The sequence below is a fragment of the Novosphingobium sp. 17-62-19 genome, assembly GCF_002256775.1.
Classification (GTDB): Bacteria; Pseudomonadota; Alphaproteobacteria; order Sphingomonadales; family Sphingomonadaceae; genus Novosphingobium.
In genome coordinates this window covers 1-41,515 of the sequence record NZ_NCII01000016.1, presented here as the reverse complement: position 1 = coordinate 41,515, position 41,515 = coordinate 1, and the positions used below count along the sequence as shown (strand labels likewise).

General features: G+C 61.6%; 38 protein-coding genes. 9 read left to right on the top strand and 29 right to left on the bottom strand.

Annotated features, from left to right (window positions below):
* Positions 1-122 precede the first annotated feature (122 nt).
* Both B7X90_RS04580 and B7X90_RS04575 read left to right on the top strand, forming a co-directional pair.
* Positions 123-1,325, top strand: a complete 1,203-nt coding sequence (locus B7X90_RS04580; RefSeq protein WP_292622171.1) for an MFS transporter — start codon at positions 123-125, stop codon at positions 1,323-1,325.
* Between the two features lie 17 nt (positions 1,326-1,342).
* Positions 1,343-2,086: an enoyl-CoA hydratase/isomerase family protein gene (locus tag B7X90_RS04575; RefSeq protein ID WP_292622169.1), complete on the top strand. Its 744-nt coding sequence runs from the start codon at positions 1,343-1,345 to the stop codon at positions 2,084-2,086.
* Positions 2,087-2,095: 9 nt separating this feature from the next.
* Here the strand turns inward: B7X90_RS04575 and B7X90_RS04570 are convergent, their stop codons facing one another.
* Positions 2,096-2,905 (bottom strand): enoyl-CoA hydratase-related protein, encoded by an 810-nt coding sequence (locus tag B7X90_RS04570; protein WP_292622167.1) that lies wholly within the window; start codon positions 2,903-2,905, stop codon positions 2,096-2,098.
* A 174-nt stretch (positions 2,906-3,079) separates the two neighbouring features.
* Here B7X90_RS04570 and B7X90_RS04565 point away from each other — a divergent pair, with 174 nt between their 5' ends.
* On the top strand, positions 3,080-4,459 hold the full coding sequence (locus B7X90_RS04565) for an MFS transporter (RefSeq protein ID WP_292622165.1): 1,380 nt from the start codon (positions 3,080-3,082) through the stop codon (positions 4,457-4,459).
* Positions 4,460-4,465: 6 nt separating this feature from the next.
* Here B7X90_RS04565 and B7X90_RS04560 read toward each other — a convergent pair whose 3' ends face one another.
* Positions 4,466-5,134: a TetR/AcrR family transcriptional regulator gene (locus B7X90_RS04560; RefSeq protein ID WP_292622163.1), complete on the bottom strand. Its 669-nt coding sequence runs from the start codon at positions 5,132-5,134 to the stop codon at positions 4,466-4,468.
* Between the two features lie 158 nt (positions 5,135-5,292).
* On the opposite strand from B7X90_RS04560, the gene B7X90_RS04555 reads away from it, so the two are divergent.
* Genes B7X90_RS04555 through B7X90_RS04545 form a run of 3 tightly spaced genes read left to right on the top strand, consistent with a single transcriptional unit; the run spans position 5,293 to position 9,923 of the window.
* Complete coding sequence (locus tag B7X90_RS04555; RefSeq protein WP_292622161.1) at positions 5,293-7,050, top strand: amidohydrolase family protein; 1,758 nt, start codon at positions 5,293-5,295, stop codon at positions 7,048-7,050.
* 36 nt (positions 7,051-7,086) lie between these two features.
* On the top strand, positions 7,087-9,012 hold the full coding sequence (locus B7X90_RS04550; protein ID WP_292622159.1) for an NAD(P)/FAD-dependent oxidoreductase: 1,926 nt from the start codon (positions 7,087-7,089) through the stop codon (positions 9,010-9,012).
* A gap of 17 nt (positions 9,013-9,029) precedes the next feature.
* Positions 9,030-9,923: an alpha/beta hydrolase gene (locus tag B7X90_RS04545; protein ID WP_292622158.1), complete on the top strand. Its 894-nt coding sequence runs from the start codon at positions 9,030-9,032 to the stop codon at positions 9,921-9,923.
* An 11-nt stretch (positions 9,924-9,934) separates the two neighbouring features.
* Here the strand turns inward: B7X90_RS04545 and B7X90_RS04540 are convergent, their stop codons facing one another.
* Positions 9,935-10,237, bottom strand: a complete 303-nt coding sequence (locus B7X90_RS04540; protein WP_292622156.1) for an antibiotic biosynthesis monooxygenase family protein — start codon at positions 10,235-10,237, stop codon at positions 9,935-9,937.
* Between the two features lie 311 nt (positions 10,238-10,548).
* Between B7X90_RS04540 and pdxA the strand changes: the two genes are divergently transcribed.
* Positions 10,549-11,541: a 4-hydroxythreonine-4-phosphate dehydrogenase PdxA gene (gene pdxA, locus B7X90_RS04535; RefSeq protein WP_292622153.1), complete on the top strand. Its 993-nt coding sequence runs from the start codon at positions 10,549-10,551 to the stop codon at positions 11,539-11,541.
* A gap of 97 nt (positions 11,542-11,638) precedes the next feature.
* Here pdxA and B7X90_RS04530 read toward each other — a convergent pair whose 3' ends face one another.
* The 26 genes from B7X90_RS04530 to B7X90_RS04405 form a co-directional block, all read right to left on the bottom strand.
* On the bottom strand, positions 11,639-12,802 hold the full coding sequence (locus tag B7X90_RS04530) for a M20 aminoacylase family protein (RefSeq protein WP_292622150.1): 1,164 nt from the start codon (positions 12,800-12,802) through the stop codon (positions 11,639-11,641).
* A 14-nt stretch (positions 12,803-12,816) separates the two neighbouring features.
* Positions 12,817-13,314, bottom strand: a complete 498-nt coding sequence (locus tag B7X90_RS04525; protein WP_292622148.1) for an Lrp/AsnC family transcriptional regulator — start codon at positions 13,312-13,314, stop codon at positions 12,817-12,819.
* Between the two features lie 17 nt (positions 13,315-13,331).
* The gene (locus tag B7X90_RS04520; RefSeq protein WP_292622146.1) at positions 13,332-14,732 is read right to left on the bottom strand and encodes an aspartate aminotransferase family protein; all 1,401 of its coding nucleotides are present in this window, start codon (positions 14,730-14,732) and stop codon (positions 13,332-13,334) included.
* A 144-nt stretch (positions 14,733-14,876) separates the two neighbouring features.
* On the bottom strand, positions 14,877-16,082 hold the full coding sequence (locus B7X90_RS04515) for a heparan-alpha-glucosaminide N-acetyltransferase domain-containing protein (protein ID WP_292622144.1): 1,206 nt from the start codon (positions 16,080-16,082) through the stop codon (positions 14,877-14,879).
* Between the two features lie 162 nt (positions 16,083-16,244).
* On the bottom strand, positions 16,245-16,856 hold the full coding sequence (locus B7X90_RS04510) for a hypothetical protein (protein WP_292622142.1): 612 nt from the start codon (positions 16,854-16,856) through the stop codon (positions 16,245-16,247).
* A 12-nt stretch (positions 16,857-16,868) separates the two neighbouring features.
* Positions 16,869-17,594 (bottom strand): HupE/UreJ family protein, encoded by a 726-nt coding sequence (locus tag B7X90_RS04505; protein ID WP_292622140.1) that lies wholly within the window; start codon positions 17,592-17,594, stop codon positions 16,869-16,871.
* Between the two features lie 7 nt (positions 17,595-17,601).
* Positions 17,602-17,985 (bottom strand): hypothetical protein, encoded by a 384-nt coding sequence (locus tag B7X90_RS04500; RefSeq protein ID WP_292622138.1) that lies wholly within the window; start codon positions 17,983-17,985, stop codon positions 17,602-17,604.
* A 24-nt stretch (positions 17,986-18,009) separates the two neighbouring features.
* On the bottom strand, positions 18,010-18,762 hold the full coding sequence (locus B7X90_RS04495) for a DUF4198 domain-containing protein (RefSeq protein ID WP_292622136.1): 753 nt from the start codon (positions 18,760-18,762) through the stop codon (positions 18,010-18,012).
* A gap of 172 nt (positions 18,763-18,934) precedes the next feature.
* Positions 18,935-20,026, bottom strand: coding sequence for a tartrate dehydrogenase (locus B7X90_RS04490; RefSeq protein ID WP_292622134.1), 1,092 nt, complete (start codon positions 20,024-20,026; stop codon positions 18,935-18,937).
* 13 nt (positions 20,027-20,039) lie between these two features.
* Positions 20,040-21,494: an NAD-dependent succinate-semialdehyde dehydrogenase gene (locus B7X90_RS04485; RefSeq protein WP_292622132.1), complete on the bottom strand. Its 1,455-nt coding sequence runs from the start codon at positions 21,492-21,494 to the stop codon at positions 20,040-20,042.
* A gap of 3 nt (positions 21,495-21,497) precedes the next feature.
* Entirely contained in the window at positions 21,498-22,355 is an 858-nt protein-coding gene (locus B7X90_RS04480) for a GNAT family N-acetyltransferase (RefSeq protein ID WP_292622130.1), read from the bottom strand.
* 131 nt (positions 22,356-22,486) lie between these two features.
* The gene (locus tag B7X90_RS04475) at positions 22,487-23,812 is read right to left on the bottom strand and encodes an FAD-binding oxidoreductase (protein WP_292622129.1); all 1,326 of its coding nucleotides are present in this window, start codon (positions 23,810-23,812) and stop codon (positions 22,487-22,489) included.
* Between the two features lie 27 nt (positions 23,813-23,839).
* On the bottom strand, positions 23,840-25,279 hold the full coding sequence (locus B7X90_RS04470) for an aldehyde dehydrogenase family protein (RefSeq protein WP_292622127.1): 1,440 nt from the start codon (positions 25,277-25,279) through the stop codon (positions 23,840-23,842).
* Positions 25,276-26,553 (bottom strand): FAD-binding oxidoreductase, encoded by a 1,278-nt coding sequence (locus B7X90_RS04465; protein ID WP_292622126.1) that lies wholly within the window; start codon positions 26,551-26,553, stop codon positions 25,276-25,278. The genes B7X90_RS04470 and B7X90_RS04465 overlap by 4 nt, the downstream gene beginning before the upstream one ends.
* Before the next feature lie 46 nt (positions 26,554-26,599).
* Entirely contained in the window at positions 26,600-27,775 is a 1,176-nt protein-coding gene (locus B7X90_RS04460; RefSeq protein WP_292622123.1) for an alanine racemase, read from the bottom strand.
* A gap of 31 nt (positions 27,776-27,806) precedes the next feature.
* On the bottom strand, positions 27,807-28,670 hold the full coding sequence (locus tag B7X90_RS04455; RefSeq protein ID WP_292622121.1) for a GNAT family N-acetyltransferase: 864 nt from the start codon (positions 28,668-28,670) through the stop codon (positions 27,807-27,809).
* Positions 28,671-28,805: 135 nt separating this feature from the next.
* The gene (locus B7X90_RS04450; RefSeq protein ID WP_292622118.1) at positions 28,806-29,516 is read right to left on the bottom strand and encodes a cupin domain-containing protein; all 711 of its coding nucleotides are present in this window, start codon (positions 29,514-29,516) and stop codon (positions 28,806-28,808) included.
* On the bottom strand, positions 29,513-30,442 hold the full coding sequence (locus tag B7X90_RS04445) for an ornithine cyclodeaminase family protein (RefSeq protein WP_292622116.1): 930 nt from the start codon (positions 30,440-30,442) through the stop codon (positions 29,513-29,515). The genes B7X90_RS04450 and B7X90_RS04445 overlap by 4 nt, the downstream gene beginning before the upstream one ends.
* On the bottom strand, positions 30,439-32,241 hold the full coding sequence (locus tag B7X90_RS04440; RefSeq protein ID WP_292622112.1) for an ABC transporter ATP-binding protein: 1,803 nt from the start codon (positions 32,239-32,241) through the stop codon (positions 30,439-30,441). Before B7X90_RS04440 ends, B7X90_RS04445 begins: the two co-directional genes overlap by 4 nt.
* On the bottom strand, positions 32,241-33,062 hold the full coding sequence (locus tag B7X90_RS04435; protein WP_292622109.1) for an ABC transporter permease: 822 nt from the start codon (positions 33,060-33,062) through the stop codon (positions 32,241-32,243). Before B7X90_RS04435 ends, B7X90_RS04440 begins: the two co-directional genes overlap by 1 nt.
* Positions 33,063-33,064: 2 nt before the next feature.
* Positions 33,065-34,045 carry an ABC transporter permease gene (locus B7X90_RS04430; protein ID WP_292622106.1) on the bottom strand — a complete coding sequence of 327 codons (981 nt, stop codon included), beginning with the start codon at positions 34,043-34,045 and terminating at the stop codon, positions 33,065-33,067.
* Positions 34,042-35,559, bottom strand: a complete 1,518-nt coding sequence (locus tag B7X90_RS04425) for an ABC transporter substrate-binding protein (RefSeq protein WP_292622104.1) — start codon at positions 35,557-35,559, stop codon at positions 34,042-34,044. Before B7X90_RS04425 ends, B7X90_RS04430 begins: the two co-directional genes overlap by 4 nt.
* Positions 35,559-36,233, bottom strand: a complete 675-nt coding sequence (locus B7X90_RS04420; protein WP_292622101.1) for a haloacid dehalogenase type II — start codon at positions 36,231-36,233, stop codon at positions 35,559-35,561. The genes B7X90_RS04425 and B7X90_RS04420 overlap by 1 nt, the downstream gene beginning before the upstream one ends.
* A 165-nt stretch (positions 36,234-36,398) precedes the next feature.
* Positions 36,399-37,328, bottom strand: a complete 930-nt coding sequence (locus B7X90_RS04415) for a glyoxylate/hydroxypyruvate reductase A (protein ID WP_292622099.1) — start codon at positions 37,326-37,328, stop codon at positions 36,399-36,401.
* Between the two features lie 85 nt (positions 37,329-37,413).
* A complete protein-coding gene (locus tag B7X90_RS04410) occupies positions 37,414-39,474 on the bottom strand; it encodes a TonB-dependent siderophore receptor (RefSeq protein WP_292622096.1) in 2,061 nt (686 codons plus the stop codon).
* A gap of 246 nt (positions 39,475-39,720) precedes the next feature.
* Positions 39,721-40,593, bottom strand: coding sequence for a LysR family transcriptional regulator (locus B7X90_RS04405; RefSeq protein ID WP_292622094.1), 873 nt, complete (start codon positions 40,591-40,593; stop codon positions 39,721-39,723).
* Between the two features lie 86 nt (positions 40,594-40,679).
* On the opposite strand from B7X90_RS04405, the gene B7X90_RS04400 reads away from it, so the two are divergent.
* Together B7X90_RS04400 and B7X90_RS04395 are read left to right on the top strand one after the other, a co-directional pair.
* A complete protein-coding gene (locus tag B7X90_RS04400; RefSeq protein WP_292622091.1) occupies positions 40,680-41,390 on the top strand; it encodes a CoA transferase subunit A in 711 nt (236 codons plus the stop codon).
* A partial coding sequence (locus tag B7X90_RS04395) for a CoA-transferase (RefSeq protein ID WP_366409663.1) occupies positions 41,390-41,515 on the top strand: 126 nt, incomplete at its 3' end. The genes B7X90_RS04400 and B7X90_RS04395, both read left to right, overlap by 1 nt.

Genomic DNA, 41,515 nt, shown 5'->3' with positions numbered 1-41,515 from the left:
CAGGCTGTCGTCATACCTTTCCGACGCTAGCACCGTCAGCGTTCGCCGTTCGTTCGACCCTAGCGTACGTAAAATTCACTTTCGTGCAGTGACCCCATAAACCAACGGTCGCGGGAGAGACCATGTCAGACACAGCCCCAACCAGCGGCGGACTTCGGACGGTCATCGTCTGCATGTTTGCCAACAACTTCACACTCGGCCTGATGTACGGGACATTCGGCGCACTGCTTTCCAGCAACGAGCAGGCCTTTGGCGTTGCGCGCGATACGATTTCTTTCGGAATGAGCGCATTGACCACCACCATGGGCCTTTCGGCGCTGGTCATGGGCAATCTGGTGCGCCGACTGACGCCACGGATCGCCATCATGATCGGCACGCTCACGGCCGCCACGGCGTTCGTCGGCCTCGGCATGGCGACAAGCCTTACCATGGCGCTGGTGATGTGGGCATTGCTGGGCTTCAGCATTGCCATGGTCGCGCTGCTTGGCCCGGTTGCCATCGCGGCGGAGTTCTTTCCCGAAAAGTCGGGCAAGTTCCTTGCGATGGTCAATATGCCCATCGTCCTGTTCCTCAGCCCGTGGTTGGTAACGGCAATTCTCCCGACCGTTGGCCGCGACGGCGCCTATTTCCTGATGGCCGCCATCCTGCTGCCTGTCGCTGCACTTGTGCTGCTGGTTCTGCCCAGAGGCGCGCCGCGCGTGCAGGCAGGCCACCACGCGCAATCGGACAAGCCCGCCGCAGCGATCCTGGGCCGAACCGATTTCTGGCTGATTTCACTGGGCATCGCCGTGATTGCCAGCACTGGCACCGCGTTTACCGTGCACGCCATCCCCTATGCCCAGTCCGAAGGGTTGAGTGTTCCGGCCTCGGCGCTGATGTTCTCGGTCTATATGGGCGCGGGGCTGGCCGGAGTGCCGCTGTTCGGATGGCTGGCTGACCGCATCGGCGCACCGCGCACTTTGGCGCTTTCCGGGCTGATCCAGTGCCTGTGCTGGGCAGGGCTTGCCCTGCTGCCAGCCATTGCCTTTGTACCGATCGCAGGCATTCTGGGCGCGGCTACCACTCCGCTCACTACCCTGCACGGCACAGCGATGGCCCAGATTTTCAAGGCCGACGGTGTGGGCAAGGCGATGGGGTACAGCTTTGCCATCAAGCTGCCGTTCCTTTTCATCGCTCCACCTGCGGTCGGCTATGCCTATGTCCAGCTTGCCGACTATCGCCCTGCCCTGCTCGCCGTTGCGGTTAGCCTTGTGTTTGCGGTGGTTCTGTTGATGGCAGGTGGCAATCTTGGGCGGCGCATGGCCATGCGCACAGCCGCAGCGTGATGGAAGAGAGTGCTTCAATGCTGGTAACGACGGAACTGAAAGCGGAAGGCCGCGTGGCGGTGATCCGGCTTGATCGCCCCAAGGCGCTCAACGCGCTGGGCGGTGAATTGCTGGACCAGCTCGACGCCGCGCTCGATCATGTGGAAGCCCTGCCCGATGTCCGTGTTCTGATTATCACTGGCACGGACAAAGTGTTTTCGGTCGGGGCCGATCTCAAGGAAGTGCTGCCCAACCGGGACGAACGCATTGCCCGGATGCACCGCCTTGCCCTGCGTCTTGCGGCATTTCCCGTACCGTCAATTGCGGCAATCGAAGGTTGGGCACTGGGCGGCGGGCTGGAACTGGCGCTTTCGTGCACCTTCCGCACTGCCGCACCCGGCGCCAGACTGGGCCTGCCCGAAATCAAGCTCGGCGTCATTCCCTCATACGGCGGGACACAACTGACGCCGCGCCTGATCGGCACCAATCGCGCGCTGGAGCTGTTGTGCCTGGGCGATCCTATCGAGGCGGAGCGCGCCGAGGCCATTGGCCTGGTCAACTGGCTGGCGAACGCGCAGGGTGGCGCGCTTGACCTTGCGCTGGAGCGCGCAGCCGTGCTGGCTGAACGCCATCCCGCTGCCGTCCGCGCCGCAAGGCAGGCGGTGGGCGAAGGTCTTGCGCTGCCACTGGATGCTGCCCTTGCCACCGAGGCGCGGGTCAGCGCCGCGCTGCTGGTGGGTGACGACGCGCCCGATGCAAGTGCGGCATTTCGGGCGCGTTAGGGAGCGGCGCTATTCCCCGCGAAACGCAGGTTTGCGCTTCTCGCGGAATGCGGCAACGCCCTCTCCAAAATCCCCGGTCCTGCCCGCTGTGCGCTGGTTGGCGCGTTCGCGCTCCAGCGCCTGCGGGAAGTCGCTGGTCAGGCCCAGCCGGATAGCCTGCCGCGTGAGGGCATAGGCTACCGTTGGCCCTGCGGCGAACTTTGCCGCAAGGGCATCGGCCCGCGATTCAAGTTCATCGTCCTCGACCATTTCGTAGATCATGCCCCACTCGGCCGCTTTTTCGGCGGGGATGCGTTCACCCAGCATCATCATGGCCGAGGCCCTGCCCGCCCCGACGAGGCGGGGGAGCCACCAGCTGCTGCCCGCATCCGGCACAAGGCCGATGTTGACAAAGGCCTGCAGGAAATACGCTGTGCGCGAGGCCACGACCACATCCGCCGCAAGCGCCAGCATACACCCTGCGCCGACCACCGGACCGCGCAGCGCCGACACCACCGGCACGCGCAAGGCGAAGATCTGCTGCATGATCGGGTTGTAATGTTCTTCAAGCACCGCCCCTGCATCAAACCCTTCGGAGCCGACCGGCGACGAACCCGCCGAAAGATCGGCGCCGCTTGAAAAGCCCTTGCCTTCACCGCTGAGCAGCAGAACCCGCGCGGCGGGATCGCCCTCTACAATGTCGAGCGCCTGACGCAGTTCGGCCAGCAGCGGGCGGCTCAAGGCGTTGAGGAAAGCCGGACGATTGAGGCGCAGCCGGGCAATGCCTGATTCGATGGAAAAGGAGATGGTCTCGAACATAGTGGTGGCTTCAGGCGACATGGCAATTCCGTGAGCTTGGCGGCAAGTTCAGCCGATGGAACAACACGCCTAACCCACATTTTTGTCGAGGTGGGGTTGCGCCCCGCCCATGGCAGCCCCGGCACATGGTCTGCTTCACGTCCAGTCAAATCCTCCCCTATGCACGCCCGCCGCACGCTGGCAGAACGTGACACCATGAACACCACATCCGATCATCCGCAGACGGCTGCGCGCGTGCCGCCGGGCCGGGTTTCCTCGGAATCGTGGATCGCGCTGGCCCTGTTGACGGCGGCCTACACCATCAGTTTTGTCGATCGCACGGCGGTCAGCGTCGTGCAGGACCGGATCAAGGCGGAACTGCTGCTGACTGACTGGCAGATCGGGCTGATGATCGGCCCGGCCTTTGCCATCGTCTATTCGCTTGCCGGATTGCCGCTGGCGCGATTGGCGGAACGGCGCGACCGTGCCCGGTTGCTGGCCTGGTGTGTCGGTGTCTGGTCGATCATGGCAATGGCGTGCGGACAGGCGCGCAGCTTTCTGGGCCTGTTCGTGGCGCGGATGGGGGTAGGCATCGGCGAGGCCGGTGGCAATCCGGCGTCGCATTCGCTCATCGCCGATTACTTCCCCGAAACCCGGCGATCCACCGCCATTGCGATCTACACGTTGGGCGCACCGCTCGGCGCGTTCCTTGGCGCTGCGGGGACGGGCTGGCTGGCCGGGCAGATGGGCTGGCGCAATGCCTTTCTGATGCTGGGCATACCCGGCTTTGTGCTGGTGGTGATGATCCTGCTCTGGCTCAAGGATCCGGTTCGCGGGGGCATCAGAACCCGTTCGGAAAGGCTGGATGAACAGGTTCCCGCGTTCGGCACTGTCGCGCTGGAATTGCTGCGGAATTCGGCGTTCCGGCATCTGGTGTGGGGTGGATCGCTGGTGGTACTGGTCGGCTATTGTCTGGCAGCGTTCCTGCCCGCGCTGCTGGTGCGCAGCTATGGTTTGCCGCTGGCCCAAGTGGGGCTGTGGACGGGCCTTGCCGGCGGGATTGGTGGTGGCATTGGCACCTTGGCAGGCGGCTTTGTTGGGGATCGCTGGGCCGCAGGGCGGCCGCCGCGATTGGCATTGGCCTGTGCGTTTGCGGTGCTGCCAGCGCCTTTCCTGATTGCCGGGGGCATCCTGTCTGGCGAATTACACTTTGCCGTTGGCGGGTGCTTTCTGGGCATGATTGCGATCTATGCCTATGTTGCGCCTGCTTTTGCACAAGTCCACGCGCTGGCCGGGGATCGCAGCAGGGCGACTGTCACCTCGATCTACTACCTCGTCACCAATCTTGTCGGCCTCGGCATCGGACCGCCACTGCTGGGGGCCTTGAGCGATGTGTGGGCAAGACAATGGTTGGGAGTCGACGCCGCTGGCTTTGTACAAGCCTGTCTGACCCCGGGCAGCGCGCCTCAGCCTGGCTGCGCACCTGCCATGGCACACGGCATGGAAATGGCACTGCTGACGATGAGCCTGCTGCCGCTGGCTGCCAGCGCCCATTTCCTGATCGTTGCCCGCCGCTATCGCCAGCAAGGCGGCTGAACGCTTTCAGGCGCAGCAGAACGCTTCGACCATCGCGGTGACATCTGCGGCCCATTGCGGATCGGCCAGCCTCTGCTCATCAATCCACTGTTGGTCGAGCGTTTCGAGCAGGCGGACCGGGCATCCTGTTAAAGACATCATCATGATCGCCGTGCGGTTGGTATCCAGACAAGCGCGATAGTGCCCGCGCGCTTTGAGGCTGTTTATCAGATCGTGCAGGGCCGCGATGATCGTATCGGGACGACCGGCCCTGTGATCCTGCCGGCGGGCCGACCGCACGTGCACAAACAGGCTGTTGAACAGCGTTCCGGCCAGGCGTTCCTGCAGATAGATCTCGCTCAGGCAAGCAATGATATGCTGGGTATGACCACTGTCGGCAATCGCCACGCGTTCTGCCAGTCGGTCAAGCCGATCACGCACCCGCACCAGTGATTCATCGAGCAGTGCGCCAATCAGGCCTTCCTTGCCGTTGAAATAGTATCGCACCATTTCCGGCGAGGTGCCTGCGACGGCGGCAATATCGCGCAGAGTCAGCGCGTCTGCCGGTTTTTGGGTCAGCAGTTGCTCAAGCGCGCGGATCAGCGTTTCGGGAACGTCACCCCGCTGGTCCCGGCGCGGACGCCCGCGCTGGCGTTCAGGATTATCGCTGTCACCATTCATGTCTGTAGCTGACATTGCATCCTTTATTGTGCGGGTGGCCAATTTTGGACCCTCGACGACGGTCCGGTCAGCGGTTCACCATCGCCCCATACGATAACTGCGCCAATGCACGACCGTGGACAATGCCCAGCATTGCCATGCGACAGGCCTCAAGGCGAACCGGGAGACGAACAATGGCATCTGAACAGGCCGATTACGACATCGTTATCCGCAACGGCATGATTGCCGATGGGCTGGGCGGCGAACCGGTGGCAGGCGATGTTGCCTTGCGCGATGGGCGGATCGAACGGGTCGGGCTTGTTCACGGCCAAGGGCGGGAAGAAATCGACGCGACCGGCCTGCTGGTAACGCCAGGGTTCGTTGACATACACACCCATTTCGATGCGCAGGCGATCTGGGAAGCGCGCATGTCGCCCGCCAGTGAACATGGCGTCACCACGGTGGTCGTCGGAAATTGCGGCGTAGGCTTTGCCCCCTGCCGCGAGCAAGATCGCGACAGCCTGATCACGCTGATGGAAGGCGTGGAGGATATTCCCGAAGTGGTGATGGCCGAAGGGCTGACCTGGGAATGGGAAAGCTATCCGCAGTTCCTCGATGCCGTGGCCAGCAGGCCGCATGACGTCAACATCGCGTCCTACCTCCCGCACGCGCCGTTGCGGCTTTTTGTCATGGGTGATCGTGCCAGCGCGGGCGAAGTGGCCACCGCTGAAGACCGTGCTGCCATGGCACGGATCGCCGCAGAGGCCATGAAGGCAGGCGCCATCGGCTTTGCGACCTCGCGCAGCCTGTTCCACCGCAGCGCCAATGGCGAACCGATTTGCACGCAGGATGCCGAGGAAGCCGAGCTGCTGGACATCGCGCTGGCAATGGGTGAACCCGGATCGGGCGTGCTTCAGGTGGCCGTCGATTTCGGCGGCACGCGCGCATTGGACGAGGAGTTTGCCATCCTCTCCCGCGTTGCCCGCATATCGGGCCAGTCACTGACCCTGCCCATCGCGCAGATCCATTCCGATCCCGATCTGTGGCGCAGGATCATGGGCAAAGTAGGCGAAGCCAACGCCAGCGGAGCGAACGTCTGCGCCCAGGCCCTGCCACGTGGCATCGGCGTGATCTTCGGGCTCGATCTTTCGGCCCACCCCTTTTTCCTCAAGCCTTCGTATCGCGACATCGCAGAACTGCCGATCCCCGAACGCGTTGCCGCGATGCGTGATCCGGCGCGGCGGGCGCGCATTCTTTCCGAAGACCCGGTGGAATGCCTGCTGCCGGTGGCGGCCACGATCAACCGGTTCGAAGGCATGTACGAAATCGGCAATCCGATCGACTACGAACCCGTGCCCGAAAGCTCGATCGTTGCACGTGCCGCTGCGCTTGGCGTCTCTGCCGAGGCGCTCGCCTATGACATTCTGGTGGAGCACGGGGGTGAGCCTGCGCTTTACATGCCCTTTGCCAACTATGCCGATGGCAATCTGGATGTCGCGCTGGAAATGCTGCGCCATCCCGACATCGTGCTGGGCCTTGGTGATGGCGGCGCACACTATGCCGTGATCTGCGATGCCAGCTACCCCACGTTTCTGCTGACGCACTGGGTCCGTGACCGCGTGCGCGGCGAAAAGCTGAGCGTGCCCGAAGTGATCCGCGCGCTGACGCATGACACAGCCAGAGCCGTGGGCCTTGAGGACCGAGGGGTCATCGCGCCCGGCTATGCCGCAGACATCAACGTGATCGACCTTGCCGCCATGCGCCTGCCATCGCCGCGCGTCACCCATGATTTGCCAAAGGGCGGGCGGCGGCTCAGCCAGCGTGCCGAAGGCTATGTCGCCACCATCGTCAATGGCCGCGTGACCTACCGCAACGGCGTGCCGACGGGCCAGCTTCCGGGAGAACTTGTGCGCGGGCGGCAGGTCGCTCCGGCAACACAGGCCATGGCCTGAATGCACGCCGACGGAACCGTGATCGGGAGGGAAAACATGACAACGGCCGAACTGGACAGCACTGCCAGCGATTTTGACGAGCGCGTTGTGCGCGATGCCTTGGCGATGGCATCGACCAACGTGCTGCGCATCGCGCTCTATCAGGCGACCGGGGATGAGGAACTGGCCAAGATGCCGGTGATCAGCGCCTCCTTCTGGGCCGGAGCCTATGAGGTTCCGGTGCTGGACCCGGACTACGATGATCTTGTCCGCGAAAAGGCCGTGGCCTTTCTGCGATCGGGCGCAAAAAGCCGGTGCGATGCGCCCGACGATGCGCAATTGCGCGGCCTGATGGACAACATGGTCGGCCAGCCGATCAGCGACTATCTGTTCAGTTTCGGTAAGGAAGAGGCGAATTTTACACCCTTTCCGCGCGGGGTAGAATGGCCTGCTGACCGCCCGCTGGCCAAAGACACCGATGGCTATAGCGTGATCGTGATTGGCGCAGGGGCTGCCGGTCTGGTCGCTGCCGCGCATCTGCGGCGGCTTGGCATTGCCTTCAAGGTAATCGAGCGAAATCATGATGTTGGTGGCACGTGGCTTACCAATGACTACCCCGATGCCAGAGTCGATATTGCCAGCCATCATTACCAGCTGACCATTACCCGCAATCACCCATGGAAACATTGGTACGCAACACAGGGCGAACTGCTGGAATACCTGCGCGGCATTGCCGACGAGTTTGACCTGCGCCGTGACATTCGGTTCGACACCGAACTGACCGACGCCCGCTGGAACGAAGCGACCGGGAAATGGGACGTGCAATTGCGCGCCGCCGATGGATTATCGCAAACCCTGAGCGCGAACTTCGTGATCAGTGCCGCAGGCCTGTTCAACGCGCCGAACATGCCCGACATTCCCGGCATCGGCGATTTTGATGGCCGCATATTCCACACCACGCAGTGGCCGCACGATTACGACTATGCCGGCAAACGTGCCGGCGTGATCGGCGTTGGCTGCACCGGCGCGCAGCTTATGCCCGCAGTGGCGCGCAAGGCGGCACATGTTTCGGTGTTCCAGCGTTCTCCGCACTGGGTTTCGCGCATGGATCACTATCGCGATCCGATTCCAGATGGCTTCCAGTGGCTGATGGACAACGTACCGCACTATTGGAACTGGCACTGCTTCAACGTCTTTTACACGCTGTTTTCCGATGACGGCGCGTTGCAGCAGATCGACCCGGAATGGCAGGGCAGCGGAGGTGTGATCAATCGCAAGAACGATCTCCTGCGCGAGAACATTCGCCAGAATATCTTGTCCGAATTCCCTGACGATCCCGGATTTGCCGCCTCGCTCATGCCCGACTGGCCGCCTTTTGCCAAAAGGCTGGTGGTGGACAACGGATGGTTCGATGCCCTGAAACAGCCTCACGTCGATCTGGTGACGCAGCCGATCCAGCGGATCGATCCGCGCGGCATCGTTACGGCTGACGGCACCTTGCACGAACTCGACATGATCGTGGTGGCAGGCGGGTTCAATGCAGAGCGTTATCTCTGGCCAGTTGCCTATACCGGGCGGGGTGGCGTCACGCTCGAACAGGCCTGGGCCAAGGACGGCGCACGGTCCTATGTTGGTGTTACCATGCCGGATTTTCCGAACATGTTCATCATCTATGGCCCGAACATGCAGGCACGCTCGGGCGGCCTATTCGCCTGGCTTGAACTGTGGGCGCGCTACAGCCTGGATTGCATCGTCCAGACCATTGCCAGCGGCCATCGCACGATCGAATGCAAGCGCGATGTGTTCGATGCCTACAACGCCAAACTCGACGCGGCGCAGGATCAGTGCATCTGGGGCATGGATGGGGTGAAGTCCTATTACCTGAACGAACAGGGCCGACAGATCGTGAACAACCCGCTCCGGCCTTCGGAAACCTACGCCTCGATCCGGCACGCTGATCTGGCAGACTATCACCTCGGCTGAAGGCAGTGACAAACGCAATGACGCCTATCAAGACCATCGACACTTCGGCCCTGACCGCAGCTTACGAGGAACGTGGCACACCTGGTAACATCCCGGTCGTGCTGCTTCACGGGTTTCCCTATTCGCCGCGCGCTTATGACGAAGTGGCAACGATCCTAGCCGGGCATGGTCTGCACGTGATCGTGCCTTATCTTCGCGGCTTTGGCCCTACGCGGTTCCGCAGCGATGCAGCCATCCGGTCGGGCGAGCAGGCCGCACTCGGCACGGATCTGGTGGAACTGATCCTTGCGCTGGGCCTCGAACAGCCGGTCGTTGCCGGATATGACTGGGGAGGCCGCGCCGCCTGCGTTGCTGCGGCCATTCGTCCCGATCTTGTGCGCGGATTGGTCAGCAGCGGCGGATACAATCTGTTCGGTCCGCCGGTGACGCACCCCCTTCCGCCCGAGATGGAGCATGTGCTGTGGTACCAGTATTACCTGCACACCGAACGTGGCCGGGAAATGCTGGAAACCAACCGCCGGGGTTTCTGTCGGCTGCTGTGGAAGCTGTGGTCCCCCAACTGGGCATTTGACGAAGCAACTTTTGCCCGGTCGGCCGAAGCGCTCGACAATGACGATTTCGTCGAAGTCGTGCTTCATTCCTACCGCAACCGCGCAGGCCTCGTCGCAGGCGATCCGGCGCTGAGCGACCTGGCCGAAAAGCTTGAACGCGAGCAGCCGCCGATTACCGTGCCGACCATCGCCATTTATGGCGATGCTGGGTTGCTGCCTGCGGCGGTTGCCCAACAGCGCGGGCGTTTTTCGGGCACGTGGGAATGTCGCACGCTGCCCGGCGTCGGTCACAATCTGCCGCAGGAAGCACCGCAAGCGTTCGCCGCTGCCGTTCTGGCACTGGCCAGCAACGGCAGCTGAACAACGCTGAGTCAGCCAGCAGAGGCGACCAAAATCGGCCAGAAATCAAGCTGTGGCGGCCCCGCCAGCACTGCTGCCATGCCGTCCATCTCTCCACGTTCTGTGCGCCACGCGATGTAATCGTGATAGGCCTGTTCTGTGTCCCAGGTTTCGATGAAGATCACCATCGGCTCGGTCCCATGGCGCACGATCTGCAGATCCTGAAAGCCGGGACGCTTGGCCGTTTCCTTGATCATTTCCGGCAGCGCGCCGCAAAACCCGTCAATCGCTTCGGGCTTCAGCTTCAGCGTGAAAGTGACTTTGACTCCAGACATATCGATGCTCCTCCGCATGGGAGTGCACCGGATAAGGCATTTCGCACGAGGCGGTGGTTTCCCCCTGCGCAGGCCAGTTGAAGGCAAGGCAGGTGGTCATGGGAGGCAAGCGAAGGGCTTCTTGTCGCAGAATGGGTGATCATCTCCCCCCCTGTATCCGCCAGATCATAACGCTAATTCTCTTGTGGCGATGATGCTGTTACCGGGATCATGGCAAGATCGCCCTTGCAGCGCGGCAGAATCAGCGGGGCGTTTTCAATACCAATCGGCGCGATAGCGCGCTTGCACAGCTTTGGACCGAGATCAGTATCATGACCACATCCACTCTTCCGCTTGCCGTGACCATGGGTGATCCGTCGGGCATCGGACCTGAAATCATCGCCAAGATGTTCTTGCGGCGGCCAGCGCAGCGTAACTGGCTCGTGGTGGGCGATCCACTGGTGATGGAGCAGGCCTTTGCAGCGCTCGGTGCAAATGTGGGCGTGCGGGCGATGACCGCCATCGGCAGCGCAGAGCTTGACGGCGTACACCTCCACGTTCTCGCATCGTCTGCCCTTGATGCCTTGCCACCGGTCGGTCACGTTTCGGCAGCAAGTGGGCAAGCTGCATTCAGTGCGATCGTTATGGCCATTGGCCTTGCGCGTGAGGGCAAAGTTCGCGGTATCGTGACCGCGCCGATCAACAAGGAAGCGCTTGCTGCCGCTGGTTACGGCTATCCCGGTCATACCGAGATCCTGGCTGAACATGGCGGTGGTGGCCGCGTCGCCATGATGCTCGCCAACGATGACATCAGGACGGTCCTTGTCACCATCCACTGTTCGCTGGCCGAGGCCATCCGCAAGGCAGATTTCCCCGCGCAGATGGCCGCCATGCGCCTTGCCGATGCGGGTGCGCGTGCATTGGGCATTGCCAATCCCCGCATTGCCGTCGCCGGATTGAACCCGCACGCAGGAGAAGGGGGCCTGTTTGGCGATGAGGAAATCAGGATCATCGGTCCGGCCATTGCCGCCGCCCGCCGCGAAGGCATCGATGCGTCCGGCCCATGGCCCGGCGACACCGTGTTCATGCAAGCGCGCAAGGGACGTTTCGACGTGGTCGTGGCGCAATATCACGATCAGGGTCTGATCCCGGTGAAGTACTTGGGAGTAGAAAATGGTGTCAATGTGACACTTGGCCTGCCCTTCATCAGGACCAGCCCCGATCACGGAACCGCATTCGACATTGCAGGAACGGGAACCGCCGATCCTTCCAGTCTGGAATACGCCTTCGATTATGCACTCAAGTTGCGCGCATCCCCTATTTGAAAGCCGTGAGGCAATTTCACCATTTCACTTCATCTTTGCGCTGACGCGCAAGGACCGCGCGGTCACAGCTGCACACCACGCGGAATTGAGCGGGACTTCAGCGCACTCCGGCCTCCGTCAACCAATGTCGTGCCAAAGCGACATGCAGCCTGATGCCGGTTTCCATCACGGTGTCGTTGAAATCGTACTGCGGATTGTGCAGCGGTGCCGCATGGTCCTGCGTTCCTTGCCCTAGCCAGATGTAGGCTCCGGGCCGCTGCTGGAGCATGAACGAAAAGTCTTCGGACGTTGGCGCAGGCTCAGGTGCCAGCTCGGCATGGGCAACGGTGGCAGCCACTTCCAGCGCATCGGCCGCCGCGTGCGGATCGTTGATCGTGGCGGGGTAGTAGCGATCATAGACCAGTGCGCATTGCACTTCGAAGCTGGCCTCAATGCCTTTGAGCATCGCGCGCATACGCTCTTCAATGCGATCCTGCACCGCCAGATCGAACGTGCGGACCGTGCCGCCGACCGTGACATCGGCAGGGATGACATTGTGCGAATGGCCGCCTTGGATTTCGGTCACCGAGAGCACGGCGGCGGCATAAGGTGGCACCGCACGTGCAACGATGGTGTTGAGTTGCTGCACCAATGATGCAGCCGCCAGGATCGCATCAGGGGTGTCTTGCGGGATCGCAGCGTGGCCGCCCTTGCCGGTGAGCGTGATCCTGAACTTGTCCGCCGCCCCCATGATCGCGCCGGGGCGGGTGCTGATCGTACCTGCGGGCAAGCCCGGCCAATTGTGCAGGGCATAGACGCGGTCGCACGGGAAGCGGTCGAACAGCCCTTCCTCGATCATCACGCGCGCGCCGCCGTGGCCTTCCTCGGCAGGCTGGAAGATGAAGTTCACGGTGCCTGCAAAGTCCGGGTCCGCCGCCAGCACGCGCGCTGCTCCGAGCAGCATGGCGACATGTCCATCATGGCCGCAGCCGTGAAAGGTGCCGGGCGTTGTGCTTGCCCAGGGCAGGTTCGTCGCCTCGTGGATCGGCAGTGCGTCCATGTCCGCCCGCAGGCCAACCGTTCGGGCGCCGTCGCGCTTACCGTGCAACACACCGACAAGACCGGTGGTGCCGATGCCTTCGTGAACTTCGATGCCGCAGGCCCGCAATTCCGCAGCAATGCGCCCAGCGGTGCGATGTTCGCAAAAACCCAATTCAGGGTGCGCATGAATATCGCGGCGCAGCGCAACAAGATCGGGCAGGAAATCGGCAATATCGGTCATGTCAGCCGTGGACCTCAACCATGCGTCTGCCCAAACAGGTTCTGAATCGGAAACTTGTGTTTGATAAAGGGCGATTTTATCACGATGTAGCTGAAGTATTTTTCGATCCCGTAGTCGCTTTCCAGCATTCCTTCGATGATCGACTGATAGTGTGAAACACCGCGCGCAACGAATTTCAGCAGATAATCGTAGCCACCCGACACAAGGTGGCATTCCACGATCTCGTCCAGCTTGGAAATGCGGGTTTCAAACCGGCTGAAATCGCCCTGCCGGTGCTCGCTAAGCGTTACTTCGGTGAAAACGGTCAGGAATTCGCCCAGCTTGTTGAAGTTTACATGGGCACCGTAACCACTGATGTAGCCCGCCTTTTCCAGCCGCTTTACACGCGTGAGGCAGGGACTTGGGGAAAGCCCGACCGCATCGGCCAGTTCCACGTTGGTGATCCGCCCCTCCTGCTGGAGCTTGGCGAGGATCTTCAGATCAATCCTGTCGAGCTTGGGTCCGGGCAGCATGGTTGGGCCTTCCCTGTTCAGGCGACGCTAGCCGAGACGGCGGCGCGGATATCGGGCTGTTCGAGCAACTGATCGAGCGAGCGCTCCACCCTCTCGAAAATCATGTCCATTTCTTCAAGCGTGCAACACAGCGCCGGTGCAAAGCCCAGCACCGCATTGGCAAAGCAGCGCACGATCACACCGTTGCCATATGTCAGCTTAGACAGGCGGCCACCAATGTCGAGCGCGGGATCGAACTGGGCCTTCGTCGCCTTGTCCGCCGTCAGTTCGATGGCACCAAGCAACCCACGCCAACGGACGTCTCCGACGAGTGGATGAGCCTTGATACGCTCCATATGCTCGGAAAAGCGTTCCCCTGTCTTGCGACCATTCTCCATCAGTCCGCCTTCGCGATAGAGGCGCAGGACTTCAAGGCCGACAGCCGCGGCAACCGGATGGCCGGAGTAAGTCTGGCCGTGGCCGATCGGCAAGGCAGCAGGCGCTGCATCGGCGATGGTCTGGTAGACGTGATCAGCCATGAACATCGCGCCCATCGGGATGTATCCGGCGGTCAGGCCCTTGGCCGTGGTCATGAAATCGGGCGATACGTCTTCATCAAGGCAGGCAAACAGTGGGCCGGTGCGGCCAAAGCCGGTGATGACCTCGTCCACCAGCATCAGGATGCCAAGGCGCGTGCAAGCCTCGCGCAGCGCTTTCAGCCAGCCGCGGGGCGGCACGATCACGCCGCCCGACCCCTGGATCGGTTCACAGCAGAACGCCGCAACATTTTCTGCGCCCAGCTCCGCCACCTTGGCTTCGAGCGCGGCCACGGTCGATGCGATCACCGCGGCATCGTCATGACCTTGCGGGTGACGATAGGGATAGGGCGAGGCGATGTGGTGCTGCCACGGGCGCGGCAGATCGAAATTGCGGTGGAAGTTGCCCAGCGCGGTAAGGCCTGCACCAAGGCTGCTTGATCCGTGATAGCCCCATTCCAGCGCAATGAAATGCTTCTTGTCAGGCAATCCGCGCGCATTCCAGTAATGCACGATATAGCGGATGGCGCTGTCCACAGCATCGGACCCGCCTTGGGTGAAGAACACGTGGTCTAGCCCATCGGGCGCGGCGGCGGTCAACTCTCCGGCAAGGCGGATGGCCGGTTCGCTGGCGAAATGGAAGTAGCCGGTGGCATAGGGCAGCTTCCGCATTTGCTCGGCCGCTGCCTCAACAATGGATTCCTGCCCATAGCCTACATTGACGCACCACAGCCCGGCAAACGCATCAAGCACGCGGTTGCCATCAGCATCGGTCAGCCACATGCCCTTGCCCGATTCCAGCACCACCGCGCCGTGCTGTTCGTGCCCGCGAAATGACGTGACCGAATGGATCAGGTGATCGCGGTCAATATCGATCAGGGAACGGTTGGTCATAGTGGTCATCGCGGACTCGTCCATGTGGGGAACAATGAAGCGAGCCTAAGCCAGCAGCAAGAGCGGGTTTGGCCGAATGCTGTGGGGAATGGACCGCGCCGGGTCTTTCAACGCGTCTGACGCAGCATATTATGCCGCGTCAGACGGTGTGCCTCAGAAGTACTTCAGCCAGGTGATGTCGCGACGGCGACGCTTCAGGCGGGCGTACCACACGGTTGGATAATACAGCGGGATGATCATCCCGACAAACCACACCAGAACCCAGTTGTAGCTGTCGAACATATACGCGGTGCCGTTGTTCGGCCCCCAGATCGCCAGCGCGCTGTGATAGAGGATGCGCAGGACGGTGAGGTGCAGCAGATAGAAGAACATCGGCGCACCGCCGAAGATCGCCAGTGCAGCAACAAGCTTGGATGCATCGATCCGTTCGAACAGCACCAGCAACAACGCGCCTCCGCCCAGCGTAGGCAACAGGAACAGCAGCGAGGGCGGATACTTGGTCATCGAGATGAAGCTGATGACGGTCCTGACTGGATCACCTTCGACCACAGCCCAGGGCTTATCACCATAGACGTTCAGCAGGCGCAGCAGCACGAACGCTGCAATCATGCCAAAGCCCAGCATCAAAAGCCGCTTTTGCCGGACCTGCGGTGTCACCGCGCTGGTGAACCATGGCCCAATTCCGAAACCGAGCGAGATGACGCCCAGCCAAGGCAACACTGGATATGTCGTGCGGGCAAGGAAGCCAAGCGGCAGTTCAATCGCATCGCGCTGGTGCAGCAAGGCCCATACCGCGTGGAGGCTGTCGCCCTTGGTCAACTGAATCGGATCAAGCAGGTTGTGGAAGCACACCAGTACCAGACCCAGTGCGATCAGCGCGGCCCTTGGCAGGCGCATCAACGCCGCCAGTGCAATCATGCAGATGCCGATGCACCAGATGACCTGCAGCCAGAACGTCGGCTGCGGCACGATCCCCCAATAGAGCGGCGAGAGATAGACCAGTTCTATGGCGATCAGCAGGAAACCGCGCTTGAGCAGGTATTCCATGGTTTCCTCAACCGTGTGGTTGGTGCTGAAAAGATAGACACCAAGACCCGTCAGAGCCACGAAGATTGGCGCGCAAAAGCTCACTGCAAAGCGCGCGAAGCCGAGAGCGGGAATTACGGTAGTAGCATCGATGGGATCGAGCACCGCGTAGTTCACGAACCAGGTTTCCCGCAAGTGATCCAGCAGCATGAGCACCATCACGAAGCCGCGAAGGGCATCGATGTTGGCGAGGCGTGCATGGGTTGCAGCTTTGGTGCCGCCTGATGCAAGGTTGCTTATGCCCCCTCGGGGCAAAGGTACACTGCTGGCCATTTACTCTGCCTTTCCCCCTCTGCGCCCGGATTCACAATCCTGAACGCTTTGCCAAACTGTCGACCCTGATGGCCCGACCAGCATGGCTGACAATATCAAAAAGTTCCGATGCGCCGATACTGGATTGCAGCGCGGAAACACCGGAACCGCTCTCAAGCCACATCATCCCTGCGGCAGGAACAGGTCCTTGTAAAAGCCGGTGGTTTTGACCGTAACAGTGACGGGCGTTTCACCCTTGTTGCGGAAGTACCAGCCGTGGGTACCTTCGAACGGTGCGGTAAAGTTGCCCTTGCCGCCGGTCAGGGCCTTTTCCTCCCAGTAGCTGGTGAACTCGCCCTCGGCGGCGTTGGCTTTTTCGCCGTGCATGTCGACTTTGACAGGGCCGCCCTTGGTCGACCATTCGAAGACATAGCTTCCGCCCACCGGCATATGCGCTTTCACTTCCTGCCCACTATGGGGTTCAAGCGTCAGCGTCATTTCGTCGCTGCGCATCTCACCCTCGCGGATGATCGAAGCCTTGGTGGGCACAGCGATTGCCACTGGGCCAGCTGCCGGAGCTTCTGCTGGAGTTGCCTCCGTTTCACTGCCTGCGGCCATGCCAACAATGCCGGTCATCTGGCCAACGCCCGTGGGGTCGATGCCGTATTCCGCCGGCATCACAAACAGCACGACGATGGCTCCTGCGGCCAGCAAGGCTCCGCCAGTCGCCTTGGCCAGCGTGGCGGGCGATGCCTGGATCGAGCCAACGGGATTTGCAGTTACGGTCTGGATCATGTCTCTACCTCGTCAGGCCTGAGTGAAATAGCCGGTGAGCTGGAAGCCCACGAGCACGAAGCCAGCGCACATCAGCGCGGCATTGGCAGCGATAGCGCTACGCCTGAAGCTGCTCGTGGAACGCCACAGGTTCATCGCCAGCAGGATCGCACCAAGCGCGGTGAACTGACCCAGTTCCACGCCGATGTTGAAACTGATCAGATTCGGCACCAGTCCGTCTGCTGACAGCGTCAGGTCCTGCAGCTTGGTGGCAAGGCCAAAACCGTGGAAGAACCCGAAGATCAGAACTGCCGCCTTCGGATTGGGCGCACGGCCGAACAAGGTCTTGAAACCATCGAGATTATCGAGCGCCTTATAGACTACCGACAAACCGATGATGGCATCGACGATGTAGGGATTGGCGCGAATGTCGAGCAACACACCCAGCAACAGCGTGGTGCTGTGCCCGATAGCAAACAGCGTTACGTAAGTGCCGACATCCTTCAGGCGGTAGAGGAAGAAGATCACCCCTACCAGGAACAGCAGGTGATCGTATCCGGTGACCATGTGTTTGGCGCCCAGATACATGTAGGGGCCGATCGCCATGCCGGTCGCACCTTCGATAAAGGCGCGGTCGTCTTCACCCACGCCATGGGCATGGGCCGTGGTCTTGAGGGCAAGGATGATGAACAGTGCGATGGCCCACCCGGCCCATCGCAGCAGTCCTTTCGGAAGTGGGTGGGCGGAAGAGCGGGCCATCAGTGCCTCACTTTACCGTGAACGTGGCGAAGGTTTTTGCGCCACTGCCTTTGCCGGTCAGCGCGACCACCACTTTGGCGCCTGCCGGGATCTTCAGACCGGGCGCGGACATCTTGTTGCCGCGCTGAGCAACCAGGGGCACATCCTTCTTGGCACCACCGGCTGTAACCACCAGCTTACCTGCAAAGGCAGATGCCGCCAGCGGCTCGTCCTCTTCAGTAAGGTACACGTCCACACCCTTGGGCGCTCGAACCAACTCAATCACGGTTTCGCCTGACATGGTCACGATTCCGCCGTGGACCGGCTTGGTGGAACCATGTGCACCAGCAGCAACCGGAAGCGCCATCAACGAAAGGCCGGCAAAAGCGGCAACAATACGGTTAGCGTTCATTTCAAATTCTCCCCGAAACGCCGATTATTCCGGCAGGTGCGGCAGTACGAATGTCAGCGACGCGCGGTGCTCCATCTGGCGGTACTTGGTGGGATTATCCGTCGGGCCGACATAAATGCCCACCACCACATTCAGCCCCTGATTGCGGATCGGCAGCGTGACATAGCCTTCCGCATCGGTCATCATCGGCTTCTGATCGGGATCGTTGACATAGTCATGCAGGATGGAAACGCCTGCCATCGGCTTTCCGTCATACATCGCCCGCAGCTTGATCGGTTGACCCATGGCTTGAGGAATGGCCGAAACGGCGGGCACCAGTTGCAGCTTGTGGCCGGGGATCAGCGGTATCGGCTTGGACGGCAACTGGTTGATGTGCACGGCATACTTGTAGTTATGCTCGCTGACGGTTGCGTCCTTGATCTCGTCGTGACCCTTGCTGTGCCATGTTCCGGCGGCATCCTTTGACCACACGCCATAGTCCATGGCGGCGGCAACCACGGCCAGCGGCTCGTCGCTGTCGACTACAGGAATCGCTCCTGCCGCCCGCAACGAAGCATTCACCGGCAGACCTTCGGAATCGAAGCCCGTTACCGACGTCACCAGTGGCATACGCTTGACCGCATCCAAGTCATCGGCACCTACGCCATAAACCATCGCCAGCTGCTTGCCGCGCTGGGCAAACCAGATTGCGTGCGCTTGTGCGGTAGAGGATGCGACGGCGGTGGCGACGGTTACCGCCGCGATTACGGCTGAAATATAGGGAGAAATCCTGCGCATGATAGCGGCCTCCGCATTGATCGACCGGAGTGTTCCGGCATGACAAGAGTATGACTCATGATCGGCATGTTTGCTTGAATTTGCAGCGATGCCGACATGATCCCCTGCAGACCAATAGACCGACGGCAGAACCGGTTGTGGCTTGCAATCCAGCCAATCCGGCCCTGTAAAGTTAGACCAGTGCTTCGGCTATGGCCTTGCCACAAGCTTCGGTGCTCGCCGCACCCTTAAGATCGCGCGTACGGGCAGATGGCGTGGCAAGAACGTGTTCAACCGCGCGCATAATCGCGGCAGCTGCTTCTGCTTCGCCCAGATGGTCGAGCATCATTGCAGCAGACCAGATCTGGCCGACCGGGTTGGCAATGTTCTGCCCGGCAATATCCGGCGCGGAACCGTGAACGGGTTCGAACAGCGAGGGGTGCAAGCCTTCGGGATTGATGTTGGCCGAAGGGGCAACACCGATAGTGCCTGTGCAGGCGGGGCCGAGGTCTGACAGAATATCTCCGAACAGGTTGGAACCAACGACCACGTCGAAGCGATCCGGGTTCAGCACGAACTGCGCTGTCAGGATGTCGATATGATACTTGTCATGACGCACATCGGGATATTGCGCACCCATCGCTTCGACGCGCTGGTCCCAGTAAGGCATGGTAATGGCAATGCCATTGGACTTGGTGGCGCTGGTCAGGTGCTTGCGCGGACGCGTCTGAGCCAGATCGAAGGCAAAGCGCAATATGCGATCCACGCCCACGCGGGTCATCACCGTTTCCTGAATCACGATCTCGCGTTCGGTGCCGGGGAACATGATGCCGCCGACAGAGGAATACTCGCCCTCGGTATTCTCGCGCACCACCCAGAAATCGATGTCGCCCGGTTCGCGCCCGGCCAGCGGGCATGGCACGCCCGGCATCAGGCGCACGGGGCGCAGGTTCACGTATTGATCGTATTCCCGGCGAAACTGAAGCAGCGATCCCCACAGCGACACATGATCAGGCACCACATCGGGCCATCCGACCGCGCCGAAGAAAATGGCATCGGGGCGGCCGATCTCTTCCTTCCAGTTATCGGGCATCATTTTGCCATGGCGCGCGTAATAGTCGCAGCACGCAAAATCATGCCACTTCTGCTCGATCTCGAAGCCATAGAGCGACGCAGCTTTTTCCAGCACGCGCATCCCTTCAGGCATGACTTCCTTGCCGATGCCGTCGCCGGGGATGACCGCGATAGTGTGCTTGCGGGTGTTGCCCTGCGCGTTGCTCGTCATGTCCGTCCCCGTTTCAGATCTTCAGGCCGCCAATGTGGAAGGCCTTGGTTTCAAGGTATTCCTCGATACCCAGCGTGCCGCCTTCGCGCCCAAGGCCCGATTGCTTGATCCCGCCAAACGGGGCCATTTCCATTGCGATGGAGCCAGTGTTGAGCGCGACCATACCCGCTTCCAGCGCTTCGGCGACGCGGAACGCGCGGTCGAGGCCGGAGGTGTAGAAATAGCTGGCAAGTCCATATTCGGTATCGTTGGCCAGCGCGATGGCCTCGTCCTCGGTCTCGAACCGGAACAGCGGGGCGACCGGACCGAAGGTCTCTTCGGTGGCAAGGCGCATATCGCGGTTTGCATCGCCAATGATAACGGGCCGGGCAAAGTTGCCACCTTCCGCACCCTTGCCGGAAAACAGCACCTTGCCGCCCTTGTCCAGTGCATCGGCAACGTGCGCTCCAACCTTGTCGACCGCAGCACGGTTGATCAGTGGACCAGTGGTTGCCTCGGGCTCCATGCCGTTGCCGACATGAAGCGCCGAGACAGCCGCACCGAGACGGGAGGCAAAATCGTCATAGATCGGCGCATGAACGAGGATGCGGTTGGCGCAGACGCACGTCTGCCCGGCATTGCGGAATTTGCTGGCCATCGTGGCCTTGACGGCCAGATCAAGGTCGGCATCGTCGAACACGATCAGCGGCGCATTGCCGCCCAGTTCAAGGCTGAGCCGTTTGATCGTGTCCGCACTCTGCCGCATCAGCAGCGAACCCACGCGGGTGGACCCGGTGAACGACAGTTTACGCACCACTGGGCTTTTCGTGATGGCCTCGCCAATGGCCTGCGGCATCCCGGTCAGCACATTAATCGTGCCCTTGGGAAAGCCAGCGCGAACCGCCAGTTCGATCAGCGCAAGCGCGGTGAAAGGCGTGAGGTCGGACGGCTTGATCACCACCGGGCAACCCGCGGCAAGCGCAGGCGCGCACTTGCGGGTGATCATCGCGGCGGGAAAATTCCATGGCGTGATCGCCGCCGAAACACCCACCGGTTCGGTCATCACGATGATCCGCCGGTCGCGCTCTGGCGAGGGAACGTTGCGTCCACCCACGCGGCGGCCTTCTTCGGCAAACCATTTGATGAACGTGGCGGCATAGCGGATCTCGCCCTGCGCCTCGGCCAGCGTCTTGCCCTGTTCGGCGGTCATGATCCGGGCAAGGTCATCGACATTGGCCAGGACCAGCGCGTGCCATGACTCCAGCAACGCGGCCCGCTCACCCGCAGTGCGGCGGCGCCAATCAGGCCAGGAAGCCTGCGCTGCTGCAATCGCTGCTTCGGTTTCAGCTGCGCCGCATTCAGGCACCGTGCCGATCACCTCACCGGTGGCAGGGTTGGTCACATCCAGGCCGGGCAGCCCGGACGCGACCCATCCGCCATCGATGAACGCGGCCTGCCGCAACAGTGTGGGGTCATTGAGAGTGAGCATGTTTCAACCTAACGCCTGCGCTGCGATGCCAAAGACGGTCGCGGCATCACCGGGGACGGGTGCAGTGCCGCGCACCATGCAGGTAACGCGACCCACTTCGGGAAGCCCGATTTCCGTGAGCCACGCACCCAGTTCACTGTTTTCAGCAATATCGATCCGGCAAAAGCTGCCGGTCTGCGTTCCCAGCCAGTGGGCGAGTAGCGCCTTTGCGCCGGTCACGTCCGGGGCAACGACCGGTGCGATGGCCCAGCCCCTGCCATATCGGCGCAGAATGGCAAAGCCGGTCTGCTCGTGTTCACGGCAAAGCACCACAGTGCTGCCTTCTGCCTGGAATGTGTCCAGTATCAGCTTGCGATCTATGCCCGAAGCATTGGCGTAGAGCGTTTCAAGTGCTTCACCATCGGCCGCACCCATTGGCCGCACACGCTCACCTTGGCGAAGTGGGACCAGCGGTTGAGCTGGCGAAACCGCCTGATGCTGGCAGATTGTGCCATATTCCTCAAACCCCAGCTTGCGATAGAGCGGCACGCCCTCCACGGTGGCATTGAGCATGACCGTGCGGCCTTCAAAACGCCGCAACATGGCCTCCATCAACTGGCGGCCAATGCCCCTGCCCTGAACCGCATTGGTAACGATGACCATACCGATCGACGCGAAATGGTCGCCAAAGCGCCAGCCGAGGATCGAACCCACGATCTTGCCGTCAATTTCAGCCACCAGCCCTTCGCCGATGGAGAGAAACAGCGCCCAGTCCTCTTCGCGATGCGGCCACTGCTGCTCGAACGAAAGTTCGGACGCAGCATGGACGTCATCACCTGTCATGTCACGCAGCACGATCTGTGCGGCCTCGTGAACTGTCATGGGATACTCCGGGGCTTGAGATACTACGAAATGCGCAATTTTCAGGAATTACCCGACCGGATTCGAAATGTGGTGCCGGTTTTGGCGTCCATTCAGAACATTATCGCGCCAAGAGATGTGAGGGACGCCGGTTAGAACTCCGAAACATCTATCAGCGCCCCAGGATCAAAGCGCGAAAGACGATAGGGGCGCGGATCGACAATCGGTTCGTTGCCGGTCACGATATCGGCAACCAGATGTGCCGCGCCTGGCCCGATGCCAAACCCGTGCCCGCTGAACCCAGCCGCAAGGATCATGCCGGGAACAGCGGGTATTTCGCCGATCACGGGCACTCCATCGGGCGTGCTGTCCACAAAACCGGCCCAGCTTGCCACCACGGGCGCGGTGGCCACCGCCGGGATCAGCCGGGAAACGCGCTCTACTGTCAGGCTGATGGTCTTGGCATCGGGGGCCGGATCAAGAATGCGGCGCGCCTCCATCGGCGTTGGCCGGTCAAGCGCCCAGCGTGAAAGCGTCTCGTGTCCGGCGAGCAGGCCCTGCAGGCCGCCGGGCGAGACCTTTTTCCAGCGCTGCTTGAACATCGGCAGGAACTGCTTCTGGAACCGCAGGAACTGCAGGGTGAGATCAACTTTGGCTCGCCCGCTATAGGCCAGGGCATGGCTGCCATCCCCGCGCCGCGTGATCGACATGGAATCGCCGTAAAACGCATCGGGCAGGCTCATGTGGCCTGTGCCGACGGCAAGGATCGATTGGCGCACAGTGGCCTGCGGAAAGCGCACGCCCAATTGCCGCATGAACGACGATGCCCATGCGCCACCTGCGTGAATGACCAGCTTGGTGCGGATCGTGCCGCGCTCTGTCACCACGGCGCTCACCGCGCCGCCGGTCGTCTCGATACCGCGTGCAGCACAAGCCTGATGCACCGTGCCACCCAGCGCCATCACGGCGCGCGCCACAGCCGGAACCGCAAGCCCCGGATCGGCAATGCCGTCCATCTGCGAATGGACGCCGCCTTTCCACACCTGGCGCGTAAACCCGCCCTTTTCGGTCGCTTCCTGGCTGTTCAGCATCCGCGTCTTCACGCCGATGGAGCGGGCATATTCGCCCCACTTTGCCCAAGTTGCCAGTTCTTCTCCATCATTGCTGACATAGAACAGCCCGCAGCGGCGGAAGCCCGTCTCCTGGCCGCTTTCAAGGCCGAATTGCTCCCACAGGTCGAGCGCCTTGGTCGCCAGCGGTAGCTCGCGCTCGTCGCGGTTCTGCTGGCGGCACCAGCCCCAGTTTCGGCTGGATTGTTCACCACCGACCACGCCTTTTTCAACCAACGCCACCTTCAACCCGCGCTGCGCCAGATAATAGGACGTGAAGCTGCCGATGACCCCGCCACCGATCACCACCACATCGGCCTCGGCCGGCAGGTCGGGCGTGGACTCGATGAACTTTAGTGGCGCGGGCATGTCAAACTTCTCCAGTGATCGCAGTCGTCATGCGAAACCAAGCACAGCCTTGACTTCGAGGTATTCCTCAAAGCCGAAAGCCCCATATTCGCGGCCATTGCCGGACCGCTTGTAGCCACCGAACGGCGCATGGGCATCCCATGCCGGGTGGTTGATGTGCACCTGCCCGGTACGAATGCGCAGCGCTACGCTGCGCGCCAGCGCAAGATCCACACCCTGCACGTGCCCGCCAAGGCCGAACACGGTGTCGTTGGCAATTGCCACCGCCTCGTCGACAGTATCGTAAGGAATGATGGCCAGCACCGGCCCGAATATTTCCTCCTGCGCGATGCGCATGGCGCTCGACACGTCAGAGAACACTGTTGGGTGCACATAGAGGCCGTCTGAGAGGCCTTCAGGGCACCCCAAACCGCCGCAAACCAGCTTTGCGCCTTCTTCAATTCCCACGGCGATCAGCGCTTGTACGCGCTGGAACTGTGCGCGGTTGGCGATGGGGCCAAGCGTCGTCGCGTCCTGCGCCGGGTCGCCGACAACGATGGATTCCACCGTCTGCCGGGCCAGCGCTTCAACTTCCGCAAGTTGCGCACGCGGCACGATCATCCGCGTGGGCGCACTGCACGATTGGCCTACATTTCGGAACGCCGCCATCACGCCCAGCGGCACAACGCGTTCGAAATCGGCATCGGGCAGCAGCACGTTCGGCGATTTTCCGCCCAGTTCCTGCGTCACCCGTTTTACAGTGGGAGCGGCACCCTGCGCCACCAAAACACCTGCACGGTTGGACCCGGTGATGGAAATCATGTCGATATCCGGGTGCGCTGCCATGCCCGCGCCCACTTCGGTGCCCGTCCCGTTGACCAGATTGAACACGCCCGCAGGCGCGCCTGCATCATGGACGATCTGCGCAAACATTAACGCGCTGAGTGGCGAAAGTTCGCTGGGCTTGAGCACGACCGTGCACCCTGCGGCCAGCGCTGGAGCAACCTTGGCGGTGATCTGGTAGAGCGGCCAGTTCCACGGCGTAATCAGGCCAGCCACTCCGATGGGCTCGCGCACGATCGCGGTGGTGCCATGCATTGTCAGGAATTCATAGTCCCGCAGCACATCAATCGCCGCCTGTACATGGGCAGCGGCAAGAGGCACGTGCGCCACACGGGCGTGCGTGATCGCAGCGCCCATTTCCTGCACCAGCGTTTGTGCCAACGGTTCGGCACGATCGAGAATCAGCGCGTGAATGCGCTCAAGCAGAGCCAGCCGTTCAGCCACGGGAGACACCGCAAACGCGGCCCGCGCGGCGGCAACGGCGGAATCGAGGTCGGCGCTCGTGCCTGCCACGATCTCGGCCAGCAGCGCGCCGTTTGCCGGGTTGATAACCGGCAGCCGTTCAGAGCCAGAAGAGGGAACCCACGTGCCGCCGATGTAGGCATCGCCAGCCCGCGAAATGGCCTGTGCAGTAAGGCTGGTCATCCCACCATGTCCTTGTACTTATAATAGGCTCCGACGAACGGCAGGAACCATGGCTTGCCGAAATAGCCCGGAATTGCAGGCCAGTCGAAATCGCGCCAGGGGTTCAATTCGGCTTTTCCGTCAAGCGCTTCGGCCATGACCCCACCCATGTAGGTGGCCATGTGCGTGCCGTGGCCGCTGTAGCCCATCGAATAGAACACGCCGTCCTTCTCGCCCGCGCGCGGCAGGCGGTCGCTGGTCATGTCGACCATGCCGCCCCAGCAATAGTCGATGCGCGTATCGGCCAGTTCGGGGAAGAAGTTCAGCATCGATTGCCGCAGGATCGCGCCGCTTTTGGCGTCCGCAGCCGGATCGCTGCGGCTCGAAAAGCGCGCGCGCCCGCCAAACAGGATACGGTTATCGGGCGTAGTGCGGAAATAGCTGACGAAGTTGCGCGTATCCACCGTATTGCGGCGGCGCGGGGTCAACCGGTCCAGCACTTCCACGGGAAGCGGCTCGGTGGCGATCAGGTATGCCCCCACCGGCACGATCCGGCGGCGGAACCACCCCAGCGGACCTTGTCGCGATGTTCCCGTTGCCATCAGCACCTGCTTGGCCAAGATGCTACCGTGCGGTGTCGTCAATTCATGCCCGCCTGCAACGCGGCGCATACCTGTCAGCGGGTTATGTTCGAAAATCGTGCCGCCGTGCCGCACCACGGCTTCGGCCAGGCCCTGCCCGTACATGCCCATGTGCATGTTCGCGCTCTTGCCATAGATCATGCCGCCGAAGAACTTGTCCGAGCCGATTTCCGACGGCAGGTCCTTGGGCAAAACCAGCCGCGTTTCAGGATCGACATTGCGTGCCAGCAATTCCTGCGAGCGGATGATCTTGTCGAAATGCTCAGGCTTGGCCGCCAGCTTCAGCTTGCCCACGCGCGCGAAATGGCAGTCGATGCCTTCCTCCGCCACGATGGATTCAACCTTGTCCACCCCGGCATCGAACGCTTTGTAGTACAGGTTGGCGCGCTCCATGCCGAAGCGTTCAACCATGCCGCCATAGTCCTGTGCAAACCCATTGTTGCACATGCCGCCATTGCGCCCGGAGGCTGCGCCGCCCACGCGGTCAGCCTCAAGAACGACGACCTTGGCCCCCTTCTTGGCGAGCGCAAGCGCAGCGCAAAGACCGGTGAAGCCAGCGCCCACCACCACAACGTCTGCCGTGCCCTCAGGCCCGCCCGGTGCGGCTGAAGCAAACGGCTTTGCGGTATCGAGCCAGTAGGACGTCATCTTCATCTTGGTTACTCCGCCCGCACATGGGGCTGTGAAACGCAATACCTGCTCACCATCCGCGCATACGCGGCCATTGGGCCATGATCGCGCGGCTCTGACCATCGACGACGTTGTAGGTTTCATGCTGTGCGCAAGTGGCGCAGGCGTGGTTGGGCAGGATGCGCACGCGCGCGCCGATCGACAGATCGGGCAGCACGCCATCGCTACCGGGCCGAACCTTGATAATGCCGTGCTCCTGGCTGGCATCTTCCACGATCACATCGCCAAACGGCCTGCCATCAATATCGCAAACCAGGCCATAGCCTTGATCGACCGGATGGCGCTGCGTGCCCCGATCGCGCGACATGGCCATCCAGCCGCCGTCGGTCAGGATCCAGCCCTTTTCCGGGCGGTGGCCGATAACCGTGGCCAGCACCGAAGCGGCGATATCATCAACATTGCACACACCGATGCCATGCATCACCAGATCGAAGAACGAGAACACGCCCGCGCGTACTTCGGTAACGCCGGTCAGGTCTTGGGCAAAATGCGCCGTCGGCGTGGAGCCGACGCTGACCACCGGCGCAGCATGGCCTGCCGCGCGCAGCAATTGCGCTGCCGCTACCGCTGCCGCCCGTTCACCCTCTGCCGCTTCGGGCAGGCCTGCCCCCCCGCGCGCATTGTAGGATTCCCCCGCATGGGTCAGCACGCCTGCAAATTCCACACCGCCCTGCGCCAGCACATCGGCAATCGTCACCAGCGTCTGATCATCGGGCAGAAGGCCGCCGCGATGCCCGTCGCAGTCAATCTCGATCAGCACCGCGGGCATGACCCCACCGTCCTTCGCCGCATCAACCAGCGCGTGGGCTTGTTCCACCGTATCGATCAGCACAGACAGGCGCACGCCTTGCTCCACCAACCGGCGTGCGCGGTCAATCTTGTCGAGACCCAGCCCGACGGCGTATGTGATGTCCGTAAACCCGCCGCTGGCAAAGTATTCCGCCTCGGCCAGGGTCGATACCGTGATCGGACCCGTGCCTTCAGGGAATAGGCGCCGGGCCACGTCGAGCGATTTCGACGTCTTCACGTGAGGCCGGAACCCTGTGCCGAGCGCCGCCAGATGTTCGCGCAGCCGCGAGATGTTGCGGTCCACCTTGGCAAGATCGAGCACCAGCGCGGGCGTCTCTACCGTTTCAAGCGAGATGTCTGTCGTGGTAACCGAGGCTAAGGTTGCTTGCTGGCTCATTTTTTCACCTGTTGGAGACATCGATTCCACCTCAGCCGAGCGACTGGTTGGACAAAGCAAAGAGTGTGGCACCAGGCATGGCCTGCGGCGGTTCGCCAAGCGCCATCGCAACGGGCCGATCCACAACCGGCAGTCCGATTTCGACGAGCCAAGGCGCAAGGCCGCAAGCCTCGGTCACATCGATGCGCACGAAGGTGCCTTCGTAGGCCGAAGCCAGAGTGGCGATGATTGCGCGCGCATCGGTCTGGTCGCGGGCGATCACCGGGCCGATCACCACACCGCGCCCCCAGCGGCGCACGCAGCCATAGCCGCAAACCTCGCCATCACGTTCAACCACCACCGTATCGGCAATGCCCATGACCGCGGCCAGCAGCTGCTTGCGTTCCATGCCTGCGGCCCGTTCATCCACGGCCTCGATGGCGGACCGGTCCTCTGGTCGCGCTGCGCGAACCGGGACAGCGGCATCGATGCGCGGCACTCTGGCTAGCACGGCCTGATGCTGGGTGATGAAGCCAAAGGGCTTGAAGCCCAACCGGGTGTACAGCGGCGCACCCTCGTTGGTGGATATCAGCGTCATCCGCCGACCGGCAGCGTCGGCCAGAAGCGCCGCCATCAATCGCCCGCCGATGCCCTGCCGCTGCGCATCGGCAGAAACAATGATCATGCCGATCGTGGCGAAGGTTTCACCATAGGGCCACCACAGCGCCGTGCCGACCAGCTTCCCGTTAGCAGATTCGACCGCAAAACCACGCCCCAGATCATGCGCAAACTGCCAGTCTTCCAGGCGGTAGGGCCATACGAGCGCCTGCGAAAGCCCATGCGCCTGCGGCAAATGGTCTGCCGTCAGTGCAATCACACCACCGCTGACACCTTCGACCATAAGAGCACTTTCCATACCTGCTGCCTGACAATCCGTGAATTGCTACTCAAGATTAGCCTGATTTGCAGTGGCACGTTCTTCTGAAAGGTTGTGGGGCACATGGCAGTCATGCGGGACTTGTCAGGCCCGGCGGTATAATCTGCCGCGCCTTCAACTGAGCGGGCGCTGCGTGGCGAACACTTTCTTGACGTATTCCTCGCTCAGCCACGCACAGCCATCGCCGCGCACGAACATGCACACATCACCGGTGGAAAAGGTCACGCTGCCGTGCTGGTCACTGAAGGTGACCGAACCTGCCAGCAGCAACATCAGTTCCACCTGCCGATAAGGGATCTGGCGGCGGTGATAGGGGGTGGAATCCCAGGTGCCGGCACAGAATTCCGCATTGGCCGACACATAGTCGGAATAGCCCCGGCACGTTGGCACTTCACCCAGCAGGTTTTCCAGCGCAGGCGGATTGGAGGGGTTCAGCGGGGCGTTTGTGTCGATCATCACAGGTGCGATGGTGTTCCCCGCACGATCTGTCGGCGCGGCATAGACCACGGCCAGCATGTCATCAGACGCGCGCCAGCGAAAGCTTGTGCCGAAGGGTATCACGCCGGAATCATCGAGGCCGAGCGCGAGAGTGCCCTGATCGCTTTCGATCTCAAGCTTTCCTGCCAGCACCAGCACGAATTCGTCAGTCGGCAGTGAAGCGACCTCGCCTTCGCCGCGCAGCGCGAATGCGGAAATCACCGCCTTGTCATCCGCGAATGCCGGTGCCGCGCGGCCCGCAAACCAATCGGCAGATGATGCCGTGCCTGCGGCATAGGCGCGCACATTCATCACCGCCGCGACCGTCTGTTCCACCATTGTGCTCATGGTTTTGTCGTTCCTTCAAATGCAGAAATGAGTTTTCGCGCAATCGTCAGGTCCTGAAGCGCGATGCCGGAGCTGTCGAAAACGGTGATCTGGTCGGCCGACGTGCGCCCCTCCGCCCGGCCCAGCAGCACATCGCCCAATGCGACGATGCGCGTGCGGTCACCGGTGAAGTGCTGCAGATCGCCCATCACCACGGCTTGCGCCGGGTGATCGCAGAACAGCGCGGCAGACGCGAACAGTTCTGGCGGCAATTCCTGCTTTCCGGCAGCGTCCGAACCCATACTGGCCACGTGGGTGCCGGGGCGAATCCAGTCGGCCGAGAACAGCGGCGCGCGCGCCGGGGTGGCCGTCACCACGATATCGGCCTGCTCGCACGCTTCTTGCGCCGCTGATTGCTCGGCGTTGAGGCCTGCGTTGCGCAGTTCCGCAATGAAAGCATCCCCCTTCGCCTGGTCCCGCGCGACAGCCAGCACTTTCGTGATCGGGCGGATGCGCGCAAGGGCGAGGCATTCGAACAGCGCCTGGTTGCCTGCGCCAAAGATCGCCAAAGTGCTGGCATCCTTGCGCGCCAAGGTGTCGACGGCCACGGCATCAGCAGCAGCCGTGCGATAGGCGTTGACCTTGCCCGCCTCGATCACCCATTCGACCCGGCCAATAGCCTGATCGAACAGCAGGATCACCGAATTGTGGCGCGGCAGGCCGATGTCGGGGTTGCCCGGCCAGAACGAGCCGACTTTCAGGCCCGCAAATGTGCCGGTCGAGGCAGACTTGATCGAGAAGCGGTTGGCAGGTGAGGTTCCATGGGCCAGCACGGCGGGAAACAGCACCGCATCCTCAACCACGGCGCACAAGGCCTCACGCGCGGCATCGAACGCCATTTCGTGCGAGACGAGTGCTGCGGATTGTTCTTCAGAGATAAACTTCACGCAAATTCTCCAGCCAGTTCGGCCTCTGTGCGGTGGCAAAGTACGGCGTTGCCTGCCGTCATCGTGCGGAATGGCGGCGGGAAAACATCACAGCGGCCCGCGATGGCAACGGGACAGCGTGGCAGGAAGCGGCACAGGTCAGGGCTTTCCGATAGATGCGCGAACGGCACCTTTCCTTGCGAACCCACGCCCGAAAGCCAGTCGGTGCGCAGTTCCGGCACCGACGAAATCAGCAGGTCAGTATAGGGATGGAACGGCGGCGTGGCATAAGTATTGCGCAGCCCGCTTTCCACGCGCGTGCCTTTGTAAAGCACCACGATCTCATCGCACAGCGCCTTTACCGTCGCAATATCATGGCTGATGAACAGATAGGCCACGCCCAGATCGCGCCGCAATTCGGCCAGAAGTTCGAGAATCGCCTCTCGCACCACGGTATCGAGCGCCGACGTGACTTCATCGCACAGGATCACATCGGGCTGCGCCGCCAGCGCGCGAGCAAGGTTTACGCGCTGCTTCTGGCCGCCGGACAGTTCATCGCAGCGGCGGTCAGCAATCGTGGCGGGCAATTTGATCAAATCGAGCAGTTCCGCCACGCGGCTGTTAACGGCAGCGCCGCTCGTGCCGTGGTAGAAGCGCAGCACGCGGCCAAGGATTTCACCCACGCTATGCGCCGGGTTGAGCGCCACATCTGCGTTCTGAAACACGATCTGGATACGCCGCAGTTCCTCGCGCGATCGATCCTTGAGCGATGCTGCGAGCGGTTGGCCGTCGAGCGAAACCGCTCCCGCTGTTGGCGCCAACAAACCCGCCACCACGCGTGCAACCGTGGATTTGCCCGAACCGGATTCCCCGATAACGCCCACCGCAGCCCCGCGCCCGATCTGCAAGCTCACGTCTGTCAGCACCGGATGCGCCGCGCGGCCATGGCGATCGACAGGGCCGTATCCTGCATGGATGCCCTCGATCGACAGCAGCGGCTTGCCCACTGCTGCAACCGGCACGGCCGCCTTGATCACGGGCCGCGCCGCAGCAAGCAGGGTCTTGGTGTAATCGTCTGCCGGGGCTTCAAGCACGGCGCGCACGGCGTTCTGTTCACGCACGGAACCACGATTGAGCACAAGGATCTGGTCCGCCATCTGCGCCACGACCGCCAGATCGTGCGAGACATAGACGCCGGTCGCACCCTGTTCGCGCACCACCTTGCGGAAGGCCTGCAGCACTTCGACCTGCGTGGTCACATCCAGCGCCGTGGTCGGTTCGTCAAAGATCACCAGATCGGGCCGGGTGATCAGTGCCATCGCCGCCATCAGTCGCTGAAGCTGTCCGCCTGAAAGCTCATGTGGATAGCGGGTGCCAATGGTTGCGGGATCTGGCAGGGCCAGCGCCTCGAACAATTCCACCGCATGGCGGCGCGCCTCGACGGCGGTTGCCGTCCCGTGGATCAGCGCAGGTTCGATCACCTGTTCGATCACGCGGCGCGAGGGGTTGAATGCGGCGGCGGCACTTTGCGCCACGTAAGTGATGCGGTGCCCGCGCTGAGCCGCCAAAGTGGCCTTGCCCGAGCCATCCAGTGTTGCATCGCCAACCGTAATATCGCCGCTGATGCTTGCACCACTGCGGGCATAGCCCATCAGCGACAGCGCAATCGTGGTCTTGCCCGAACCGGACTCCCCGATCAGCGCCAGTACTTCGCCGCGCGCGATGGAAAACGAAACGTCATCGACGATGTGCAAGGGCGAACCGTCCGGCGTGCGCACTGTGACGCACAGATTGCGGACGTCTACGTGAGCGGCAGCCATCAGTGCGCCTTTCCTTGCGTGGCCGCATCGATCAGCAGGTTGACGCCAACCGTCAGGCTCGCAATCGCAACAGCAGGGGCGATGATCGCCAGTGCGCCTTCCGCCAACCCGGACGTATTCTCACGCACCAGAGAGCCAAGGTCAGCATCAGGCGGCTGAAGGCCAAGGCCAAGGAAGCTGAGGCCCGACAGCAGAAGCACGATGAACACGAAGCGCAGGCCGATGTCCGCGAACAGCGGCTTGATCATGTTGGGCAGCACTTCCACCAATGCCAGATGCAGCCGCCCTTCCCCGCGCGCCCGCGCCACTTCGACATAGTCGAGCCGCGCCAGCCCCACGGCCAGCGAGCGCGCAATGCGGAAATTGCCGGGCACATAAGTGATCGCAATAATCAGTGTGAGCAGCACAATCGACGATCCGAACGCCGCCACCAGCACAAGGGCAAATATCTTGGATGGAATGGAAATCAGCGTGTCCATCGAACGCGACAGCAGTTCATCGCCCCATCGTGGGCCGACGGCCGCGGTGAGCGCCAGCCCCGTGCCGAGGCAAGCGGCAATGGTCACCGCAATGGCGGAAAGACCAACCGTGAACCGCGCACCTGAGAGCAGTCGGCTGAGCACGTCGCGGCCCAGAAAGTCGCTGCCAAGCCAGAACTCGCTGCTCGATCCTGCAAATACTTCCTCATTGGCGAACGAACCCGGCGGATAAGGCGCGATGAACGGCCCGACAATCGCCACGACGATCCAGAAGATCACCAGCGCAAGACCGATCTTGCCCGACAGCGGCAGGCGCCGTGCTCCGCGTATGATGCTGCCCACGTTCATCCCTGACGCAGCCGGGGATTGGCAAGGATCGCCACGGTATCGGCAATCAGCACCAGCAGCAGATAGGTGGCGCAAAAGATCATCGCGCAGGCCTGTAGCAATGGCATATCGCGCGAGGTCACGGCATTGACCATAAGGCTGGCGAGGCCAGGATAGCTGAAAATTGTCTCCACGATGATCGCGCCTCCAAACAGATAGGACAGGCTGAGCGCCATGGCATTCACGATGGGGCCGACCGCGTTGGGCAAAACATGGCGAAAGATGAGACGGCGCTGCGAAACACCCTTCAACCGCGCCATTTCCACATAGGGGCGGTCCAGCTCCGCAATGATCGCCGCGCGGATCATCCGGCCCAGCTGTGCGATCACGCCCACACCCAGCACCATCACCGGCATGGCATAGGCGCGCAGGAATTCCCAAAGCGTCGGGTCTTGCGGCACAATCGTGATCGACGGCAGCCACAACAGCTTTACCGAGAACACCAGCACCGCAATCGTGGCCACAAGAAATTCCGGCAAGGCGACCATCGCCAGCGTCATGATGTTGAGTGCGCGGTCGGTTGCCTTCCCCCGCGTCACCGCCGAGGAGATGCCCACCAGAAACGCGATCGGCACCGAGAACAGCGTGGTCAGCCCGGCAAGGATCAGCGTGTTGGGCAGCCGTTCCGAGATAATGTCTGCCACCGGCTTGTTCGCCACCAGCGACTGGCCGGGATCACCGATGGCAATGCCGCGCAACCATTCAAAATAGCGCACCACCGCAGGCCGATCGAGGCCCATTTCGTGGCGCAGCGCCGCAATCTGTTCGGGCGTTGCGCCCTGGCCAAGCAATTCCTGCGCAGCATCGCCGGGCAGCAGGCCGCTGATCGTGAAGATCACGGCTGAGACCAGCACCAGCGTCACCAGGGCCAGCCCCGTACGCTTGGCCACAAGCTGCGCTGGCCCGCTCCAGCGGGATACGGGTGACGCGCCGCTCATGCGTCCAACCACACGTGTTCGCCAAAGGTGTAGCCCATCAGGCCTCCCAGCGGGACCGGCTGAAGCCCGCGAACGCGGCGGTCATAGCCATCGAGCAAGCTGATGAAAACCGGAATGCCGATCCCCCCGGTGCGATGGATCATCCATTGCATTTCGCCATAGATTGCCTTGCGCACGGCCTCATCGCGGGTCTGGCGCGCTTCGATCAGCATTCTGTCAAACTTGGGGTTCTTCCAGCCTGCTTCGTTTTCCGTCGCCTTCGATTGGAAGAACAGGCTGAACATCAAGTCTGTGGTGGGACGCTGGTTGATGTTTCCGAATGTCAGCGGATGCTTCATCCAGTGGGTTGACCAGTAGCCATCGCTCGGCACGCGGTTTACGGCCAGCTTCAGGCCGATTTGCGCGGCATGTTCCTGCAGGATCGATCCCATGTCGACGGAAAGGTTCGCTGCGGGCGACACATATACCGGCAGGCGCGTGCTCAACAGGCCGGAGCGCTTGAGATAGAACTTCGCCTTTTCAGGATCAAACGCGCGCTGCGGTATGCCCGGATTATAATAGGGGTCCAACGGCGAAATCGGCTGGTCGTTCGCAATCGTTGCATAGCCACGGAACAGCGCCCGCTTGATCAGATCGCGATCAAGGAGGTGCTTCATCCCCAGCACAAAATCGGGATTGCCTGTTACCGGGTGGTCCTGCCGCATGACCAGATCGGTGTAGAGGCCCGATTTGGTTTCCATGATCAAGTGTGAGGACGACGCCTTCACGCGCTTGACCGACCCCGGACTCACCGCGATCACCATCTGCACATCGCCCGATAGCAGCGCGTTCACGCGCGAAAGTTCATCGGGAATGGCAATCAGCTCAATCTCGTCAAGGTATGGCTTGCCCGGCTTCCAGTAATTCGGATTGCGCTGCACGATCGTGCGGATACCCGGCGCAAAGGACTTCAGGATGAAAGGGCCGGTTCCGTTGGCCACGCTGAAATCGCGTCGGCCATTCTCCACGATGGCAAACTGCGGCTGCGCCAGAATGATCGGAATATCGGGATTGGGGCCGGTCAGCCGCAGCTCAACTTCCAGTGTCCCCACCCGGCGCGCGCCTGCGAACTGTTCAGCAACGGCCTTGACCTTCGAGCCGACTGCAGGGTCTTTGTGCCGCAGCAGCGAATAGACCACATCGTCCGCGGTCAGCGCCTTGCCATTATGGAAATGCACGCCGCGTCGCAGGCGGATGGTCCAGACGATGTTGTCGTCCGATTCAATCGCCTCCGCCAATCCGGGCTGCGCCCGCAAAGCTCCATCATATTGCGTCAGCCCGCTGTAGAGCAGGAACGTGCGCATATAGTCGCTGGAGTTGCCGCCCTTTGCAGGGTCGAGTGTATCGGCAGTTGATGCGACGATGCCGGCAACGCGGATGCGCCCACCCATGCGCGGCTTTCCGATCAGCCGGTCAGCAGGAGCCAGCATCGCTCCTGCCGCCATGCCACCGATAAGGCCGCGCCGTGACAGCATCAGAGGCCGACCACCGCCGGAAGCGCGCCGATGTGCGGGATCTCGACATCGCGATAGTTGGCGTTCGAAGGCTCGTGCCCGCGCCCGACGAATACGCGGCAGCCAAAGCCGAGATCCGTTGCGGTGTTATGGTCATAGCGGAAGCTGGACGATACATGCATCCCCACGTCCGGCCCCATGCCAAGCTGATCGAACATATATTCAAACGCCTGCATCCGCGGCTTGTAGGCCTGCGCGCTCTGGGCAGTATAGACCCGGTGGAACGTTGCGCCCAGCTTGGCCACGTTGTCCATGATCTGGTCATTCATCGCGTTGGACAGGATCACCAGCGGGATCTTGTCGCAGATTTTCGACAAGCCACCGGCCACATCATCATGCGGGCCCCAGGTCGGAATGGCTTCGTAAACAGCCTTTGCTTCTTCTTCGCGGAATTCTACGCCCCACTTCTTCGAACAACGCGCCAGCGAATTGGCAACAACTTCGCTGTACGGCTTCCATGGCCCCAAAACTTCGTCGAAACGATAGGTGGCCCAATCCTTGCAGAACGCAGGCAGCGCTTCAGCGGCAAGCCTGTCAGCATAGAATGCGGTCGCCATTTCGGTCATGCGAAAGCGCGTCAGCGTGCCATAGCAATCGAAGCTGATAAACTTGGGAGTGAAGACGGCGGTGCTCATGACAGGAGTCCGATCCTATATTTCTGTGGCTTCCGGCAATGCCGGGTAGCGGCTGCGATGATGCAAGATCACCATTTTTGGGGCGGAACTTGCACCCGTTCGTCTTGGCGCAGGAACGTCCACTGCACTTTTTTCACCGCGCAGAACGGCACGTCGTGCCGCGCCTTAATATCCGCGCGTCCGATCCACTTCGCCCAGCAGCGGTTCCCCCGCCAACAGACGTAGCACATTATCTGCCAACACCTCGCCCGCGCTGCCGTGGCGCGTCTCGGCCGCCACGTGAGGAGTAAGGAAAATCGCCGGATGACTAAAGAATGGGTGACCTTCAGGGAGCGGCTCGGGCACGGTCACATCGATCATCGCGGCGCGCAACTGTCCTGAATCAAGCGCGACTATCAGATCGTCGGCCACCAGGTGCCCACCGCGCCCTGCATTCACCACAGCGCTTCCACGCGGCATCTTGTCAAAGGTTTCACGGCACAGAATGCCGCGTGTTTCGGGGGTGAGCGGCAGCAAGCACACCGCGATACCCACTTGCGCCAGGAACGCATCGAAACCTTTGGCTCCGGCAAAACATTCCACGCCTTCGATGCTGTGCGCGCTGCGGCTCCAGCCGGAAAGCGGGAAGCCGAGCGGTTTTAGCATTTCAAGCGCCGCCTTGCCCAACTCGCCAAGCCCCATCACACCCACGCGGGTGTCGGCGGCCAGCCGCGTATGGCGATAGGTCCAGCGGCCTGCGCGCTGCTCTGTTATGAAAAACGGCAGATCGCGGTGCAACGCAAGACAGGCCATGGCGACATATTCCGCCATGCCGGTGATAATCCCCTGCTCCACCATGCGCACCACCCGCACTTGCGGCGGCAGCGCATCCAGCGGCAACTGGTCTATCCCTGCGCCTACGCTGAACAGCACTTCCAGATTTGGGAACTGCGCAATGAATTCGGCAGGCGCATTCCACGCCGCCAGCCAGCGCACTTGCGCCGGATCAACCGAATCTTGCCCCCAACGCAGGAACGGCAAATCCGGCACACGGGCCGCGAATATCTCGGCCCAGACCGCACCGCGCGCTTCCAGCCCGTGATAGAGAAATGTCATTTTATCAGCGTTCCCCAAGTGAATACCCAAAAAAAGGGGCAGGCAAGGCACTCGCCCTGCCTGCCCCAACATTACGCGCAGTGCATCAGAACGAGAAGCTGGCTCGCACGTTGAACGCGCGCGGCGTACCCGGTGCGATCCACAACCGCGAATAGGATGCGGTGTAGAACTCCTTGTCGAACAGGTTGGTCACGTCGGCGGTCAGCTTCACACCGTCCGAAGGCTCATAGCTCGCCATCAGGCGCGCCACGACATAACCCGGCAGATCAAACGTGGAACCAGTTTCGCCCAGCCGCTTGCCGACATAGTTCACGCCGCCGCCAAACGTGGCGCGATGGGTGCCGATCATGAAGCCCTTGCTGACGATCAGGTTGGCAGCATGTTCGGGAATGTTGATCAGGCGGTCACCGGGATTGATCGTCAGGCCAAAGTCCTTGTCGCCCGCCGCCGTCGTCCATTCGGCGTCCAGATAGGCGTATGTCGCGATGATCGAGATGTCACCCGGCAGATTGGCGTTGAAGTCCAGCTCGATCCCGCGCGAACGGGCTTCACCCCCGGCGATCGAGAACCCGGCATTGGCAGGGTTGGGATCGGCGGTCAGGATGTTGTTCTTCTTCATCGTGAACGCCGCGATCGAACCGCTCAGCGGACCGCCCGGCTCGCCCAGTCGCACGCCCACTTCATAGGACTTGCTCAGCTCTGCCGGGAACGGATTGCTTGCCGCATTCACACCGCTGTTCGGGCGGAAGCCTTCACCGTACCCTGCAAAGACCGAAACGTCGTCGTTGACTTCATACAGCACGCCGCCCGTCGGGCTGAACTGCTTGATATGGACGCGGACAGGATTTGTGGGGGAAATCGGGTTGTTCCGGTTTAGCACGGTCTGTCGGTAATCGTCATAACGGCCACCCAGACGCAGCTTCAAGCTGTCAGTCAGGTCAATCTGGTCCTGGAAATAAAGGCCCCAGGCTTTCTGCGTCTCGTAAGTGTTGGTCAGCGGCGTCGCACCCAGCGCCAGCGTCTGCCCATAGACGGGGTTGAAAATGTCCACGGCATAGTTTGCCGCCGTGACGGGCGTGCCCGTGGTATAATTCACCGGGCGTCCGCGCAATTGCAGCAAGTCAATGCGGAACCGGTCCCAGTCTGCACCTACAAGCACATGGTGGGTGATGCCCCCGGTGTAGAACTTGCCCGAAATTTCCCCGCGTACCACTATGTTGTCGGTGGTGTAGTCACGCGAACGGCGCTGGCGGGCGAGGAAATTGCCCGGCTTGCCCAGCGTCTGGCGGCGGTTGGTGCCCAGTGGATCAAGCTCGGCCTCGCTCGAAAGGCCGCTGAATTCGGTCTCACGATAGCCAAAGCCCGCGAGGAAATACCAGTCGCCGCCCAGCTTCTGCTGGAACTGCACCTGATGGCCCAGCACGTTTACACGCATCGGCCCGTCGCCCGGCTCACCAAAGAAGGTCGACCGGTCAACCACGCCCAGCTGCCCGTTCACCGCAATCGTTCCGCGATCAAACGGAATGCGGTTTTCCATGAACTCCATTTCATAGGACAGGCTGGTGTTCTTGCTTGGCGTGAACACGATTGACGGGTTCGCCACATAGAGCCGCTGGTGGATCGTATCGCGGAAGCTGTCGCCATCCTGCACGGCACCGTTCAGGCGGATCGCCACAGTATCGGTGAGCGAAAGGTTGTAATCAGCCTCAACCCGGAAAGTGTTGAAGCTGCCGCCCTGCACGGCAAAAGTGCCGAAGTTCTGGCCGACTTTTGCCTTTTTGGTAATGATGCTGATGGTGCCACCCGGCTCACCACGACCAAATACGGCGCCGTTCGGACCTTTAAGAATTTCTATCTTTTCAATGCTCGATGCATCGCGCGGACCGCCATAGCCACGGCCACCGTTGAAACCGTTGACCAGCACGCCACCGGCAAAGTTTTCGTCACCCACAAAGCCGCGAATGGCGAACCCATCAAACAGGCCGCCAAAGTTGTTCTGGCGCGAAACGCCGCTCGAAAGATCGAGTGCTGTATCAAAGCGCGTGATGTTGAGGTTCTGGAGAGTGTGCGCCCAGGCTGCCATCGGCATCGCTCCCATCGCCACGCCGATTGCCAGCGCGGCCTTTACTGCGGACATCTTCATCATCGCAACTTCACCCCTCGTTTTTGATGCGGTTCTTCGATCCCGCCTACGGCATGTAACAATGTTACATGCTGAGCAAGCGAAACCGGCGGTTGAGCCGTCCTGCGGTTTATTATTATTCCACGAGCTTATGCCTCCGCAGACGAATCATGCGTCGAAAGGGCGGGCGCAGACGAACGATTATTGTGAAAAAGGTATGACACCAGAGTCTTTGTGCCGTCCCATTCCAAATGGCGCGCCAATGGCCCTTCAGCCTGCGATGGAGAACATGGCCGCCCGGCGGAAGAGTTCGAGGACAACCGGATCGCTCTCGTTCGACCGCACGGCCACTTCGAAGCATATCTGCGAACTTGGCGGTGGGGCACATTCTACAAGTGCGCCACTTTTCATCATCGGGCGCGCCATGGTTTCGGGAAAAAGCGCAGCACCTGTGCCACTGGCAACGATGCCCAGCATTGTCGCCACATTGTTGCAGGTGTTGATGGCGCGCACCGGCAGTCCCGCCATCTGAAGGCTTTCGCAAGTCACGCGGTGGATGGGGGAATGTTCGCCAATCGACCAGACCGGAGTTGCGGCCTGCAACCCGCCTTGGGCTGCCGTTTCCGGGCTGGCCAGCCACACGAGTGAGACTTCGCCGATACGGGCAGTGCGCAGACCGGGGCTGGCCACCGGGCCTGCCAGAAACGCGATGTCGCGCGTGCCCGAAAGAACATTCTGCAACATCCTTGCGGTAAGATCGAGGTCTATGTGGAGCGTGACGCCGGGCAGGTCCTTGCGCACAGCACTGGCAAAATGGGGCAGGCACGTGGCAGCGGCAATCTCCCCCGCCGCAATGCGCACAACGCCTGCCGCGCCTGCATGACCGCCCGCCTCAAGCAGCGCACTTTCCAATCCCGCCAGCAGCGGTTCGCAATCCTGCACAAGCTGGCGACCGCGCGCGGTGAGCACCACGCCACGCCCTTCACGCCGGAAGATCGCAAGGCCAAGCTGGCTCTCAATCTCGCGCACACGGGCCGAAATCGCAGGCTGGGTGGTATTCAGCCGCTCGGCGGCCGCGCGAAACGTGCCGAGCCGGGCAATCCACAGCAGCGTTTCAAGGTGGTAGATCGCCAGCTTATGCATAAAAAACTCTTATTAATTCAGCATAGAACTAATCATTGGATCACAAGGCGTGCAAGCTCTATCAAGCGCGGAACGATGGAGAGATCATGACTGGAAAGCTTTATCCCGATGCCAGCGCTGCTCTGGATGGTCTGCTGAAAGACGGTATGTTGATCGCCAGCGGCGGCTTTGGCCTTTGCGGCATTCCCGAACGGCTGATCGATGCCATCGTCGCCAGCGGGATAAAAGGGCTGACGGTCGCCAGCAACAACGCCGGGATCGACAATCAGGGCTTGGGCAAACTGCTGCGCACGCGCCAGATCGCCAAGATGATCTCGTCCTATGTGGGCGAAAACAAGGAGTTCGAGCGCCAGTATCTGGCCGGTGAGTTGGAGGTGGAATTCTCTCCCCAAGGCACGCTGGCTGAACGGATGCGCGCAGGCGGCGCGGGCATTCCCGGATTCTATACCAAGACCGGCGTTGGCACACTGGTGGCCGAGGGCAAGGAGAGCAAGATCTTTGACGGGCAGGAATACGTTCTGGAACAGGGTATCTTCGCCGATCTGGCCATCGTGAAGGCGTGGAAAGCCGATACCACTGGCAACGTCGTGTTCCGCAAGACCGCACGCAATTTCAACGTACCCGCCGCCACTTGCGGCAAAGTCTGCGTGGTTGAGGTTGAGGAAATTGTCGCACCCGGCACGCTCGATCCCGATGCGATCCACCTGCCCGGCGTCTACGTCCAGCGACTGTTCTTGGGCGCACCTTATGACAAGCAGATCGAATTCCGCACCGTGCGCGAAAGGGAGACCGTCTGATGACCACGCATGATGGCCTGACCAAAGGCTGGACCCGCGACGAAATGGCCGCACGCGCGGCAAAGGAATTGCAGGACGGGTTCTATGTGAACCTTGGCATCGGTATTCCGACATTGGTGGCCAAC

Excerpts from the sequence above, each read along its gene's own strand:
- B7X90_RS04580 (WP_292622171.1), top strand. The coding sequence starts at position 123 with ATGTCAGACACAGCCCCAACCAGCGGCGGACTTCGGACGGTCATCGTC.
- B7X90_RS04575 (WP_292622169.1), top strand. The coding sequence starts at position 1,343 with ATGCTGGTAACGACGGAACTGAAAGCGGAAGGCCGCGTGGCGGTGATC.
- B7X90_RS04570 (WP_292622167.1), bottom strand. The coding sequence starts at position 2,905 with ATGTCGCCTGAAGCCACCACTATGTTCGAGACCATCTCCTTTTCCATC.
- B7X90_RS04565 (WP_292622165.1), top strand. The coding sequence starts at position 3,080 with ATGAACACCACATCCGATCATCCGCAGACGGCTGCGCGCGTGCCGCCG.
- B7X90_RS04560 (WP_292622163.1), bottom strand. The coding sequence starts at position 5,134 with ATGTCAGCTACAGACATGAATGGTGACAGCGATAATCCTGAACGCCAG.
- B7X90_RS04555 (WP_292622161.1), top strand. The coding sequence starts at position 5,293 with ATGGCATCTGAACAGGCCGATTACGACATCGTTATCCGCAACGGCATG.
- B7X90_RS04550 (WP_292622159.1), top strand. The coding sequence starts at position 7,087 with ATGACAACGGCCGAACTGGACAGCACTGCCAGCGATTTTGACGAGCGC.
- B7X90_RS04545 (WP_292622158.1), top strand. The coding sequence starts at position 9,030 with ATGACGCCTATCAAGACCATCGACACTTCGGCCCTGACCGCAGCTTAC.
- B7X90_RS04540 (WP_292622156.1), bottom strand. The coding sequence starts at position 10,237 with ATGTCTGGAGTCAAAGTCACTTTCACGCTGAAGCTGAAGCCCGAAGCG.
- pdxA (WP_292622153.1), top strand. The coding sequence starts at position 10,549 with ATGACCACATCCACTCTTCCGCTTGCCGTGACCATGGGTGATCCGTCG.
- B7X90_RS04530 (WP_292622150.1), bottom strand. The coding sequence starts at position 12,802 with ATGACCGATATTGCCGATTTCCTGCCCGATCTTGTTGCGCTGCGCCGC.
- B7X90_RS04525 (WP_292622148.1), bottom strand. The coding sequence starts at position 13,314 with ATGCTGCCCGGACCCAAGCTCGACAGGATTGATCTGAAGATCCTCGCC.
- B7X90_RS04520 (WP_292622146.1), bottom strand. The coding sequence starts at position 14,732 with ATGACCACTATGACCAACCGTTCCCTGATCGATATTGACCGCGATCAC.
- B7X90_RS04515 (WP_292622144.1), bottom strand. The coding sequence starts at position 16,082 with ATGGCCAGCAGTGTACCTTTGCCCCGAGGGGGCATAAGCAACCTTGCA.
- B7X90_RS04510 (WP_292622142.1), bottom strand. The coding sequence starts at position 16,856 with ATGATCCAGACCGTAACTGCAAATCCCGTTGGCTCGATCCAGGCATCG.
- B7X90_RS04505 (WP_292622140.1), bottom strand. The coding sequence starts at position 17,594 with ATGGCCCGCTCTTCCGCCCACCCACTTCCGAAAGGACTGCTGCGATGG.
- B7X90_RS04500 (WP_292622138.1), bottom strand. The coding sequence starts at position 17,985 with ATGAACGCTAACCGTATTGTTGCCGCTTTTGCCGGCCTTTCGTTGATG.
- B7X90_RS04495 (WP_292622136.1), bottom strand. The coding sequence starts at position 18,762 with ATGCGCAGGATTTCTCCCTATATTTCAGCCGTAATCGCGGCGGTAACC.
- B7X90_RS04490 (WP_292622134.1), bottom strand. The coding sequence starts at position 20,026 with ATGACGAGCAACGCGCAGGGCAACACCCGCAAGCACACTATCGCGGTC.
- B7X90_RS04485 (WP_292622132.1), bottom strand. The coding sequence starts at position 21,494 with ATGCTCACTCTCAATGACCCCACACTGTTGCGGCAGGCCGCGTTCATC.
- B7X90_RS04480 (WP_292622130.1), bottom strand. The coding sequence starts at position 22,355 with ATGACAGTTCACGAGGCCGCACAGATCGTGCTGCGTGACATGACAGGT.
- B7X90_RS04475 (WP_292622129.1), bottom strand. The coding sequence starts at position 23,812 with ATGCCCGCGCCACTAAAGTTCATCGAGTCCACGCCCGACCTGCCGGCC.
- B7X90_RS04470 (WP_292622127.1), bottom strand. The coding sequence starts at position 25,279 with ATGACCAGCCTTACTGCACAGGCCATTTCGCGGGCTGGCGATGCCTAC.
- B7X90_RS04465 (WP_292622126.1), bottom strand. The coding sequence starts at position 26,553 with ATGAAGATGACGTCCTACTGGCTCGATACCGCAAAGCCGTTTGCTTCA.
- B7X90_RS04460 (WP_292622123.1), bottom strand. The coding sequence starts at position 27,775 with ATGAGCCAGCAAGCAACCTTAGCCTCGGTTACCACGACAGACATCTCG.
- B7X90_RS04455 (WP_292622121.1), bottom strand. The coding sequence starts at position 28,670 with ATGGAAAGTGCTCTTATGGTCGAAGGTGTCAGCGGTGGTGTGATTGCA.
- B7X90_RS04450 (WP_292622118.1), bottom strand. The coding sequence starts at position 29,516 with ATGAGCACAATGGTGGAACAGACGGTCGCGGCGGTGATGAATGTGCGC.
- B7X90_RS04440 (WP_292622112.1), bottom strand. The coding sequence starts at position 32,241 with ATGGCTGCCGCTCACGTAGACGTCCGCAATCTGTGCGTCACAGTGCGC.
- B7X90_RS04430 (WP_292622106.1), bottom strand. The coding sequence starts at position 34,045 with ATGAGCGGCGCGTCACCCGTATCCCGCTGGAGCGGGCCAGCGCAGCTT.
- B7X90_RS04425 (WP_292622104.1), bottom strand. The coding sequence starts at position 35,559 with ATGCTGTCACGGCGCGGCCTTATCGGTGGCATGGCGGCAGGAGCGATG.
- B7X90_RS04420 (WP_292622101.1), bottom strand. The coding sequence starts at position 36,233 with ATGAGCACCGCCGTCTTCACTCCCAAGTTTATCAGCTTCGATTGCTAT.
- B7X90_RS04415 (WP_292622099.1), bottom strand. The coding sequence starts at position 37,328 with ATGACATTTCTCTATCACGGGCTGGAAGCGCGCGGTGCGGTCTGGGCC.
- B7X90_RS04410 (WP_292622096.1), bottom strand. The coding sequence starts at position 39,474 with ATGATGAAGATGTCCGCAGTAAAGGCCGCGCTGGCAATCGGCGTGGCG.
- B7X90_RS04405 (WP_292622094.1), bottom strand. The coding sequence starts at position 40,593 with ATGCATAAGCTGGCGATCTACCACCTTGAAACGCTGCTGTGGATTGCC.
- B7X90_RS04400 (WP_292622091.1), top strand. The coding sequence starts at position 40,680 with ATGACTGGAAAGCTTTATCCCGATGCCAGCGCTGCTCTGGATGGTCTG.